General features: G+C 41.1%; 57 protein-coding genes and 2 tRNA genes. 34 read left to right on the forward strand and 25 right to left on the reverse strand.

The annotated features are described in order from the left end of the window. Positions 1–221 precede the first annotated feature (221 nt). The 3 genes from PHC76_RS12025 to PHC76_RS12035 are packed head-to-tail and all read left to right on the forward strand — an operon-like array spanning position 222 to position 5,247. The gene (locus PHC76_RS12025; protein WP_299974336.1) at positions 222–1,457 is read left to right on the forward strand and encodes a TolC family protein; all 1,236 of its coding nucleotides are present in this window, start codon (positions 222–224) and stop codon (positions 1,455–1,457) included. Next, positions 1,454–2,191 carry an efflux RND transporter periplasmic adaptor subunit gene (locus PHC76_RS12030; protein WP_299974333.1) on the forward strand — a complete coding sequence of 246 codons (738 nt, stop codon included), beginning with the start codon at positions 1,454–1,456 and terminating at the stop codon, positions 2,189–2,191. Before PHC76_RS12025 ends, PHC76_RS12030 begins: the two co-directional genes overlap by 4 nt. A gap of 8 nt (positions 2,192–2,199) precedes the next feature. Continuing rightward, positions 2,200–5,247: an efflux RND transporter permease subunit gene (locus tag PHC76_RS12035; protein ID WP_299974330.1), complete on the forward strand. Its 3,048-nt coding sequence runs from the start codon at positions 2,200–2,202 to the stop codon at positions 5,245–5,247. Here the strand turns inward: PHC76_RS12035 and PHC76_RS12040 are convergent. The 3 genes from PHC76_RS12040 to PHC76_RS12050 are packed head-to-tail and all read right to left on the reverse strand — an operon-like array spanning position 5,231 to position 9,068. Next, positions 5,231–6,493 (reverse strand): coproporphyrinogen III oxidase family protein, encoded by a 1,263-nt coding sequence (locus tag PHC76_RS12040; RefSeq protein ID WP_299974327.1) that lies wholly within the window; start codon positions 6,491–6,493, stop codon positions 5,231–5,233. The two genes, PHC76_RS12035 and PHC76_RS12040, sit on opposite strands and share 17 nt — an antisense overlap. A 56-nt stretch (positions 6,494–6,549) precedes the next feature. Beyond that, entirely contained in the window at positions 6,550–7,650 is a 1,101-nt protein-coding gene (locus PHC76_RS12045; RefSeq protein WP_299974324.1) for a hypothetical protein, read from the reverse strand. Further along, entirely contained in the window at positions 7,647–9,068 is a 1,422-nt protein-coding gene (locus PHC76_RS12050) for an adenylate/guanylate cyclase domain-containing protein (RefSeq protein ID WP_299974321.1), read from the reverse strand. Before PHC76_RS12050 ends, PHC76_RS12045 begins: the two co-directional genes overlap by 4 nt. Before the next feature lie 116 nt (positions 9,069–9,184). On the opposite strand from PHC76_RS12050, the gene PHC76_RS12055 reads away from it, so the two are divergent. Then, a complete protein-coding gene (locus tag PHC76_RS12055) occupies positions 9,185–10,105 on the forward strand; it encodes a class I SAM-dependent methyltransferase (RefSeq protein ID WP_299974316.1) in 921 nt (306 codons plus the stop codon). Here PHC76_RS12055 and PHC76_RS12060 read toward each other — a convergent pair. Beyond that, positions 10,102–11,109 carry a helix-turn-helix domain-containing protein gene (locus PHC76_RS12060; protein ID WP_299974313.1) on the reverse strand — a complete coding sequence of 336 codons (1,008 nt, stop codon included), beginning with the start codon at positions 11,107–11,109 and terminating at the stop codon, positions 10,102–10,104. The genes PHC76_RS12055 and PHC76_RS12060 overlap by 4 nt on opposite strands. A 182-nt stretch (positions 11,110–11,291) precedes the next feature. Here PHC76_RS12060 and PHC76_RS12065 point away from each other — a divergent pair, with 182 nt between their 5' ends. Genes PHC76_RS12065 through PHC76_RS12085 form a run of 5 tightly spaced genes read left to right on the forward strand, consistent with a single transcriptional unit; the run spans position 11,292 to position 16,921 of the window. Beyond that, a complete protein-coding gene (locus tag PHC76_RS12065) occupies positions 11,292–13,661 on the forward strand; it encodes a hypothetical protein (RefSeq protein ID WP_300210243.1) in 2,370 nt (789 codons plus the stop codon). A 12-nt stretch (positions 13,662–13,673) separates the two neighbouring features. Further along, positions 13,674–14,237: a hypothetical protein gene (locus PHC76_RS12070; protein ID WP_299975255.1), complete on the forward strand. Its 564-nt coding sequence runs from the start codon at positions 13,674–13,676 to the stop codon at positions 14,235–14,237. A 19-nt stretch (positions 14,238–14,256) separates the two neighbouring features. Then, positions 14,257–15,120 (forward strand): SDR family oxidoreductase, encoded by an 864-nt coding sequence (locus tag PHC76_RS12075; protein ID WP_299975252.1) that lies wholly within the window; start codon positions 14,257–14,259, stop codon positions 15,118–15,120. Next, positions 15,121–16,248: a methyl-accepting chemotaxis protein gene (locus PHC76_RS12080; protein WP_299975249.1), complete on the forward strand. Its 1,128-nt coding sequence runs from the start codon at positions 15,121–15,123 to the stop codon at positions 16,246–16,248. Positions 16,249–16,288: 40 nt separating this feature from the next. Next, positions 16,289–16,921 carry an NAD(P)-dependent oxidoreductase gene (locus tag PHC76_RS12085; RefSeq protein WP_299975246.1) on the forward strand — a complete coding sequence of 211 codons (633 nt, stop codon included), beginning with the start codon at positions 16,289–16,291 and terminating at the stop codon, positions 16,919–16,921. 100 nt (positions 16,922–17,021) lie between these two features. Here PHC76_RS12085 and PHC76_RS12090 read toward each other — a convergent pair whose 3' ends face one another. After that, complete coding sequence (locus tag PHC76_RS12090) at positions 17,022–17,249, reverse strand: DUF2798 domain-containing protein (RefSeq protein ID WP_299975243.1); 228 nt, start codon at positions 17,247–17,249, stop codon at positions 17,022–17,024. A 12-nt stretch (positions 17,250–17,261) separates the two neighbouring features. Then, positions 17,262–17,612, reverse strand: coding sequence for a helix-turn-helix domain-containing protein (locus PHC76_RS12095; protein WP_299975240.1), 351 nt, complete (start codon positions 17,610–17,612; stop codon positions 17,262–17,264). Between the two features lie 104 nt (positions 17,613–17,716). Between PHC76_RS12095 and PHC76_RS12100 the strand changes: the two genes are divergently transcribed. Next, complete coding sequence (locus PHC76_RS12100; RefSeq protein ID WP_300210246.1) at positions 17,717–18,322, forward strand: NAD(P)H-dependent oxidoreductase; 606 nt, start codon at positions 17,717–17,719, stop codon at positions 18,320–18,322. Here PHC76_RS12100 and PHC76_RS12105 read toward each other — a convergent pair. After that, complete coding sequence (locus PHC76_RS12105) at positions 18,319–18,711, reverse strand: DUF779 domain-containing protein (protein ID WP_299972821.1); 393 nt, start codon at positions 18,709–18,711, stop codon at positions 18,319–18,321. The two genes, PHC76_RS12100 and PHC76_RS12105, sit on opposite strands and share 4 nt — an antisense overlap. Positions 18,712–18,781: 70 nt before the next feature. Further along, positions 18,782–20,278: an aldehyde dehydrogenase family protein gene (locus PHC76_RS12110; protein ID WP_299972819.1), complete on the reverse strand. Its 1,497-nt coding sequence runs from the start codon at positions 20,276–20,278 to the stop codon at positions 18,782–18,784. 164 nt (positions 20,279–20,442) lie between these two features. On the opposite strand from PHC76_RS12110, the gene PHC76_RS12115 reads away from it, so the two are divergent. Next, positions 20,443–22,332, forward strand: coding sequence for an FIST N-terminal domain-containing protein (locus PHC76_RS12115; protein ID WP_299972817.1), 1,890 nt, complete (start codon positions 20,443–20,445; stop codon positions 22,330–22,332). After that, on the forward strand, positions 22,329–22,988 hold the full coding sequence (locus tag PHC76_RS12120) for a response regulator transcription factor (RefSeq protein WP_299972815.1): 660 nt from the start codon (positions 22,329–22,331) through the stop codon (positions 22,986–22,988). The genes PHC76_RS12115 and PHC76_RS12120 overlap by 4 nt, the downstream gene beginning before the upstream one ends. 6 nt (positions 22,989–22,994) lie before the next feature. Here the strand turns inward: PHC76_RS12120 and PHC76_RS12125 are convergent, their stop codons facing one another. Continuing rightward, the gene (locus PHC76_RS12125; protein ID WP_299972813.1) at positions 22,995–23,792 is read right to left on the reverse strand and encodes an ATP-binding cassette domain-containing protein; all 798 of its coding nucleotides are present in this window, start codon (positions 23,790–23,792) and stop codon (positions 22,995–22,997) included. 48 nt (positions 23,793–23,840) lie between these two features. Here PHC76_RS12125 and PHC76_RS12130 point away from each other — a divergent pair, with 48 nt between their 5' ends. Further along, positions 23,841–24,311 carry a methylated-DNA--[protein]-cysteine S-methyltransferase gene (locus PHC76_RS12130; RefSeq protein ID WP_299972812.1) on the forward strand — a complete coding sequence of 157 codons (471 nt, stop codon included), beginning with the start codon at positions 23,841–23,843 and terminating at the stop codon, positions 24,309–24,311. Here PHC76_RS12130 and PHC76_RS12135 read toward each other — a convergent pair. From PHC76_RS12135 to PHC76_RS12150, 4 genes are all read right to left on the reverse strand, one after another. Continuing rightward, positions 24,308–24,715 carry a hypothetical protein gene (locus PHC76_RS12135; RefSeq protein ID WP_299972810.1) on the reverse strand — a complete coding sequence of 136 codons (408 nt, stop codon included), beginning with the start codon at positions 24,713–24,715 and terminating at the stop codon, positions 24,308–24,310. The two genes, PHC76_RS12130 and PHC76_RS12135, sit on opposite strands and share 4 nt — an antisense overlap. A 43-nt stretch (positions 24,716–24,758) precedes the next feature. Next, entirely contained in the window at positions 24,759–25,322 is a 564-nt protein-coding gene (locus tag PHC76_RS12140; protein ID WP_299972808.1) for a DNA-3-methyladenine glycosylase I, read from the reverse strand. Positions 25,323–25,364: 42 nt separating this feature from the next. Then, positions 25,365–26,495, reverse strand: coding sequence for a serine hydrolase (locus PHC76_RS12145; RefSeq protein ID WP_299972806.1), 1,131 nt, complete (start codon positions 26,493–26,495; stop codon positions 25,365–25,367). Positions 26,496–26,660: 165 nt separating this feature from the next. Then, positions 26,661–27,191 (reverse strand): carboxymuconolactone decarboxylase family protein, encoded by a 531-nt coding sequence (locus tag PHC76_RS12150; RefSeq protein ID WP_299972804.1) that lies wholly within the window; start codon positions 27,189–27,191, stop codon positions 26,661–26,663. A 129-nt stretch (positions 27,192–27,320) separates the two neighbouring features. On the opposite strand from PHC76_RS12150, the gene PHC76_RS12155 reads away from it, so the two are divergent. Then, the gene (locus PHC76_RS12155; RefSeq protein WP_299972803.1) at positions 27,321–28,127 is read left to right on the forward strand and encodes an ATP-binding protein; all 807 of its coding nucleotides are present in this window, start codon (positions 27,321–27,323) and stop codon (positions 28,125–28,127) included. 11 nt (positions 28,128–28,138) lie between these two features. On the opposite strand, the gene PHC76_RS12160 is transcribed toward PHC76_RS12155, so the two are convergent. Further along, a complete protein-coding gene (locus PHC76_RS12160; protein WP_299972801.1) occupies positions 28,139–30,094 on the reverse strand; it encodes a diguanylate cyclase in 1,956 nt (651 codons plus the stop codon). Positions 30,095–30,293: 199 nt separating this feature from the next. Here PHC76_RS12160 and PHC76_RS12165 point away from each other — a divergent pair, with 199 nt between their 5' ends. The 4 genes from PHC76_RS12165 (at position 30,294) to PHC76_RS12180 (ending at position 32,679) form a co-directional block, all read left to right on the forward strand. After that, positions 30,294–30,575: a DUF1294 domain-containing protein gene (locus tag PHC76_RS12165; protein WP_299972799.1), complete on the forward strand. Its 282-nt coding sequence runs from the start codon at positions 30,294–30,296 to the stop codon at positions 30,573–30,575. A 75-nt stretch (positions 30,576–30,650) separates the two neighbouring features. After that, a complete protein-coding gene (locus tag PHC76_RS12170; RefSeq protein WP_299972797.1) occupies positions 30,651–31,115 on the forward strand; it encodes a MarR family transcriptional regulator in 465 nt (154 codons plus the stop codon). Further along, positions 31,108–31,818 (forward strand): pirin family protein, encoded by a 711-nt coding sequence (locus tag PHC76_RS12175; protein WP_299972795.1) that lies wholly within the window; start codon positions 31,108–31,110, stop codon positions 31,816–31,818. Before PHC76_RS12170 ends, PHC76_RS12175 begins: the two co-directional genes overlap by 8 nt. Before the next feature lie 60 nt (positions 31,819–31,878). Continuing rightward, positions 31,879–32,679: a class III extradiol ring-cleavage dioxygenase gene (locus tag PHC76_RS12180; protein ID WP_299972793.1), complete on the forward strand. Its 801-nt coding sequence runs from the start codon at positions 31,879–31,881 to the stop codon at positions 32,677–32,679. 3 nt (positions 32,680–32,682) lie between these two features. Here the strand turns inward: PHC76_RS12180 and PHC76_RS12185 are convergent, their stop codons facing one another. Continuing rightward, a complete protein-coding gene (locus PHC76_RS12185; RefSeq protein ID WP_299972791.1) occupies positions 32,683–33,936 on the reverse strand; it encodes an arsenic transporter in 1,254 nt (417 codons plus the stop codon). Positions 33,937–34,110: 174 nt separating this feature from the next. Between PHC76_RS12185 and PHC76_RS12190 the strand changes: the two genes are divergently transcribed. From PHC76_RS12190 to PHC76_RS12210, 5 genes are read left to right on the forward strand one after another with little or no spacing between them, the layout of a single operon-like run. After that, positions 34,111–34,434: a metalloregulator ArsR/SmtB family transcription factor gene (locus PHC76_RS12190; RefSeq protein ID WP_299972789.1), complete on the forward strand. Its 324-nt coding sequence runs from the start codon at positions 34,111–34,113 to the stop codon at positions 34,432–34,434. Continuing rightward, positions 34,431–34,835 (forward strand): arsenate reductase ArsC, encoded by a 405-nt coding sequence (locus PHC76_RS12195; RefSeq protein ID WP_299972787.1) that lies wholly within the window; start codon positions 34,431–34,433, stop codon positions 34,833–34,835. Before PHC76_RS12190 ends, PHC76_RS12195 begins: the two co-directional genes overlap by 4 nt. Before the next feature lie 2 nt (positions 34,836–34,837). After that, a complete protein-coding gene (locus PHC76_RS12200) occupies positions 34,838–35,788 on the forward strand; it encodes a permease (RefSeq protein ID WP_299972823.1) in 951 nt (316 codons plus the stop codon). A gap of 8 nt (positions 35,789–35,796) precedes the next feature. Then, positions 35,797–36,057, forward strand: coding sequence for a hypothetical protein (locus tag PHC76_RS12205; RefSeq protein WP_299972785.1), 261 nt, complete (start codon positions 35,797–35,799; stop codon positions 36,055–36,057). After that, positions 36,054–36,290 carry a thioredoxin family protein gene (locus tag PHC76_RS12210; protein ID WP_299972783.1) on the forward strand — a complete coding sequence of 79 codons (237 nt, stop codon included), beginning with the start codon at positions 36,054–36,056 and terminating at the stop codon, positions 36,288–36,290. The genes PHC76_RS12205 and PHC76_RS12210 overlap by 4 nt, the downstream gene beginning before the upstream one ends. A 41-nt stretch (positions 36,291–36,331) precedes the next feature. Here the strand turns inward: PHC76_RS12210 and PHC76_RS12215 are convergent, their stop codons facing one another. Then, entirely contained in the window at positions 36,332–38,698 is a 2,367-nt protein-coding gene (locus PHC76_RS12215) for an EAL domain-containing protein (protein ID WP_299972782.1), read from the reverse strand. A gap of 107 nt (positions 38,699–38,805) precedes the next feature. Here PHC76_RS12215 and flgA point away from each other — a divergent pair, with 107 nt between their 5' ends. From flgA to lpoB, 9 genes are read left to right on the forward strand one after another with little or no spacing between them, the layout of a single operon-like run. Beyond that, a complete protein-coding gene (flgA, locus tag PHC76_RS12220) occupies positions 38,806–39,645 on the forward strand; it encodes a flagellar basal body P-ring formation chaperone FlgA (RefSeq protein WP_299972780.1) in 840 nt (279 codons plus the stop codon). Beyond that, positions 39,642–40,166, forward strand: coding sequence for a UbiX family flavin prenyltransferase (locus PHC76_RS12225; protein ID WP_299972778.1), 525 nt, complete (start codon positions 39,642–39,644; stop codon positions 40,164–40,166). The genes flgA and PHC76_RS12225 overlap by 4 nt, the downstream gene beginning before the upstream one ends. Then, entirely contained in the window at positions 40,163–40,654 is a 492-nt protein-coding gene (coaD, locus tag PHC76_RS12230) for a pantetheine-phosphate adenylyltransferase (RefSeq protein WP_299972776.1), read from the forward strand. The genes PHC76_RS12225 and coaD overlap by 4 nt, the downstream gene beginning before the upstream one ends. Next, complete coding sequence (gene tmk / locus PHC76_RS12235) at positions 40,639–41,220, forward strand: dTMP kinase (RefSeq protein ID WP_299972774.1); 582 nt, start codon at positions 40,639–40,641, stop codon at positions 41,218–41,220. Before coaD ends, tmk begins: the two co-directional genes overlap by 16 nt. Continuing rightward, positions 41,217–42,437 (forward strand): histidine--tRNA ligase, encoded by a 1,221-nt coding sequence (gene hisS, locus PHC76_RS12240; protein WP_299972772.1) that lies wholly within the window; start codon positions 41,217–41,219, stop codon positions 42,435–42,437. The genes tmk and hisS overlap by 4 nt, the downstream gene beginning before the upstream one ends. A 3-nt stretch (positions 42,438–42,440) precedes the next feature. Further along, positions 42,441–44,270, forward strand: coding sequence for a biosynthetic arginine decarboxylase (gene speA, locus PHC76_RS12245; protein WP_299972770.1), 1,830 nt, complete (start codon positions 42,441–42,443; stop codon positions 44,268–44,270). A 9-nt stretch (positions 44,271–44,279) separates the two neighbouring features. Then, positions 44,280–44,981: a serine O-acetyltransferase gene (gene cysE / locus PHC76_RS12250; RefSeq protein ID WP_299972768.1), complete on the forward strand. Its 702-nt coding sequence runs from the start codon at positions 44,280–44,282 to the stop codon at positions 44,979–44,981. Between the two features lie 48 nt (positions 44,982–45,029). Then, positions 45,030–46,397, forward strand: a complete 1,368-nt coding sequence (locus PHC76_RS12255; RefSeq protein WP_299972766.1) for a hypothetical protein — start codon at positions 45,030–45,032, stop codon at positions 46,395–46,397. Further along, positions 46,384–46,977: a penicillin-binding protein activator LpoB gene (gene lpoB / locus PHC76_RS12260; RefSeq protein ID WP_299972764.1), complete on the forward strand. Its 594-nt coding sequence runs from the start codon at positions 46,384–46,386 to the stop codon at positions 46,975–46,977. The genes PHC76_RS12255 and lpoB overlap by 14 nt, the downstream gene beginning before the upstream one ends. Before the next feature lie 6 nt (positions 46,978–46,983). Here lpoB and PHC76_RS12265 read toward each other — a convergent pair whose 3' ends face one another. Further along, the gene (locus tag PHC76_RS12265) at positions 46,984–48,021 is read right to left on the reverse strand and encodes a bifunctional 3,4-dihydroxy-2-butanone 4-phosphate synthase/GTP cyclohydrolase II (protein WP_299972762.1); all 1,038 of its coding nucleotides are present in this window, start codon (positions 48,019–48,021) and stop codon (positions 46,984–46,986) included. 162 nt (positions 48,022–48,183) lie between these two features. On the opposite strand from PHC76_RS12265, the gene PHC76_RS12270 reads away from it, so the two are divergent. Next, positions 48,184–48,258 (forward strand) — tRNA-Gln (locus tag PHC76_RS12270). 187 nt (positions 48,259–48,445) lie between these two features. Beyond that, positions 48,446–48,522, forward strand: a tRNA-Met gene (locus PHC76_RS12275). Positions 48,523–48,640: 118 nt separating this feature from the next. Here PHC76_RS12275 and PHC76_RS12280 read toward each other — a convergent pair. The 8 genes from PHC76_RS12280 to PHC76_RS12315 form a co-directional block, all read right to left on the reverse strand. Then, positions 48,641–49,105 (reverse strand): hypothetical protein, encoded by a 465-nt coding sequence (locus tag PHC76_RS12280; RefSeq protein WP_299972760.1) that lies wholly within the window; start codon positions 49,103–49,105, stop codon positions 48,641–48,643. Beyond that, entirely contained in the window at positions 49,105–52,164 is a 3,060-nt protein-coding gene (locus PHC76_RS12285) for an efflux RND transporter permease subunit (protein ID WP_299972759.1), read from the reverse strand. Before PHC76_RS12285 ends, PHC76_RS12280 begins: the two co-directional genes overlap by 1 nt. After that, positions 52,161–53,276, reverse strand: coding sequence for an efflux RND transporter periplasmic adaptor subunit (locus tag PHC76_RS12290; RefSeq protein WP_299972757.1), 1,116 nt, complete (start codon positions 53,274–53,276; stop codon positions 52,161–52,163). Before PHC76_RS12290 ends, PHC76_RS12285 begins: the two co-directional genes overlap by 4 nt. Further along, a complete protein-coding gene (locus PHC76_RS12295) occupies positions 53,273–54,715 on the reverse strand; it encodes an efflux transporter outer membrane subunit (RefSeq protein ID WP_299972756.1) in 1,443 nt (480 codons plus the stop codon). The genes PHC76_RS12290 and PHC76_RS12295 overlap by 4 nt, the downstream gene beginning before the upstream one ends. A gap of 51 nt (positions 54,716–54,766) precedes the next feature. Continuing rightward, positions 54,767–55,354 carry a Crp/Fnr family transcriptional regulator gene (locus tag PHC76_RS12300; RefSeq protein ID WP_299972755.1) on the reverse strand — a complete coding sequence of 196 codons (588 nt, stop codon included), beginning with the start codon at positions 55,352–55,354 and terminating at the stop codon, positions 54,767–54,769. 85 nt (positions 55,355–55,439) lie between these two features. Then, entirely contained in the window at positions 55,440–55,676 is a 237-nt protein-coding gene (locus PHC76_RS12305; RefSeq protein WP_299972753.1) for a 4-oxalocrotonate tautomerase family protein, read from the reverse strand. Between the two features lie 3 nt (positions 55,677–55,679). Further along, positions 55,680–56,297 (reverse strand): hypothetical protein, encoded by a 618-nt coding sequence (locus PHC76_RS12310; protein WP_299972751.1) that lies wholly within the window; start codon positions 56,295–56,297, stop codon positions 55,680–55,682. Between the two features lie 12 nt (positions 56,298–56,309). Beyond that, positions 56,310–56,699, reverse strand: a complete 390-nt coding sequence (locus PHC76_RS12315) for a VOC family protein (protein ID WP_299972749.1) — start codon at positions 56,697–56,699, stop codon at positions 56,310–56,312. Positions 56,700–57,044: the final 345 nt, after the last annotated feature.

Below are 57,044 nucleotides of genomic sequence, written 5' to 3' on the forward strand. Positions count from 1 at the left end.
GAATCAATCCCCTCTTTATCAATCATTTCTGTAGCGGTCTGCAACAGCTCTTCTTTAAGATTACCGTGATGATAGGGGGATATTTTTTTTACGGGCTCATTATTCATGGTAGTATTGTAACATGCTATTTATAAAATTGAACTCTAAATGTTGACATTGTTTACATTTAATGTTAACATTGTCAACATAAAACATCGACTGACTAGAAAAAGGAAATCATCATGAGGAATACGGCTCTATTGCTCCTCACCGCCCAAACACTAATGTGTGCAGATTTGGCAACTTTGTTACCGAGTGCTAAAACCAATTTGCGTGTGGAGTCTACACGTTTGGAGATTCAAAAGTCTCAGTTGTTACTTGATGAAGCTAGGACTGCCTATTTCCCCACCGTCACGGCAACAGCCCTCTATAAGAAAAAAGATAAAACACCCGCCTTTGAACCCAATCAAATCCAAGGTGCTGAATTAGGGGCACAAATCACCGTTTTTGATGGATTTCGACGTGAAGCCCTTCTCGATGCTCTCCATTCTTCAATGGCATCGGCAACCCATTCTTTGGCACAAGAAGAGCAAAATGTCCTCATGGAGACCATCGCGGCGTATTACGATTATCTGGATACCCAAGATCGACTGAGTGTTATTAAAGAGAAAAAAAATGAGATTCTCTCCGAAGTACAACGGTATGAGATTTTGGTAAAAAACGACCTTGCTACCACCGATATCCTCAAATCGCTGATTGCATCGAAACTCGAAACCGAGTATGATGAACAAAATCTCAAAATGTTACTCGAAAAACATCGAAAACACCTCGAACTTCTCAGCGCAACGTCTATCCATGAGCCAATCGTCTACCATGAACTTTCTCTCCCTTCATTGACGAAAGTAGAGCGTCATGATATACAAAGCGAACAAGCCAAAATCGATATTTTACGTAATACCGAAGATCGTTATACCTATCTCCCCTCGCTCACCCTCGAAGCAAAACACAAATATCTTGAGTATAGCGGCTACGATACGATGGGGGGAACCAATCTTCAACCCCTCAACCAAAACGAGATAACTGCCTCCCTTTCTATGACACTGTTTGACATGGGACGTATTTCAAAAGAGCGTGAACAAGCACGTATCGATACCCTAAAAGCACAAAAATTTCTCGATTACAAAACACAAAGCCTGAACAATGATGCCGAAATAGCGCTCATGTCGATTCAAACGTCTCAGCGTGCTTATGAAGCGGCAAAAGCGGAAGAGGAAGCACGGAGCGAAGTATTTGGTTATATCAAAAAACGTTTTGAATCGGGGCTAGTGAATACCACTACCTATCTGAGTGAACTGACCAATCTTACTCAATCACGTACAAAAGTTAAAAATGCTCTCAACACGCTCCAAGTGGCAAAAGCAAACGCTGCATATACCCATGGAATCGATTTAATGACACTATTAGAGGAGAAAAAATGAAAAAAATAGCCCTACTCTCAACCCTTTGCACCCTATCGTTATGGGCTGATGTCTATGCCACGTTTGAAACACAAGCATACCGTGAAGCCTCACTGGGGATGAATGCCTCAGGTATTGTCAAAACACTCAATGCACGTGAAGGTGATCGTGTCAAAAAAGGTTCACTACTCCTTTCATTGGAGAGTTCCGAAGAGGAAATTTCACTTAAAATGGCAAAAGCTGATCTCGAATCACTCGAAAAAGAGTGTACATTTTTGAGCGACCAATACGCCCGTTATGAAAAAAGTGCACAGGTTTTCGATAAAAATACCCTCCAAAAACTTAAAAGCGAACTCGACGCCAAACTCTCTCAACGTGAACGTGCCCGCCTTGCCACAGCGTTTCAGACCCAAAAACTCTCTAAAATGTCCCTTTATGCCCCTTTTGCAGGGAGTATTGCTCAAAAAAACATTGAAGTAGGTGATTTTGTGACAACGATGGGAGGAGCACCGCTCTTTAAACTGATCAGCGACCAAAGCCGTCTACTCATCCGTTACGACTCCAAATATTCCCAAAATGTTAAACGGGGAGATAAATTTTGTCTCAGCATTGATGGTCAATCAACCGGAAAATGTGCCGTAATTACCAAAATTTACCCCACCGTCGATAGCAAAACACGTCAAATGACCGCTGAAGCTGACGGTTTTGGTCTCCGTCCCGGCACGTTCGGTGATGGCACGATTATGGCTAAATAGGAGTTATTATGCACAAAATAGCCATTACTCGCCCTATCACGACCATAATGTTCGCCCTTGCTCTGATTTTTTTCGGGCTGGTTGAACGCGCCGGTATGCCATCGGCTCTCTATCCCAATGTTGATTTTCCTATCGTCATTGTCACAACCCTCTACAAAGGCTCTAATGCTGATATTGTCGAGAGTAAAGTAACGGATAAAATAGAAGAGGCACTCAGTGGTATTTCGGGACTCGAAACCCTCAGTTCAGACAGTTCCAAAGGGTACAGTGTTGTTGTTGCCCAGTTCAAACTCTCCAAAGACCTCGATGAAGCGGTCAATGATGTACGGGATAAAGTCTCCAGTATTCAGCTCCCTAACGAAGTGGATAAACCGATTGTAGACAAACACTCTGCCGATGCCGCTCCCGTTATGACCCTCTTTTTATCAGGGAGCGATACAATTGCGCTGATGAAACATGCCGATGAAGTGTTAAAATCACGTCTGCAACGTATCGAGGGGGTAGGAGGGGTAACTATCGCCGGATTGCGTAAAAAACAGATACTTATTACACCCGATCCTGCACTTCTCTCCAAATACAATCTTACCCTCAACGAATTCATCGGTCTCATTCGCGCACAAAATATTCGGATGGATGGAGGACGTACCCTCTCAGCAACACATGAGTATCAACTTCTCATTGATAACGATGCAAAAACACCGCAAGCCCTCGCCAATTTACAGCTCAAAGAGGGGCTAAGTGTCGGTGATATCGCCAAAGTAGAAGTCTCTTTAGCCGAAGAGAAAAGCTACGCCGCGCTGGATGGCAAATCGGGTGTCCTCTTAATGGTTAAAAAAATGACAGGTGCCAACGAGATTTCCATTGCCGATGCGATACGCTCTGAACTTCCTGCATTGCAAGCATTAGAACCCTCTATGACCCTCACCCCGCTTCAAGATGCGACGGGATACATACGAGATACACTGAAAGGGGTGCAGTTTGACCTCCTTTTGGGCTCGTTTCTCGCTTCTTTGATTATTTTTCTCTTTTTACGTAATCTCACCCTCACCCTCATCGCCGCCGTTTCGTTACCGGTATCGATTTTAGGTGTTTTGGCGATTATGGGATGGACAGGTCAGACGTTCAACCTACTCACCCTCACTGCACTCACTCTCGCTATCGGTATCATCATCGATGATGCTATCGTCGTTATCGAAAATATTTTTAAACGGCTCGAAGCGGGACGTGATCGACAAAACGCTGCGATAGAGGGGGTAGGAGAGATCCTGTTTTCCATCGTTGCCATCTCTGCTATGCTCCTCGCCGTTTTCGTCCCCGTCGCTAAGATGAGCGGAATTGTCGGACGATTTTTTACCAGTTTTGGGGTAACCATTATCGCGGCTATCGGGGTCTCTTTTGTCATCGCCATAACCTTGATTCCTATGATTGCATCTCAGATTGCCAAAGGTGAGCACAGCCGTTTTTATCATAGAACAGAGCATTTTTTCGTTGCGTTAGAAGAGCTTTATCGCCACGTCATCACAATCGCCATCCGATACAAAAAAACAACGCTCTTGAGCGCATTGGGAATCTTTATAGTCTCTATCATCCTCTCGGGGACACTGGGGATGGTTTTTATGCCCAAAGAAGATAAGAGCCAATTTAACGTCACTCTAAAGACGGCGGCAGGGACAAGTATTCATGCAATGAAATCACTATCACTGGATGCTCAAAAACAGATAAAAGCATTGAGTGAAGTGGAATATTGTACCCTCTACGTCGGGCGTGGAACCGATCAAAAAGCAAACGAATCCTCCCTCTACGTCCATCTCAAACCGATTCATAAACGCACACGAAGTCAAAAAGAGGTGATGGATAATATCCGCGATATATTAGGTAAAATGAAAGTGTTTACGATGAGTAGTGTGACCGAAGTAGACGACCTCGGCGGCTATGAGATTAATACACCGTTTCAAATCATTCTCAAAGCTCAAAATGCCGAAGATGCCGAAGCCTCTGCACAAAAGCTTATGAGTCTTTTGCATACCCTAAAAGGGACAACCGACGTTCAAAGTAATATTCAACCCAAAGCACCTCAATTGACGATTACCGTCCTTAGCGAAAATGCACGCCGATTAGGGGTTAATATCGATGATATTTCCCGCGTTATCGCCAGTTCCTATTCAGGTGAAAACACCATTACATTTATGCGCGAACGGGGCAAAGAGTACGATGTCATGATGCGATTAGATGAAAACCGTCGTATCGATACCCACTCTCTTGACACCCTTAGCGTCCGTGCCAATAACGGTAGCATGGTACGTCTATCATCCGTTATTCAGATTACCAATTCTCTCGCACCAACAACTATTAAACGGTTTGACCGTCTCAAAAAAGTGATTGTAGGAGCCGATTTGACCCGTGAGTTGCCACTCGACAAACTGGTTACAATTGTCCAAGAGCGTCAAAATGAATGGCTTACCAAAGGGGTCTCTTTTGAACTCGACGGCGATGCAAAATACATGAAACAAAGTAACGATGCCTTCGGTGTTGCCATCGGTGCCGCTATCGTGATGATTTATCTCATCCTCGCTGCACTGTACGAATCACCGCTACAACCGATTATCATTATGAGTGCATTGCCACTGAGTTTTACGGGGGCATTTATCGGTCTGTGGGCGGCAGGGATGAATATGTCGCTCTTTAGTATGATGGGATTGATGCTTTTGATGGGACTAGTGGGTAAAAACTCTACCCTCGTCGTCGATGCCGCCAACCGCCTTTTAGAATCTGGCAAACCGGTCGATGAAGCGATTATCGAAGCTGGAATATCACGCTTACGCCCGATTTTGATGACAACAACAGCGATGACATTCGGAATGCTCCCACTCGCCCTCTCAATAGGAGAAGGCTCAGGAGTCAAAGGACCAATGGGGGTTGCCGTCATCTGCGGACTGATTCTCTCCACAATCACCAGTTTGATTGTCGTTCCTGCACTCTACAAAGCCCTCGCACCGCTGGATGCTAAAATTCGTAAACTTTATACGATTAAAAAAGAGCCTATCGAGGTCGGATAATTCCGTCCTCATTTTTTAAATCCCGTCGCATCGTCTCTCGAACATAATCCATACCGTTATAAAACTCCCGCATCATCACCGAAAACAGATACGTTCCTCGTGTACTCACTTTACCATCATGAACTCTTCCAAAAAGTTTCAAAAAAAGATTTTCTATCCACAAATGCTCACGATCAGCAGAACGTCCAAACAGCTCCACCATCATCCGATATTGACGTATTGCATGTGAAGGAAACGTGAGAGAATGGGTGATAGGGAGCTGTTTATGGATTAACGCTTCCGCGTACTCTTGGAGTGAAAAGGTGTTGGCATAGAGGGTATCGCCGATAAAACTAAACGCACCGCTTCCAATCCCGACGTATTCACTCCGCTCAATCACATACTCATCGATAATCCCCTCACCCTCCAGCGACCATGCCCAAGATGAACGCTCTGTGTAAACGGCACTCATCCGCTCCAAAATGATGCGGTAGAGTTTTGCCTCTTGCGTATCGCTGAGAGAGCCCCACCGTTTGCTCAAAGACTCCCGAATCCCCGGTGCGTACATCAACGGATAAAAGGTTACTTGAGGGGGACGAAGGGTGAGGATCGTATCGATCTCACGATGCAGTGCCTCTTCGCTCTGATGCGGATAGTTGTATATTATATCGATGTTGACAATCGGAAAAAGGGGGATTGCTTTTTTGACCTTGGCGTACTGCTCATCCGCAGAGCCAAACTTTTTGTACCGCCCAATCTGTTTGAGAGTGTCATTATCAAAGCTCTGAATCCCGATGGAGAGACGGTCGATTTTTCCCCGCAAACACGCGTCCTCCAAATCACCTATATGCTGAGGATCGCTCTCGCATGAGACTTCACGAATTTCAAACAACGATTTTGCCAAATCGATCGTCTTAGCGAGTTCACGGGGCAGTATCGTTGTCGTACCCCCTCCAAAATAGATCGAATCAAACCGATACCCCAGCGCGTGAACCATCCGCATCTCCTGATGAAGCAGTTCAAAATAGCGCAATGCACTCGGCTCATCAAATCGGAACTTATGAAAAGAGCAATATGGACACAGCGTCAGACAAAAAGGGATATGGATGTACAAAAGACGTGGTGTTTGATCGGATGAAGGGGGTAACGAATTTTGGGTAGGTTGGAGGTGAAGATACTTTTTCACTGCCCATTGCATCGTCACTGACGCGATTTTTTCAATAAAACCAAACTCGATTTTAGAGTGGTCACTGTAATAAAATATCATTTTATCCCCATCTTTAGAGGTATTATAGCATGATGAACTGCTGTCTTTAAAGAATTTTATTTAAGACTTTTTATCGTTTTGAGTTGTTGTTTAATTTTCTTAATATAGGCTATAGACGTAGTATTATTGGCATCAACTTCAAGTACTGATTGAAATACGACAAGAGCATTTTCCATATCTTGTTTTTTATAATATTTGAGACCTTGTGAAATCAACTCAGGAATATTTTGTTCACATTGCTTTTTTGAGGTTTCTAGTATATATTGTCCCTCTTTATTATTTGGTTCTGCTTCTAAAACTTTAGACGCATATTTCATTGCCATACGATAATCTTTTTGTTCAAAAGCAGTTCGAGCTAGTTTTACTTTTTTTTGCCCCTCCTGTGCAGAAGCAAGATGATCAAGCTTTATCCTTTTCTGCTCTTCTTGCTTAGAAGCAAACTGATCAAGATATTTTTGCGCTGTTGGTTCTTTCGGATAGATTTGTAATATATGTTCAAACTTATTCAAAGCTTCATCATACTTTTGATCTTCATAAAGCTCTGTTGCCTTCTCAAGATTTGTCTTGCGATAACCCTCTAATATCTCTCGTGCCTTTAGAACTAAAAAATTTGAATCATCATATTGGGCAAGCTCTTCAAGTGATTGATTCAGAGATTTGAGTGCAGGAGTAGATTGATTATTTTTTTGAAGTTTTGTATTGAGATCATCTTCACGTGCAGAGAGTAAATTCACTATATCCTTATCATTTTTTAGCTTCTCATATTGATCTTTTCCATCTTTATATTTTGGATTACAACGCAGCATACGGTTAAACTCGATAAGGGCTTGCTTTTTGTCACTCTCCCGCATTTTTATTCCGCGTTCATAATAATAGGCGCTTCTCTCTTCAGCTTTCTCCGCGATCCTCTTAATACGGTTAAGAGGGATAACCGCACGTCCCTCATAAAAATTCACCGCCTCGAAATCGTCAACCGCCGCTGCATAATATCCTTGAGCATAATGTGCTTCACCTTGTGCACTTCGATGAGCTATATCCTCTTGAACACTACTGTAGAGTATCCGTTTTTGTTCAGGGGTAAAGATAGGGATCATTAGTGAGCTGCACCCACTCAAAATGAAAGCAACCAAGAGAAATGTCAGTTGAAAAAATTTCATACACATAACCCTTCCATAGTGATAGCCACAACTGAAACAGGTCTTTTGAGGCCTTTAACATTAATCTCATAAGCAGGTTTAAAAACGCATGGGAGAGTAGCTAAAATACACGTTTGTACTTCAATCAATATTTGTCCAGCCTCTGCAAGAGAACAAAGTCGGGCGGCAAGATTAACTTCGGAACCAATCGATGTAAAATCCATACGGTCATGTGAACCGATATTACCGACAATCACCTCACCATAATTTATCCCAATACCAACATTACAAATGGTATGATTTTCTGCTTTACGTAGCTCATTTGCATCAGCAATGGCTGTTTGAATAGCGATAGCGCACTCTATGGCATGGTCAACACCATCGTCACCGCTAAAAGATGCCATAATTTCATCTCCTACAAACTTGTCAATATCGCCACCAAATCTCTTGATAATTTGTGACTGTAAGTCAAGATAATAATTGACGATTGTAACAACTTCATCCGGTTTTTTATCAATACTCATAGCGGTAAAACCTCGAATATCTGAAAAGAAAAAGGTCATATTTCTGTATTCACCACCTAAAATACTATGCTTATCAGAATCTTCTTGAATCATACACATTGTAGAATCAGAAACAAATTTTTCCATTTTATCACGCTCTCGCAACCCTCTCACCATACGATTAAATCGTGTAGCAAGCTCTTCGATTTCATCATTTGTTTTGATTGAGAGTTTAACATTCAGATTACCATTCATAACATCGGTTGCAGCATCTGCAATACGCAAAATAGGCCTTGTAAAATGCATCCCGGCAAAATAGATTAGTAACACTGTAAAAACAATGATGATAATGGCAATATAGACCGATAAATGTATCACTTCTCGTAATACTTTATTGATCGTTTCCTTATCGTATTTTAAAACAGCTAAACCAAGTACAATCGGTTTCCCTTGAAAATTATAAATGACTGGATGAATAAAACGGTAGAACTCAGATGTCTCATCAATAAAGATTTTATCGTTACTGTATTCTGAAAAATTTTGTATTAAATTTAGTTCAGTGAAATCTTTTTGCGGAATTTTTGAAAATCCCGCAAAATATTGATATATCGATCCATTAGCAGTTTTTTTACGAACATAAATCGATACGTCCATTAATCCTTCAATATGAGAATTTTGAACATCTTTAACCATTTCTGCAAGATTAATCTCATTTTCTTTACTTCGTTCCAAAAGGGCATGAGTAGAGAAGTCGGCAATTTGTTTAAGAGATGTTGTGGCAACTTCGAAGGCTTTTTTTTCAATGGAGGATTGTGTGATTTGGATTATAAATGTACTTAAAATAGTAATTGTAAAAATGATTAGAAGTGATGTAAAACCGATAAGTTTGAGTTTTAATCCACCCTTTTTAATTACGTATCGTATACGTCTGTTCATAAATGCACCTCGAATATCTATGAAATTGTACCTTTTATTGCATTTGAGTCTACTAAATTTTATTTAATAATTTTCAAAATGGCTATACTTTCACTACTTATACAAAAGATGCAACCATGACCTTAGACGATTTACACCGCCATCTTAAAAACGCTTCTGTATCGCTTACCCACGAATATACTCGTCTTTTTCACGGACGGGGTAATACCTATGGTAACTACCGGTTTCTCACCGTAGACAGTGTCGATAAAGTCCTTTTTGCAGTCTTATTTGAGATGGACGATGAAGAAGAAAAAATTATCACTATGTTGCGTGAATTTTACATGAATGACGACAAATGGGAAGCTTTGGTAATTCAGCACCGCTATCTTCCCTCAGCACCATCAACGGTGATTATGGGAGAGTTACCTAGCCAAACCTTTGCTATTGAAAACAATCTCAAATACCGTATAAACTTTCTAAATGCCCAAAACATCGGATTTTTTCCCGATATGAAGCTCGGACGCTCATTTGTTCGTGAGCATGCAAAGGGTAAAAACGTCCTAAATCTTTTCTCGTACACCTGCTCATTCTCCGTTGTCGCGATGGATGCAGGAGCTTATAGTGTTGTCAATGTCGATATGAACAAAAACGTCCTCACGATAGGGAGAGAAAATCACCGTCTCAACGCCATTGAGACCAAAAACGTGGAGTTCATGCCCTACAACATCCTCAAGTCATGGAGCCGTATCCGCAAAAGCGGCCCCTATGATCTCATCATCATCGATCCCCCCAGCTTTCAAAAAGGCTCATTTGCCGCAACGTCTGATTATGAGAAGATTATAAAGCGGCTCCATGAGTTTGCGGCGCAGGAGTGTATCGTCCTCTCAGCGCTCAATGCCCCCGAACTAGAGTGCGAATTTATCAAAACCCTATTTCGTGAAAATGCACCTGAATTTGAGTATGTCGAGAGATTGGAGAATTTGGAGAGCTTCCCCGAAATAGAGGAAGAGCGAAGTTTGAAAAATTTGATTTTTAAACGAGTAGTGGATGGTTAATTACGCCGAATATTTTTCAATGTTTGAGAGGGGAGTTCATCAAAAAGTTCTTTATAATATTTTGCAAAAAGTGAAAAATTCGTATATCCACACTCAATAGCTACTTGAGTAACTGACACACCCTGCCCTGTCTCAAACATCCTTTTGGCATTTAAAAAATTTTGTTTTCTCAACCATTGCGTTGGAGTTATACCTAGTTGTTTTTGAAAAGCAATTTGTAGTGATCGGGTAGATAACCCTGTAAAACGTTCTAAATCCCCAATAGTTCTGAATTGGTAATCTGTTTCATGAACATAATCCATTAACGTTTGTACAATAGAGCGTCCATCATAATGGGTAATTGTTTGAGGTGTGAGATTAGTAAAAAACTTATGCGGGATTAACATCATGACGATTAATCGATAAAACTGTTCGTCAATCCTAAGATTTTCAAGCATATCGGGAGTTGTTCTGACAAAATCAATATAATGACATAATTTACGAACCATTAAATCAAATGAAATATCTCCGTAAGTGAGTGGTATTAATCGTGGTTCATATAACCGTAAATCGTTCATAGTAACATTTTGAAAACCTAACATCGACACGGCAGTTTGAAAAATTATTTGTGGATTGAGATCGACAGTCAATAAAGAACGGGTTGACGATGTACCGGAACGAGCGATATTCGGCATCAAAATCGCGTACCCGTTTTGTTGCCAGTGATATACTTTAGCATCTAACAATGTATCATTGTCACCCACAAAAGGTATCATTAAATTAATCTCTTTAAAATCAGTTGTATCAACAAATACGGGAGTTGCCACACTAGCAATCAACCGAAGCTGATTAAGTTTTAAAAAGAATGTTTTGCTCTCAAAATTTTTAGGATTTCCAAGAGCACTAAACTGTTGTAAAGATGGGACAACTTTGGCAATTTGATGAGAATAAATTTTTGAATCACTATGATAAACCGCTTCATTATTCCCAAAAATAAGCGATGGGAGTGTACTTTTTAACCCCATATTTCTCACTTTAATTTTTATAATTGTTTTATTATATAGTATTTTTCTATAAATAATTACCTATTTCTCACTCCCTAACTAAAGAATAAATACGTTTTTTTTGCATTGCTATTTCGTATTGATGGTAGCGAAAACTTTAGAATATTGGGATAATTATAGAGTTAATTAAAGGCAATATATAGATGATTAATTCAAATGAAATAGATGTATTACGACGTGAATTATGTAAATTAAGTGTTATCGGAGTCGGTATGTTAGTGACCGGTTGCGGTGGCAGCGGTGATAGCGGAAATGCAGGTAGTGGCAGTAGCGCATCGACGGCACTGACCAACGACCAAATACGGGACAAAGCACTCGATATTATGCGTCAAACCGATCTCAGTCCCATGCTTTATGAATCAGGCAACTGGTCTAACGGTGCATACAACGACTGGGTATTCTATCTGACGAAACAAATAACGGAAACACAATACGTCACAGCTCGTTCTACCTCGCCGTATGCGAGCTATTATCCTACGCTTGAGAGCTATAAATTTAATCAATTGCCAGAAATTCCAGTTGATTATACCTTGGTATATACATCAGGTGCCAGGGGATATATGGATAATCGCAGTGATTATAATGTTCTAAGCCATCGGTATTATTACAATAATAGTAATCCGCTTTATTTAACGACTTGGATAAACATCATGCATGACATGATAATGCGTGAGCGAAGTGTCATCGGGCAACACTATCTCGACATCAGTACAGGCAATGGCGGAAACTTATTAAATATGAGTTTTTTTCTCGCTACGTTAATTTATACTTTGGCTCTCTTTGCAAAATCAACTGGACGTCCTACAACAGGAACTGGAAGCGGATGGGGAACGAACGATATAGCCGCAAAATCCCAGACAACTACACTCTCTGATACGCAAAAAGCACTTTTTCCTACTGATAAAATTCTTGATATCATAAAAGCTTTGGTTACAAACTATTCTGCTCCATTTATTACCTATGGTGTACAAAACAGACCTCCGAACCAAAAGTTGACTTATATCGCATGGATGGCGATGCTTACACACTTTTTTCCGGATGTGACAGAGGTCAAAAACTTCTCAGGAGAAGTCGATTCCCTTATGCATGCATTTTTAGCACAAGACACGTATCGTGATGGAGGTGTCATCGAACAATCCTTTAATTACTCGGACGATGTGATCAATTGGCTAACTCGATTACAACGATTAACAAGTCGCTCCTGGTCTTCAACGACTTCATCAGCCATACAAGATTATTGGCGACAAGCCGCAGCTATCCTTAACCCGTTTGGCAGTCGCCCAACAATGGATATTACCAGCTGGAGCACTACCGCATCGACCAATATACCTGCCACGACCTTTGGCCAAACATCGATTGCATTTCCATATAGCGGTTTTTACGTCCAACGCTCCGATTGGAGTAGTAATGGCGCGTATATGTTTCTCTTCTCCCGCAGAGCCGCAGCGGGACACTATATGCCGGCATCGAACTCTATTCAAGTAGCCGCGTATGGACGGACACTCTTAAATGTTGCAGCATATCACTCTTACACTGGCTACACTAATTCAAATGCTTATTTGGCAGAGTCCTCTACATGGAAATCAACCACGATCATTGTCGATGGACATTCTCAATCAAGAGGCGGTTCAACAGCTGGAATACAATCTGACTCTAATGGAAATTTTCAAACGGTTAATCCTGTACCGTCCCGTTGGGGAACATCGGATGTGTTTGATTTTATGGAGAGTACCCATGATGCTGATTACACGTATGACCCTTATACTAGCACCACAAATACTTCGACGGGTGTTGTTCATAAACGTATGATTGTCTTTATCCGTGAACTTAAAGCATGGGTGATTGCCGACTATCTCATTCCTACAGCTGGAGGAACCCATAACTACACACAAATTTGGCGCTATCCTTCTCCCACTAATGGAGGATTTAACCTTTCACAGGTCGTCTTACCAACTACAGACGCTGTGAAACGACTTTACACAAACGATACGACTAGCGGAGCCGTGAATCTCTCAATCTATCAAAGTGCTCCTCAGACTCTCAACCACACCAGCTATTTTGGTTCTACCGATCCAAACACTCGCTATGGATTTGACAACACCCCTAACCCCTCTATTTCGGGAGCACCTAGTTTTTCGTGTGATGTTCATACGACTTGGACTGGTAATAGTACCCAAGCAATACTCAGCGTCCTTATTCCATTCCAAGGTTCAGACGGTGTTACGGCAAGTTCAAATACCTCTGCAGGTTTAAACGCAGGATTGACTTTAGTTATTAATGGAAAAACAGTCGATGTAAGTGCCATTCCCGCAACAACAGCTGCTCAATGTGCCCTTAATCTTACTTATACGAACTCTGGCGGTACACAAAACGTCGTTATCGGTGATTTAGCCATAACCTCTGCAAGCTATATTCAATTCAATAACGGTTCAAAACAACCACTAGTTGTTCCTTCCGGATTTTCATGGAGTACCGATTCATCGGGTACTTTAACAGCAAATTACACAGCATAGGAGAAAACAATCATGAATCCATTCATAAAAATAGTTTCAGGGGGAATTTTACTCTCCCTTTTGGTATCTACATCACAACTTTCAGCGAACGAGTTACCCAACCTAGATGGTATATGGAGCAGTGAAGGGATCGAAAATTACGGTACAGTTTATGCGACACGAACCTTTGTATTTAAAGATAAATCATGGAGTGTTGCATTTGATGCATATGCTGATTCACAAAAAAAGCTTCCTTTATTCTCTCTTGATGTAGGTGGCTTTTATGTTGTCGGGAATCCTTCTTCGATTGTAAATGGTGCGAGTGAGGGAATTTTTCCGGCAAACCATCGCAACGTCATCGCTCAAAGTAATGCTGGTGTACAAATGTTCGCCTCCATGGGATGCAATTTAGAAATAGGTAAATCAACCCCCTTGGTAAATCAAGGATGCGGTTTTATTCCCGGATTGATGCAGTCTATGGGTGAATATGATCTTTTATCCTACAAAAATGGGAAGCTCTATTTTGGAGATCGCTCAGGTGATCTGACCAAATCACGACCAAATACACTAACGACATACCCTGTCGTTAAAAAATAAATCAAAAAAAGAGGTTTACATGTCGAAAATTGTTCTTATTACTGGTACAAGTTCAGGTTTTGGAAGCTATGCCGCTCCACTATTGGCATCCCATGGGTATAAAGTATATGCAACTATGCGTGATATTAGTGGACGAAATAGAGAGCATTGCCTCGCCATGGAAGCTCAGCATCCCAATATTAAAGTTCTGGAACTCGAATTAACCGACAGTGCTAGTATTGAAAATTCTGTCAAATATATAATGACTACTGAAGGACGAATTGATGTATTGATAAACAATGCTGGACGTTTTTATATGGGCATCGGAGAAAGTTTTACAGAAGAAGATTTACTTCACATTTATAATGTAGATGTCTTAGGACCATGGCGTCTTATCCGTGCGGTTCTTCCATACATGCGAAATCAAAATAGCGGTTATATTATCACTGTAACAAGTAGCCTTGCACGTTTTTCTTGCCCATTTATGACCTGCTATGCATCTGCCAAACATGCACTTGAGGGGTTGTTGCAAGGGATGAAGTACGAATTAAAATCCTCTAATATCGATTTTACGTTTATCGAACCGGGAATCTATCCGACTAATGTGTTCAATAATTTCGGCAGAGGTTCGGATACATCACGCAACGCGGCATACGGTCCGATGGCACATATCGCCGACGGTATCAAAGCCCAATTGGACGATCTTTTTGCAAGCCCTCACGCAAACGATCCGATGCTGGTTGCACGGGCAATGCTCAAGCTGATCGAATCCGACTCTGTGAACCGCCCTATTCGATTGCCGGTAGACCCAAATGCGTCTGAATTTACCAATCGTCTTAATGAAGCTCATGATGAAGAATACCTTAAATTTTTAACAGCCTCAGGAATGGGGGAATTGCTATAAATGTTTTTTGGAAATAAGCACGAGATTGAAGATGCGGTTAAACCTCTCCATTCAAAAATAGCAGAGTTAGAACAAGAAATAAGCAATCTTAAGGGAGAGAATACTCAACTCCAAAAAGAAAACAGTCAATATAAAAATGATGCGGTTATGTTCGATCTGATACATCAGTTAACAGAGAATTTAACGAGTGCTTGCCAAACAGACTTGTCACTTTTACAAAAAGATCTTGCAGATAATGTTGGTAATTTAGAAGAGATTGAAATTTTAAATAAAACCAACCGTACAAATGCGATTGAAATCAATGAAGAGATTAGTGAAATCCTCGCAATACAGCAACAATTAGTGAACAACATCACAGACAATTACGGCTCAGTCGGTCAATTGAATGATGGAGTAGGATCAATCGGACAAGTCATTGATTTGATTAAAGATATTTCCGATCAAACAAACCTATTAGCACTTAATGCCGCTATCGAAGCAGCCCGTGCTGGTGAACATGGTCGTGGATTCGCTGTTGTTGCCGATGAAGTACGAAAACTGGCTGAACGTACTCAAAAAGCTACTCAAGAGGTAGCAATGAGCGTTCAAAGCCTCAAGCAAAATGCTATGGAAATACATGAACGTTCAAGCACAATGGAATCTATCTCATCAACCTCCAGTAATAAATTAGAAGAGTTCCGAACAACACTTTTAAATCTAGGAAATCGAACGCAAGAGATTGAAAATGATTCAACTAACGTACTTTATTCTGTTTTTATGGTTTTAGTAAAACTCGATCACTTGCTTTTCAAATCCAAAGGATATAAAACAGTTTTGAGTTCGAAAATTGAAGATGAATTTGCTGATCATCACCATTGTCGTTTAGGTAGATGGGCAGACGGCGGTAAAGGTGCAGAAATTTTTGGAAATACACCAAGCTTTAGACAACTCGAAACTCCTCATAAAGAAGTACATGACAATATATTATTAGCTGTTAAATGTGTAAGTGAAGGTAAGTGTGCTCAAGAATCAAAAAATGTGATAACTTACTTTAGAAATGCAGAAAATGCAAGTCGTAAAGTTATTGAAACATTAAATGCAATGTTAACTGAAGAACGTCAAAAAAGAGCAGTTAAAAAGAATACCTGATAATATTATTGCAGTAGTTAAACATAAATAGGAGTCTGATATGAATATTACCATTATAGGTGCTTCCGCTGGAGTAGGATTGTGTTGTGTAAAAAGAGCACTAGAGAGAGGTCATAAGATATCTACACTGTCTCGCTCAGACATTCCATTACCATCTAACTCTAATCTGACGATGATAAAAGGTAGTGCACTCAATAAAGATGACCTTACACACGTTATCAAAGATGCAGATGCCGTCATTGTAGCTCTTGGAACAGGTAAAAGTATGAAAGCAACAACCATGTACAGCGATTTCGCCCATTTGCTTGTAGAGATTCAAAATGAAATAAATACTAAAATACCGTTTATTGTCTTAACAGGGTTTGGTGCAGGAGATAGCTGGAACTATAATAGCTTTTTTATGAAACTATTTTTCAATCTTTTCCTCAAGGATATTTATAATGATAAAACGATCATGGAAAAAATCATCTCAACATCATCACTCCAATGGGAATGTATCCGTCCCGGATTATTGCTCGATAGACCATTAAGCGAAAATTACAGAATAGAGAGCGAATTATACAAAAAGATGGATATAGGGGGAATTTCTCGTAATGATGTTGCAGATTTTATGATCAAACAAGTAGAAAATCCTACCTATCTTTTTCAGTATCCCGCATTGTCGAATCGATAATATCGTACACAATTCTATACTACAAATTGGAAAATTTGGAGAGCTTCCCCGAAATCGAGGAAGAGCGAAGTTTGAAAAATTTGGTTTTTAGACGAGGTTCTTAAGGTCTCGCCGCAATCTTCATCGCCAATTTTCTGGCAAACGGAAATACGAGCAAAATCGTAGGAAAGGCGATAGCATACGCCACAAACCACGCATGTAGCCATATCCCGACAAATCCCTTGACTAACCCTAGATTAATAAGGGTAATCGCCCCCGACATAATAAAGCTCATAAAACCCGAAAGCAAAGCCGCTTGCACCTGATGTAAGTATTTAACTGAAACCATATTTTTCCTTTTCTAATGACTGCTGCACGCAATCGTAATATTGTTATCCCGTGCATACTCTGCACCCCAATCTATCATCTGATTGAGGATAGGTCGCAAAGCTTCACCATGCGAGGTAAGACTGTACTCTACTTTCGGCGGTACTTGCTCATAGATAACACGACTTACAAGTCCGTTTTCTTCCATCTCCCGTAGCTGTTGCGTCAGCATTTTTTGAGTGATACGGGGCATAAGACGGAGCATTTCACCGTTACGGAGCACTTTTTTATCGAGTAGATGCCATAGTATCAACCCTTTCCACTTCCCGCCGATAACCTCCATAGTGAGTTCAAACGGGCAATTAAATCGTGATTCTTCAATCATTTATAGTTACCTTTTAGTATGTATAGTACTTTTTAGTACGTTCTTGACAGTAAATACTGTATACTATAAAATCTCACCTGATAAAACCCTAAAGGAGCCTTTAAATGCGTAACGATTTTGAAAAAGCGATGCATTTCCGTCATGCGTGCAAACTGTTCGATAATACTAAAACAATGAGTAATGAAGATTTGAGCTTTATCCTCGAAGCGGGACGTCTCAGCCCAAGTTCGTTCGGAATGGAGCAATGGCAATTTTTTGTGATTCGCGACAGTGCAATGCGCGAAGCAATCCAAGCGGAAGCCTGGAATCAGCCACAAATCACCACCTCATCGGAACTGATCGCGATTGCCTATAAAAAGAATGTCCGCAGCAGTGATGCTTATATCCAAAACGAATTTGAAAAATTCCATTATCCTGATGGATTGCTGGGAATGTACGCAGGGTTTGTCGATCCTCGCAGTGATGAAGTACTAGAGTGTTGGTCATCTCGTCAAGTCTATATCGCAGCGGCCAATATGATGAGTGCCGCCGCTTCTATCGGGATTGATTCGTGTCCGATGGAGGGATTTGATCGGGATGCAGTGGAAAAAATCATGGGGATTGATACGGATACGTATGGAATAGTTCTCCTTGTCCCATTCGGATACCGCGTCAATGAGCAACCACCACTTCACCGCTCAGAGCTTTCTGAACTCGTTACTTATCTCTAAACAGCAACGCAGCGCGCTTCGCGCTCGTTTATATACGCATACTCTTCATCGCTAAAAATTCTTGACCTCGTGATAAACTGAAAGCCAAGATCAATCTCTAACGAAAATGAGTTTCCAAACGCACCCTTTTCCTCTCTGACATCGATAATAATCTGAGAATGTCTAAAATATTCAAATTGCTCTTTATCGATAAAAAACTCGCATCCGCATATCTCGCCCAGTTTTACATTTCTACTGGGGACATAAAAATCACTTTTTTCATAACACATCGGAGCGGTTCCATCACAACACCCGCCGCTTTGGTTAAAGACTAGCTCACCGTTTAGTTTTTTTAATTTTTCGATGACTTCTGCGGCTTGCTGGGTGAGGGATAATCGTTCTATATTCATACTACATTCCTAAAATAGACTATATGCGGGATCAAAATAGTTTTGACCCACCCGAATTCTCAACTAACGATTAAAAAAAGCCCATAGCACTTTTGTCGAAAGAAGTTAAAATATTTTTTGTGTGACGGTAAGAGTTCAACATCATCATGTGCGTCTCTCTACCGAGACCTGATTTTTTGTATCCGCCAAACGATGCATGTGATGGATACATATGGTAGCAGTTCACCCACACACGACCGGCTTCAATCCCACGACTGATTTTATGGATTTGATGGGCATCACGTGACCATACTCCTGAACCCAATCCATAGATGGTATCGTTGGCGATTGCCAAGGCTTCGTCTTCATCTTTGAAAGTGGTAACGGCAAGAACCGGCCCAAAAATCTCTTCTTGGAAGATTCTCATTTTATTGTGACCTTTAAATACGGTCGGTTTGATATAAAACCCGTTCGGATAGATTTCAGATTCATAAACATCTCCACCGATGAGACACTCAGCACCCTCTTCTTGACCAATTTTGATGTATTCGAGAATTTTCTCTTTTTGGTTGAGTGAACATTGAGCACCCATCATGTTGGCTTCATCCAACGGATTTCCTAATTTGATTGCATCCATTCGCTCTAAAACACGTTTCATAAACGGCTCATAAATCGATTCTTGGATTAATGCGCGTGATGGGCACGTACATACTTCACCGGAATTAAATGCAAACAAAATCAACCCCTCAATCGCTTTGTCAAAAAACTCATCATCGGCATCCATAATCGATTCAAAGAAAATATTTGGAGATTTTCCACCCAATTCCAACGTCGTCGGGATGATATTCTCTGTCGCATATTGCATGATTAACTGACCCGTTGTCGTCTCACCGGTAAAGCCGACTTTTTTAACATCTGGATGCGTTGAAAGGTATTTACCGATTTTTCCACCCGCACCGTTGATGATATTAACGACCCCTTTTGGAAGAACATCTTGGATGGTCTCCATCAACAGAAGAATAGACATAGGGGTTGCGGATGCCGGTTTCATGACGATACAGTTACCTGCCGCCAACGCCGGTGCCAATTTCCATGCCGCCATCAATAACGGAAAATTCCAAGGGATAATTTGAGCAACAACACCGTAGGGCTCATTAATCTCTTGTGAGATGGTATTTTCATCGATATCCGCAACCGTTCCTGCTTCAGCTCTGATAACGGAAGCAAAGTATCGAAAGTGATCCACAACTAAAGGAATATCCGCATTCAATGTTTCTCGGATTGTTTTACCATTGTCTAGTGTCTCTGCAATAGCAATAGCTTCCAAATTGGCTTCAATCGCATCGGCTACTTTATTGAGCATAATACTTCGCTCAACAACAGACGTATGTTTAAAAGATTGGAATGCTTTGTTTGCAGCTTGGATTGCCAGTTCAACATCGGCTTCATTTGATCTTGGAATTCTTGTTAAAACTTCACCATCTACAGGAGAGATATTCTCAAAATACTCACCACTATTGGGAGCTACCCACTCTCCACCAATAAAATTCTCGTATTGAGCTTTGTAAGTCGGTTTTGCGTATGCCATTTTTTTTCCTTTGATTCAAGTATGTGAAGAAAGTTGACGGGATCGTTACCCGCCAATTTTTTTCTCTGGCAACACTCTATAATAGGTTTATAGCTTGAATATAGCAAAAGTATTTCTAGTAGCTATAAAATAATATTTTGAATTTATCATGTTAGAATGACACCATGAAAACGTATAACTTTGTTTACCAGAATAATCACTTTCACGATAGCATTGACTATTCGCTGTTTGAGGATAAAGAGAATATCCTCATTCAAGTGTTTTGCGGTCAAAATGAGAGTGCATTAGAATATATTACAACGACGTTGCTTGAAAACATCCCTCAGGCTATCTGTATCGGAACCACAACGGATGGAGAGATAAAAGATAAAAAGGTCTCTACCTTGAAAACCGTCATCTCCATCTCAGTTTTTGACAAAACGTTTATCAAATCATCGATTAAAACGGGGGCGGACTCTTTCAAAAATGGATACGACATTGCCCAAGAAATCGTTACCGACACGACGAAGCTTATCATCACGTTTACCGATGCCACAACAACCAACGGCGAAGAGTATCTAAACGGAATATCCTCGTATAACAACGAAATCATGGTGTGCGGCGGGATGGCGGGAGATAACGGGGTCTTTAAACAAACCTCCATATCCTGCGGGAAAGAGGTTGTTTCACACGGTGCGGTAGCGGTATCGCTGAACTCTGAGAGTTTACAGGTCACAAATGATTATAAATACGATTGGTCTCCCATAGGGATAGAGCATACGATTGATAAAATCGAGGGGAACCGAATCTATGAAATCTCAGGGATGAGAGCTATCGATTTTTATGAAAAATATTTAGGAGACAGCGATTCTCACACCGAGTTTCCCCTTATCGTTGAGCGAAACGGTATCTCGGTGGCACGGGCTGTTTTAACTCGTTATCCCGACGGTTCATTAGGGTGTGGCGGAAATTTATATACAGGTGATAAGGTAAGACTTGGATTTGCAAATGCTGAAATGATTATGAAAAAACCGTTTGAATATTTGAAAAACATCAACAATTACCCTGCTGAAACATTTTTTATCTATTCGTGTATGGCACGGCGACGATATATGCAAAATCTCATCAAAGTCGAGATAGAACCATTTGCGAATATCGCCCCAACATGCGGATTTTTTACCTACGCGGAATTTTTTCACACTAACAAAAGCAATCAGCTGATGAATCAGACAATTACACTAGTCGGTTTGAGCGAAAACCCTGATACCAAAAAAGAGTTACCGCGCGTGCATTCCCATCTTGTCAACCACAATGACACCTCCTATGCCAAGACGATTCAAGCACTGACAAACCTCATTCAACAAAGTGCCCATGACCAAAATGAGCAATCAAAAGCACTGGAAGAGCAGATAGCGTATTCAGAAAATCTTCTCAAAAATCAAAAACTTTTTCTGCGCCACGCTGTTCATGAGACCAATACCCCCCTCTGCGTTATCATGAGCAACATCGATTTGCATGAAATGGAGCATGAAAAAAGCATTTACATCGAAAATATCGAAGTAGCAATAAAAAACATCTTCTCCATTTATGACGATTTAAGTTATTTGGTCAAAAAAGATCAAGTGGAATACAAAGTTTATGCCATCGATTTAATCGATTTTGTGAGAAATAGAATCTATTTTTTCAAAAATGTCGCCAACCAAATGGAATCCAAATTTCTATTTGACACCAACACTCAAGAGATGTTTATCCACTTCAGTGAAACGAAACTTCAGCGAATCATCGATAATACCCTAACCAATGCGATTAAATACACCTTTGAGGGGGAACCGATAATAGTGAGACTGAAAAAAACAGCCAAAGGGATAGCGTTCTCAGTATCAAGCCACTCCAAAAGAATCCAATATCCCGAAAAGATATTTGAAGAGTACTACCGAGAAGAAAAATCCAAAGACGGTTTTGGTCTGGGATTAAATCTAGTCAAGCGTATTTGTGAGGAAGAAGGGGTGGAGATAAAGCTTAAATCCGATTCCGACACAACCTGTTTCTCCTATTTATTTAAAGGATGCCCATGAAAATATTACTTCTCGAAGATGATATTATGCTCAATCGAGCGATCAAACACTATTTAGAATCAACAGGGCATATAGTGGTCTCTACGATAGATGGAAACGGCTGTTTAGAGACCTTGTCGAAAGAGCAATTCGATCTCCTTGTTTTTGATATCAACGTACCTGATATTGACGGACTGAGTATTTTAGAAAAACTGCATGAGCAAAAAAAGATGGTGCCGACTATCTTCATATCGGCACTGATCGACATCGAAGATATTACACGAGCCTTTGATATAGGGTGCCACGATTACTTGAAAAAACCGTTTCATCTAAAAGAGCTGACTCTTCGAATCAATAAAATCCTAAAAACCAGACTCGTGCCTCAAGTGCATAAAAGATTATCCGCCTCCTATAGCTATGACTCTGAAAATATGGTTTTGTATTTTGATAACGAACCCCAAATTTTACCAAAGAAGCATATTCAGATTATCGATTTACTCTCCGCCAATAGAAGTCTGGTATGCCATTATGATATGTTTCGAGACTATGTTTGGAATGATGATGAGATTGATAATGCGACGATCCGAGCAGAAGTGAATCGCGTGAAAAAAGCTCTAAAAGAGGACTTTATAATCAACATTCGAGGGATCGGATACATGGTCAAAAGACCAAACTAATATATTTTACATCTTGGAATGTATCGAATAACGTCCGTATCTCATCTCTATTTCGAGCGGTGTGTTAAAAGTATAGGATAGGTTGTCACTATTTAGCACCTCTTCTTTCTTTCCTTCAACAACAATCATCCCTTCTTTGATGAGTACCGCTTTTTGTATCTCTTCAAAAACCTCTTCAATATGATGAGTTACTAAAATAACCGTTGTACCGCTACGTGCAAGGGAACGCATCATCTCTATAAAATCGAGTTGTGCTTTAATATCTAGCCCTACTGTCGGTTCATCAAGCAATATCGCTCTAATAGGGTGAACCAAAGCCCGTGCTACAATACATTTACGTAACTCACCTGTAGACATTTGATCCACACGCTTATCACGTAGATGTACAATACCCAACCGCTCCATAGCACTCTCAGCCGCACTCATCTGATCTTTTGAATTCTGTAAATGATCAAACAGCCCTATCGTTCCGTAAAATCCACTCAGCACCGTTTCAAAACCACTAAGATATCCACAATCAAATGCGAAACGGGTATGCAGATCGTTTGTCACAACCCCCAAATGTTTACGCAGTTCGGTGACCACCCATCGCTCATGACCCAATATCTCATGTCTACATTCTCCCCCTATAATCGATGGGTATAGCTCACAATTAATCAGCTTGATTAAACTCGATTTACCTGAACCATTTGCCCCAAGTATGACACAGTGTTCCCCTTGCTCAATCGACAAAGTGATATTTTTTAAAACGGGGGTAACATCGTATCGAAGTTCGATATTTTCAAAAAAAACTACTTGATTCATTCGGATTCACTTTTATAGTTATAAGAAAATAGTGTATCATAACTACCTATGAAATACTGTACTCACATTATCAATACACCGATCGGCACCATTATGGCTGAATGTGATGGTGAAGCGATCACCAAACTCGACTTTACCGATGAACCCAACCAAATAAGTACATCTGTTCATCCTCTATTACTCCAACTCGAAAATGAGCTATTGGAATATTTTGATAGCAAAAGAACAGTATTCACCCTTCCCCTGAATCCAGAGGGGACACCGTTTCAAAAAGAGGTTTGGAAAATACTTCAAAAAATCCCGTATGGAACCACTATCTCCTATGCCCAAGAATCCAAATGGTTTGGAAATCCGAAAGCTACCCGTGCTGTTGCAAACGCGAATGGTAAAAATCCTATTGCAATCCTCATCCCTTGCCACCGTGTTATCGCTAGCGGTGGTGGACTCGGTGGATACAGTGGAGGGATAGATAAAAAAGAGTTTTTATTAAAATTAGAAAATATCTATCCTAAATCTTAATAGTCATTTCCATCTTTGATCGTAAAATTTGCAAATGCACCTTCGACACTCATCGTATTTTTATATTTTGTCGCCGTTAGTCTAACCGCTTTTGACTCCAAATTACAAATTGCAATACGGAAATTGGATCCCATAAATGGTTCTACAATACAGATAATATTCCCTTCTACTTCACGAGTAGCGTGTATTATCCCTTGTAAATTGCGAAAAAAATACTTAGGATAGCTTAGCGGAGTTATTTCGACAACATCAGCATATCTTTTCTTATCCAGCGTACTAGCAATGGTCATAGCATCATCAAAATTATCAAATTGTATACACCAATCATCAAATATTTTATTAAAATTGTTTAAATCTTCATCCAAAAAACCCCCTGCCGGAGATTGTAAAGCATAGATACTCACGACACACACCTTAAAAAGAAAAAATAGTAAAAACAAAAGTTTATCATTTCATTTTACTTTGACATCCATTTTCATGATCCTCCACCATCCCACACGCCTGCATAAAAGCGTAGATCGTCGTGCTTCCGATAAATTTAAAACCCCGTTTTTTGAGCTCTTTGGTCATGGTATCAGAAATATCTGACGTACATGCTGCACTACGATAATCACTGACATTATTGATAATCGGTTTGCCACTCACTTTTCCCCAAAAATATGCATCCAATGAACCGTACTCTTTTTTGATTTCTACAAAACCACGTGCATTAGAGATAATCGCCTCAATCTTCGGACGGCTTTTTACAACCAGTCCACTCTCTAAAATCCGCACAATGTCATCTTCACTATACAATGCAACACGTTCGAGATTAAACTCTTCGAATACTTCACGATACCCCTCACGCTTTTTGAGGATCGTTAGCCAACTCAATCCTGCCGATTGTGTCTCCAGTGAAAAGAGTTCAAACAAAGCACGGTCATCATGCAAAGCCTTCCCCCACTCTTCATCATGATAGGCGACATAAATCGGATCGTTAAGTTTAACCCATCCACAACGTGACACTGACATATCGTTCTCCCCATTTAAATTACAAATATCATCCACACCCTCTTAGTTAATAAGTGCGTTTATTTTATCCCATAATGCAGTATCAAAACCCGATAAAGCAAAACTTGGATTAGCAGGGTCAGACGCATCACCCATTCTTATTATGACCATCTTTTTACTCGGAATAACATAAATTCTCTGATCTTCCGCACCCATCGCTGAATACATATCCGAAGGGGCATTGGGAACGAGTGGACCTTGAAAAACGGTTTGACCGCCAGGAACCATATAGCTTGTTTTTCCATTCAACCACCATAAATATCCGTAAGAGGGGTTGATACTTTGTGATGTAGTTATGCTTTCATTAAAATAGTTTTCATTGATAATTTGTTCATTACCCCATTTACCTTTATTAAGAGCCAATAATCCAAATCGTGCCATACTGCGAGTGTTACTATGGTATATTGTGAAAATAGCACCATAATTCCAAAAACCCTCCATCCCAATTTTATTTTTCAATTTAGCATCAAAATAAGTTTCAAAACCTTGATTGGTTGAAGCGGCAACCACATCCATCAATATTTGAAATACATTACTGTATGACCATCTTGTTCCGGCATCCGCAAGATAGGTCAAATTACGTTTGACTACCAAATCATTTTCGTCATTTATACCCGATGTCATCGTTAACAAATGCCTTAATGTAATCAAATTTTCTTTTTCAAGAGGTTCGCTAGTCCAACCGGTTCCCAGATAATCAGAAGCTTTATTGTTAATATTTAACAAGCCCTCTTGTTGAGCAATTCCACTCATCGATGATACGAGAGTTTTCCCCGCACTGTTCCATTGCCATGTATCAGAGTTTGTATGTCCGTTCATATACTCTTCCATCACAATTCGCCCATTAACAAGTATCATAAACGATTTAGTATGCTTCTCCGCCAAATAATCCTTTAGAGGTTGTACCGCACTAGCATTCCAATCCAAATTGGATATTGTTCTTGTTTCCCATACAGAACCATCAATCGGCGGAAAATACATACTTTCAGAATAGGGATCGGTAATATTTGCATCAGGGGGAGTCGTAACTGTATTGTCACCATTATTACAACCCGATATGATAGTCATCATTAATACCAAGAACAATGACTTAACTAAAAATGAAAACAACGGCTTTACACTACAGTTACCCATCTCTTTTTGTCCTTAATTTTTTTTAATTAACTAAAAATATTATTTTTTAACTTATATGTAGTTTAAAATCTGACGAATGGGAATAACTACATCTCCCATTCTGGTTTAGCTATCTCAACTAACATTGTTTGTAAGAATGCTTAATAAAAAACTATTGATTTTACTCTATTGTCCCAAAGCAAATACATTGGAAAGGGTATTAATATAGTTAAAATATCCCGTAATAGCAACGGCTTCAACGATTTGGACATCGGTGTATCCTAACGCTTTTAAAGCATCGATCTCTTCTTTGAGTATTTTATAGTTATCTTTTTTCGATGCTTTTATACAAAAGTTGAGGAGAGCTTTTTCTGCATCACTCGTTGTGATAGCATCAACACCCTCTAATACCTCTGTAATTCGCTGTTCAGAGAGGCCCAACATTTTTGCAATCCCTTTATGGACATCGACACACATTTTGCATCCATTCTCTTTTGAGATTAAAAGGGCAATCGATTCTTTAATTTCATACGATAAATGGGTTTGATTTAACAAATATCCCCGAACCATCCCATCGGTTGCAAAATAGATATTTTCATCCAATGCCAAAAGTTTGAAAATTTCACCAAGTTGACCTGTTTTTTCTAAAATTGGGCGGGCTTTCTCTTGAATTGCTGAACTCATCTCTTCAAATTCGGGTAATGCTATATGTGCCATTATTTTCCTTTTTCTTATACATTATAGTGTGCAATTATAAACTGTATACCTTAGTCGTTCTTTCAAATTAACTCCATATCCAATAAAATAGTTGTACAATTATGCATAAAATATAACATTGGAAATTTTATGAGAAAAATTCTTTTGAGCATCGCATTAGTGACAACAGCATTTGCTACACAAATCGAAGTAGATGTAACCGGACACCCAGAAAGCGTTTTAGTCAATGGCAAAATTGCCTATGTTAGCAATGTAGGTAATGAGTTAAAACCTACAGAGAAAGACGGTGATGGCTATATTTCACTGATTAATCAAAAAGGGGAAGTTGTCGATAAAAACTTCCTCACAGGTCTCAATGCACCAAAAGGGATGGCACTAATAGGTGGGACTCTTTATGTAGCGGATGTGGACACTGTACGAGGATATAATCTTAAAACTAAGAAAGAAATTTTTTCACTTGTCTTTGAGGGGGTCAACTTCCTCAATGACATAACGGTTCAAAATGAAAATACACTTCTCATCAGTTCAACAGACAAAGGTAAAATTTTTGAAATCAATGTAAAAAATAAATCGTACAAAGCATTCAGAGCGCTTCCTGATGCGAATGGACTACTGTATAGCAATGGGATAATCTACGGTGTGGGGCATAAACTTGTCACAATAAATCTCAAAAACCATAAAACGACAGAACTCTCTAAAAAAGAGGGGATATTTGACGGTATCCAGAAATCAGGTGATACACTCTATTTTTCCGATTGGGTACGAATGGAAAAAGCCGGAGTAATACATACCTATAATCTCAAAACAAAAAAAGAACACGATCTTCCGCTAGAGACTATCGCAGGTCCGGCTGATTTTTGGATCGATTCAAAAACAAATACGATTTGGATTCCAAAAATGATGGAAGGAAAACTCCTTATTTCGTCATTGAAATAATTATTTTTTGATTACATACTCTGTTTTTTTGCTATACACACTCGATTGCGCCCGCTCTCTTTTGCTTTATACAGCGCTTTGTCAGCCTCATTCAACAATTCATCAATCTTAGTAGCACCATTACCTGCTGCTACGACACCAAACGATGCGGTAAACGTTGACTGCAATCCATTAACTATAACTTCAGCTTGGGAAATCACAACACGTAAGCGTTCAGCAACATGATGTGCTTCCTCAGCATCGGTCTGCGGAAGCAATATAGCAAATTCTTCACCGCCAATACGCCCGATAATGTCGATTTCACGCAAAATAGTACGACAAACCTCAGCTATTTTTTGGAGTACCAAATCACCGATACTGTGTCCATAGGTATCGTTGATTTTTTTGAAGTAATCAATGTCAAACATGATGAGAGAAATCTCTCCACCGTAACGATGACGACGAGAGAGTTCTTCCTCCGCTTGTTCGATGAAATAACGCCGATTGCCCAATCCCGTCAAATAATCTGAGTAGGCTCGATGTTCTAATTCGCTGCGCGCATTTCTATTATCTATCGCTATCGCCGCTAAATTCGCCGCAAATTTAATCCGTTCAATGTCGCTCTCTTCAGGCTTAGTCGGCTTTCTATGATAAATGGCAAACGTCCCTAATACCTTCCCCTCAGACGAGATGATCGGTTCCGACCAACATGATCCTAAGTCGGCTTGCGCAGCTAAAGATGCATACGGCTTCCAGTATTCATGACTCATGATGTCCTCGACAATAACACGCTTTCCGGTATAAGCTGCCGTCCCGCAAGACCCCACACCCATTCCGATCTCAACTCCGTTAATTGCTTCGTTGTAAAATTCAGGAAGACTCAGCGCTGCTCCGCTGTGTAAATGTTTTCCGTCCTCATCCAACAACAAAATACTGCACAGAGCATCGGTATCTTCAGATTCAATAGTATGGACTATCGTATGGAGTATTTCAGACAACGGTGAACCTTTTGCCACCATTTCGAGCATCTCATCATGGGCACGGTTTCGCCGTTCACTTTGCCAGTGTGCGGTCATATCACTAAAACTTACCAGCCGTTTATCCCCAACCCACGAAACACGAACAACGATATGACGCTCGCTACCATCCTTGCAAGTAATATTTCCTTCCAGTTCAGGAGGAGTCGTACCGTTCTCATACGCCACTATGACCGACTTATACCACGGGATAAGAAGACTCTCTCTATAGTTTGCATCAGGATACGCTTTGTGATACCATGTATCGATATTAGGTATATCTTCCAATACATAACCGAACAATTTTGTAAATTGATGGTTAATGTACTCAATCTTTCCATCAAGAGTTGACCAACCGATCCCGATAGGAGAAGAGTCCAAAAGATCTTCCAGTTGCACCCGTTTCTTGGTACTCTTCTTCAGGTTATGTTCCATGATACTCTCACGCAACCGCGCCAGACCGCTTGCGGCCAGCATCTCTGCCATTCCTACCATACAATCCATCAGAGCTTCCATCTGCTCTTTTGCGACGATGGGAACGGCACGGATCGCGTCTATGTACTCAGCTTCATCATAGCCGACCTCTGCGGCCCGTTGGCGAAAAAAGTCCATATCAGGCGCTTCACTCAACACCTGCCCTAAAAACAGCGTTGCCAAGCGGCGACCTTCAATGACCACAGGCGTCGCATAGTCGATCAGACCATTTTTACACTTGGCACAGGCGACTTCACCCTCATGTAAAGTCTGCATAAGCTCGATATTGCTCTCTTGACACTGTTGATTGGTTTGCACATTTACGCGATGAAACAGTGCACAAGCGTTTGTCCACCCTACTTGGGATAGAAGCTCACCGTCTTCGGCAACAAGCCCGTTTGGGATTCCCGTAGCCTTGTACAAACTCTCCATCAATCGTTCAAATGCAACAATATCAACAAGATCACTGAATTTGTGGTTGTGCCCAATCTCCGTCACATTCCCTCCTAATATATCAGTTTTATTATATTATATATTATTGATATCATCAAAACAATCTAATCTTTTTGTGCCCAAAGCATTAACTAACAAATATTGTACCAAACAAAATTGATAAAGTATATTTTTTTTATAGCATTTGGTTATGTTATACTTTTAGTATGAACTATACTTTAGCGCCAAAATCTTTGAATCACAAATGAAAAGTTTACTTTTTCTTCTTATCATTTTTAATCTTATAACATTTGCTATTTTTGGCTTTGATAAATTTCTCGCACGTACCAATCGGCAACGTATTAGTGAGAAGACATTCCTCATGTTAGCTATCATAGGTGGAAGTGTCGGTGCTGTATTTGCTCAAAAAATATTTCGTCATAAAACACGTAAATTTAAGTATCTTTTTTGGGTTATTTTATCTATCCAATTTATATCATTTGAATTATTATGGGCCTTCTCATCGGGTTATAAAGGGATCTTTTAAAATATTTTTCCGTTAGTGTCAATATATCTTTGAAACCTACTTGACATTATTACTAATTAGTAATATATTGTCATTATGAAGAAATTACCTGATTATGAACATACCATTACCACTGCCCTCTCAACATGGGTTGAGATGATGAAAGCATTTAATCGTATACGTTCTCTCGAACTGACCCTTATCGAAGAAAATGGGCTCACTATAGGACAATTTTCCTTATTGGAACTCCTCTATCATCGAGGTGAACAAAGTATCGGAGCGGCAACGGTACTCGCTATGAGTACTCCTGGGAACATGACTGTCGTGGTCAAAAATCTTTCCAAACGTGGGCTAATAATGTCTCATAAAAATCCAAATGACAAACGGAGTTCAATCCTTAAAATAACCGATGAGGGTAAACGCATTATGGAATCGCTTTTTCCGGAGCATTCCCGACGAATTCAAACCTTTATGTCGGGGCTTAGTACTGATGAGCAAAATGAGACACAAAAACTTTTGCGTAAACTCAACAAATCACTACGAGGAGTTCACCATGTCTAAACTAATCCATCTATCCAATGAACGGGGAGTTTCTGAACTAGGCTGGCTACATAGCCGCTTTAGTTTTTCATTTGCCGAATATCATAACCATGATCGAATGGGCTTTGGTGCGCTACGTGTCATCAATGATGATATTATCAAAGCCGGCACTGGTTTTGGGATGCATCCCCATCGTGATATGGAGATTATAACAATCGTCACCAAAGGCGCTCTCGAACATAAAGACTCAGAAGGAAACCATGGTATCATCCACGCAGGAGAGATACAATATATGTCGGCAGGTACGGGTGTATACCATTCGGAGCATGCAACCCAAGAGAGTGATACCGAGTTGTTTCAGATATGGATTTATCCCAATCGCTTCGGCTATAAACCCTGCTATGAACAGCGTGATTTTCGTTTTTTAGTTGATAAAAAGGGGTGGCATACACTGGTATCGGGTGATGGGATTGATCACTCTATCCGCATACGTCAAGATGCTACTATACGGATTGCTCGATTACGTGAAGGAGAGGCACTTACCCTTCCCTCTCTGTGCCCAGGTTGCGGATTTTTACTTCTCGTCATGAGTGGAAAATTGAGTCTCAACGAAATCATTCTAAATCTTCGTGATGAGATACAGATAACCGATAATAGTGAAGATGTCGTGAATGCTATAGAAGATTCTGAGATACTTTTATTTGAAGTACCAAAATACCAATAAGCACCAATGACTCGGCAACACTTTATAAAATTAGTAGCATTAGCCCTAGGAGGTCTCCTCATGCCACTTGACGCAACAATGTATCGACGTCGTGCACCCGCTTTTTTCGTCGGGCACGGTAGCCCGATGATCGGTATTGAAGAGAATGATTTAACCCGTTCATTAAAAGTTCTTGGTAAAAATATCGATGAGCCAAAAGCGATTCTCGTTATTTCTGCCCACTGGATGCCCCCATTTTTCGGTGCTTCAGTCCACCATAGCCCTGCACTTTTGTACGATTTTTTTGGATTCCCAGAGCCTCTCTATCACGTCCAATACCCTGCCCCTAACGCTGAATTTCTCACTCCACAGATGAAAGAAATTTTTCCTAATCTTGTTATTAAAGAGCGCGGTTTAGATCACGGTTCATGGACGATACTCAAGCACCTCTATCCTTATGCCAATATCCCTGTAATGCAGTTAGGTATCCACCGTGATTTGAGTTTACGGGAACATTTTGAAATCGGAAAACGGATTCGTGAACTGCGAGAACATGGCGTTATGATTATCGGAAGCGGAAATATCACTCATAACCTCTCACGTGTTGACTCAAATCCCGACGCTCCACCACACGAATGGGCAATTGCATTCGATACTTTTATCAAAGAATCTATCGAAAAAATGGATATCGACTCACTCATAGGATTTCGCGACATAGCTCCATACGCTGAAATCGCTCACCCTACGTTGGAACATTATATTCCATTACTCTATATCGCCGGTACCATGTACGATGACGATGATAAAAGCAGTTTTCCTTATGAAGGATTTTCACACGGCTCACTCAGCATGAGAAATTGGCTATTAAATAATGCTTTCTAACAATTAAATCAGTCCGACCAACGCTACAAACAGCACCGGTGGCGTAATCACCAACCCTACTTTCATATATTCACCCCATCCGATATTAACCCCTTTTTGCGCCAAAACGTGAAGCCATAGCAGTGTTGCGAGTGAACCGATCGGGGTCATCTTAGGTCCAAGGTTACATCCGATGATGTTGGCATACGCCAATGCGCTGTTCCCCGCTTCACCAATCGCAATGTCCATAATCATAACGGTCGGCATGTTGTTCATCACCGAGCTAAGGATGGCGGAGAGGAAACCCGTTCCGATCACGGCATAGACATTTCCCATCCCTTGCAACAGCACTATAACGTGTGCAAGATAGGTGGTAAGGCCGCCATTTTTCAGCCCGTAAACAACAACATAAAGACCGATACTAAACCACACCACCTGCCACGGTGCCGCTTTGATCGTCATAATCGGTTTTGTCGCTTTAAAGTAGGTTGCGATGGCTAAAAATACGAGCGCACCGCCGAGGGCGAAGACCGAGATAGGGAGATGATACGCATCGCCGATAAAATACCCAACCATGAGCAATCCCAAGAACCACCAGCTGAGGTGGAACATCGTCATGTTTTTGATGGCACTCTCAGGAGTGGCGAGGTTCTCGACATCGATACGCTCCGGGATGTCTTTGCGGAAAAAGAGCCATAATACAACGATCGAGGCGATGATACTCAGGAGATTCGGGAGGAACATCGTCCGTGCGTATTCCCAAAAACCGATTTGAAAATATCCCGCCGTCACGATATTTGTGAGATTCGAGATCACGAGCGGATTAGAAGCACTGTCGCCGATAAATCCCCCCGCCATCAAAAATGCGAACATCGCAATAGGGTTTAGTTTGAGGTACTTCATCTTTGCCAAAATGATCGGAGTGAGGATCAATGCCGCGCCGTCGTTGGCGAAAAAAGCCGAGACAAGCGCACCGAGAATCATCAAATAAACAAACATCAGATTCCCGTTTCCGCCTGATAATCGCGCCATCTTTAGTGCTGCCCACTCGAAAAATCCGATCTCATCGAGTACCATCGAGAGAAGTATGATTCCGATAAAAGCGAGTGTCGCATCCCATACGATAGTAGTCACCATCCACACATCATCCAAGCTCACTACACCGAGTAACACCGCCAGTGCGGCACCGACGACCGCCGTGGTACCTATCTGCAATCCTCGCGGCTGCCAGATAATAAATAGTAAGGTCACTAAAAAGAGCGAAACGGCTAAAATCATACTTTTTCCTTTTTTTGTCATCCTCGGGCTTGACCCGGGGATCCATCCCCATCTTAGAAAAACTGGATTCCCGATCAAGTCGGGAATGACGTAATATAAAATTGTATCACAATATCAATATATCTTGATATATTATTTTTATTTTGTTACACTGTCACAAATCGGAGGTACTTTATGGACGTTTTTTTGGAAACCGTTTCGGCATTGAATGATGAAACCCGTATCAAACTCCTCTCCTTTTTGGATACACACGGCGCTCTGTGCGTTTGTGATCTCCAAGAGAGCTTTGGGATGATCCAATCACGACTTTCGCGCCATTTGAAAATCCTCAAAGACGGTGGATTTTTGCGGGTTGATCGGTGCGGTACGTGGGCATATTACTCTATCCGTAGCCCTCTGGATCGTTTCCGTAGTGAAGCGTTGTCAGAAATCCGCTGTCTAAGTCTTGATTTACCTCCTCTTAAAAAATTATCCCAAAACGAAGGTTGTACCCTATGAAAAATGTCCTTATTCTCTGCACAGGAAACAGCTGCCGATCCATCATGGGTGAAGCCCTAATCAATGCGAAAATGGGAGATTGTGTATTTGCACAAAGCTCAGGGGTGAAAGCCAGCGGAAAAGTAAACCCACATGCGCAAGCCCTTCTCGAAGAGAAAGGATACTGGAAAGATGTGTATCACTCCAAAGTGATCGATACCGTTATCGATACTCCGTTCGATCTTGTCGTAACTGTCTGCGATCATGCTCACGAGACCTGCCCGATGTTTCCAAAAGCGGTCAAAACGATCCATGTGGCATTTGAAGACCCAAGCGGTAAAGAAGTGGAAGAGTACGCTAAAACACTTGCTCTGATAGAAGCAACACTTTTGCCGATCGTCCAATCCGAGTTGTGTGACTGATGATGTGGCAAGAGAGCGTCAACGTCCTCGTATATGAATGGCTTCAACTGCCTCATGGAGAGAAACTCTCCGATGCTCTCAATTTTTTCATCTACGATACGGTTAAAATCCTTTTTCTCCTCACTGTAATCATTTTTGCGGTGACACTTCTGCGCTCATACTTCTCTACCGAAAAAGTACGGAAATATCTGAGTCGTAGACATGAATACACGGGAAATGTCCTCGCCGCGCTGTTCGGGATTATCACTCCGTTTTGCTCGTGTTCCGCGATTCCCCTCTTTTTGGGCTTTTTGCAAGCACGGATACCGCTGGGGGTGACGTTTAGCTATCTGATCTCCGCACCGCTCAACAACGAAATCGCCATTGCGATGCTTCTGTCGATGTTCGGATGGAAAGTGGCGGCATTGTATATCGGATTCGGTCTTCTCGTCGCTATTATCGGCGGAATCATCATCGGACGACTCGGACTGGAGAGCGAGATCCTCATTGAAGTCAAACCGATTGAGGGGGAGATTCGCGCCGAAAATCAGGTGATAGCGTTTAAAACACGTCTCAATGACGCGTGGAATTACACCCTCGATATTCTCCGTAAAATATGGCTCTATGTTTTGATCGGTGTCGGTGCAGGTGCCTTTATCCACGACTATGTCCCGACCGAGTTAATCACCTCTATCGCGGGTGGAGACAATCTATTCGCAGTTCCTCTCGCGACACTGTTAGGAGTTCCGATGTACTCCAATGCCGCAGGGGTAATGCCGCTCATCGAAGTACTCACGTCAAAAGGGATGCTAATGGGGACGGCATTGTCGTTTATGATGGCAATCACCGCCCTCTCCCTCCCTGAAGCGATGATCCTCAAGCGGGTGATGAGTCTCAAGCTCATCGCCATCTTTTTCGGTACCGTGACGCTGGGGATTATGGGCGTCGGGTACTTATTTAATGCAATTTTATAGGAGTTAATATGAAAATCGAAATAACCAATCAAACTAATGGAATCAAGGCATTTCTCGGCGGTTTTAGTACCGAAGAGTTAAGTGCTAAAATAGAGGCGTGTAAAACTGGAGAATGTTCATGTAACTGTGATCCTGCTATGATGCAAAAAATCGAATCAATTGATCTAGAAAGTGTCGATGGTGGGTCAACAATCACTATTACCGGAGACGTGGATGCACAAACCCTCGCGCCGATGATGCAAGAATGCTTATTAGGAGATAAACTATGAAAATCGAAATTTTGGGTACGGGTTGTGCCAAATGCAAAGCCCTCGAAGAGGCGACGAAACAAGCGGTCGCAAAAAGTGGCAAGTTTGCTCAAATCGAAAAAGTCGAAGATATTATGAAAATCATGGAATACAATGTCATGAGCACCCCCGGACTCGTGATTGATGGTAAGGTTGTCAGTACCGGAAAAGTTTTAAGTGTGGATGAGATCGTCAATTTGATCCATCAAAAATAAAAGAGGTGTTAACTAAATCAAAAGTACTTAACTGATTTAGCTCACACATGGCATTGTTGAATATCGCGGTCAAGTAATACCTCAAACGCATCTGCATTCATTGGTTTTGAACACAAAAAACCTTGGAAATATTGACATTGATGCCGTTGTAAAAACTCAAACTGCTCAATCGTCTCAACCCCCTCGGCAATAACGTCAAAATTAAAAATAGAGGCCATAGAGAGGATAGTTTCAACCAATGCCGCATCATCTTTATCGGACATAATATCCCGTACAAAACTGCGATCAATTTTAAGTGTTGTAAACGGAAGTCTCTTTAGATAAGTAAGCGATGAATAACCCGTACCGAAGTCATCCATGGAAAGGCTAATACCCGCTCGGCGCAAACGGTTCATTTTTTCTATAACAGTATCTATATTATCGATTACCATTGATTCGGTAAGCTCTAGTTCAAGCATCGAAGGGACAATCCCCGTTTCAGCGACAATGTGTATTACTCTATCAATGAAATCACTTTGACGAAACTGCATTGCACTTACATTGACTGCAATCCGCTCTATATATGACTTAGTGACATGACTCGTTCTCCATTGGACGAACTGTGTACACGCTTCACGTAATACCCATTCACCTATCCCTACTATTTGCCCGCTTTCTTCAGCAATAGAGATAATCTCATCCGGCATAATCATACCCATTTGCGGATGATTCCATCGTAACAATGCTTCTGCACCGATAATTTTTTTAGTTCCTATCTCAATAACAGGCTGGTAATAAAGTTCTAATTCATTATTTTTAAGAGCACTTCGAAGTGCATTCTCTAAAGAGAGCCGTTTTTTAATCCATTGATCCATCTGCTCTTGATAAAATCGAGTTGTATTACGCCCCTCTTTCTTGGCTTGATACATTGCGGTATCGGCAAATTTTAACAAATCATCGGCACTTTGATCGCCACTGCTAACCAATGTGATACCTATACTTGAGGTAGTAACAATCGGTTCATTCAAACCGATATCAAACGGCATACTTAAAACATCATGTATTTTTTCAGCCACACTCTCTGCATTATTGGCAGCAATATGAGCTTCCATGCCAAGATCACTTAATAAAATAACAAATTCATCACCGCCTAAGCGGGCAACCGTATCCCCCTCACGACAAACTCTACTTAAGCGCAAGGCAGTTTCAATCAATAATGCATCACCGACATGGTGTCCCATCGAGTCATTAATACTTTTAAAATGGTCTAAATCTAAAAATAAAATACCCAATATATTACCATTTCGACGGTAATGGGCTAAAGCTTGCTTGATACGATCTTTTAACAATATTCGATTCGGAATATCGGTTAATGCATCGAAATAAGCTTGATGTTTCATCTGCTCTTCAGCTCGAATCCTCTCACTGATATCAGCAACAATAGCTATACCACCGGTGAGAGCACCATATGTATCATACATGGGTGATGTTTTAAGGGTTATCCATAAATCGAGTTTATTGTACATCGTTTTATAGGGACCCTCGTAATATCCTTTTTCTCCTATTGTAGGCGCTAATAATGCTTCATTAAGTGAGGTATCGGGAAGTTTTGTAAGATCCAATCCAATCATTCGCTCCGAATCAATACGGAGAATATTCATCATTTCGCTGTTAGAATCTACAATGATTAAATTAGTATTATAATAAAAGATACCTGCCGGAGCCTCTTTAAAAATTGTCTCAAAATATTGATCGGTTAAAACTAATGCATTGGTTGTATTTTCATGCAAGATTTTTGTTTTTAATACCTGAACCATATTTTGGTGAAAACGGTGTGCAGTTACAATAAGAATAACCCAAAAAATAATGGTTATGAGGAGCATTGCTTGATAAATTGGATTATCTTGAAGCGAGAGGACGAAAAGCAATGGAATTAAAATTAATAATAAATAAGAATGAAATGCTTCTAATACATACGATAAACTAACAATAGAACCAGCACTCATCCCTGCTAATACAAAAATTAAAAATATTTGATATCCAATATCATCTGTAAGAATAAGTATCGCGGCAGCACTTCCCCACACAATAGCAGAGATTCCGGCACCAATCACAAACCATTTTTTACATTGAGGTGTGGTACGAGTGGTTGTGTTAGAGAATATTCGATACGTTGAATATCGACCTAAAACAACCAATATTTGAAGAGTAATCCATCCTATAATAATCTGATGGATAATCACATTCCATTCTACAATGGCTAAAATAACTGTATTGACAATAACTGCCAACAAAGCTATGGGTGTTTGACGATACGCTGCTATCAGCAATTCATCTTGGATTTTTAATTCGATTATCTCTTGTTCATCACGCTCTAAGTGAGTAATATCAAAATTATCACGAAAAAATCTTTTATTTTTAAATTTCATAAATTATTCCAAAATGTTTTCAAGCTCGTAAATGGTACAATATTTTACACAATTTCTTAGCATTAATGGCGGTTTTACATTTGGTTAAATACATTTTCTTTTTATTAATGAATATAAATGTCATAAATGCCGCTCTGTTGCAATCCAATTATTTTTTTGATTCCCCTACAATCATGTCGCATGCACTCGATCCAAAATGTCCAAAAAACTTTGAACTTTTACGTATTCCTGAGGGAGAGAGTGTTTTTCGTGTTAACGCACAAGTTATTTTAAAAAGTTTTGAGTTGGAGGGATGTGAAATCGAAAATAACACTATTCATACTGTCACCTTTACAAAACAGAGTTCCACCGACTTAAAAGAATTGGAAAAACAGGTAGAGAGATTTTTTAAAGCACAATATCCTACTATTCAAATTGAATCAATCCATATTTTTCCACATGGTTATATCGATTCTTTAAACAAAACGGCAAAAGCAATCTTTGAACCCAATGCGTCTATGAAAAGCAAAGGGGTCTTTTATGTTCAAGATAGTCATGGACTTCGACGCTATTTTGATTTTTCGATTGAAGCGACACTTTCAATACTTCATACAAGTAAAAAAGTCTCCCGTAAAGAGATACTCTCTCTGAATAACGTATTGATAAAAACAATCCCCTTCAAATCCTTTCAAGGAAAACCGATAATTTCTTTGAATAACGAATCTCAGCGATTCCGTGCATCCCTTAAAGAAAATACACCTATCCTTGATCGTAATATCGAACCCCTTCCCCTAGTATTTAAAGATTCAAAAGTCAGTGTTGTAGTCAGAAATGAGACCGTCGAAGTAGAGTTTATCGCCACTGCAACACAAGAGGGGGCTCTGTATGATATTATTACGATTGAAAAAAGCGACGGTAAACGTGGACGTGCAAAAATAATCGGGGAAAATCAGGTGGAATTGCAATGAAAATCATAGTGGGAATCAGCGGTGCGAGCGGTGCGGCACTTGGAATCAAATTTTTACACGCCCTCCCCTCTGAGCATAAAAAGCACCTTATTATTTCCGAACATGCCCAAATCGTTTTGGAAAAAGAAGAAAATACTGTTTTGCATCAAAATAACGAAATTTGGGCATCCGTGGCATCTGGTTCATACGGTGCCGATGCAATGATTATCACCCCATGCAGTATGAATACCCTCGCTAAAATTGCGTGTGGAATCGCTGATAACCTCATCACACGTGCTGCTAGTGTTATGATAAAAGAGCAGCGTAAACTTATCCTTATACCGCGTGAAATCCCATTTTCACCTATTGCGCTAGAGAATATGCTCAAACTCTCACGTCTAGGGGTTATTATCGCTCCTCCCGCATTGGCGTATTATGGTGAGCAAACAACACTTGAAGAGATGGAAAACTTTATGATGGGAAAATGGATGGATTTAATGGGGATCGAAAACACTCTCTATAAACGTTGGGATGATAAATGAAAAAAATAGCCCTTTATCCGGGAACCTTTGATCCAATTACAAACGGACACTTTGATATTATCGAACGAGGAGTTAAGCTTTTCGATGAAGTAATCATTGCTGTTGCTGATTCACGCGAAAAAAAACCGATGTTTTCACTAGAAGAGCGTATAGAGATGACTAAACTTGCTGTCCAAGATTTGGAACGGGTTCGGGTCGTCGGCTTTGATAATTTGACCGTTGAATTAGCGAACTCTTTAGGAGCTACCGTTCTTATACGTGGGCTTCGAGCAGTAAGCGATTTTGAGTTTGAGCTTCAGTTAGGTTACCTTAATCACTCACTCGATCCCGAGATCGAAACGGTCTATCTTATGCCACGTCTTAAGCATGCTTTTATCAGCTCCTCTATCGTCCGTAATCTTCTAAAATTCAACGGTAAAACAGTCCATTTGCTTCCACCGTCAGTTCAAAGCGTTATAGGGGGGATGAACTCATGTACGTTGCAATAGAGGGGATCGATACTGCCGGAAAAAGTACCCAAATAGAAGCTCTTAAATCCCTGTTTCCTGATGCACTTATCACCAAAGAACCGGGGGGAACAGCTACGGGTGTAGAAATCCGAAACATGGTTTTATTTGGAAATCTCAAAAGCAAAATGGCTGAGATTTTGCTCTTTTTAGCTGACCGTGCCGAGCATACCGAATCAGTTATCGTCCCTAATCTGAATAAACTCATTATCAGTGACCGCTCTGCCGTATCGGGTATGGCGTATGCGAGTGTCCAAAACCTCTGCGATGAGTCTACCCTCGTGATGCTTAACCGCCTCGCTACCAACGGAACTTTACCCGATACAGTATTTATTTTAAAACTTACCTCCGAAGAACTAACCTATCGTTTGAGTCAAAAAGAGCACGATGTGATCGAATCACGAGGAGTCGATTATCTCCTCTCTATCCAAGAAGCCCTTATCGCATCTGCCTATGCACTTGGAATTACAACCCATGTAATCGATGCGACACAATCTATTGATACAATTACACATGAAATTACCACCCTTATCAAAGGAGCCTTATGATCCAATCTTTGCGCGGAATGAACGACATCTTATCCGATAATTATGAACGTTTTGAATACTTTATCAACACTGCTACGACTATCACTAAACGGTACGGTTTTCACTACATCGAAACCCCCCTTCTCGAAGAGACAGCACTTTTTAAACGCTCTGTCGGGGAGTCCAGCGATATCGTCGGTAAAGAGATGTACCAGTTCACCGACAAAGGGGGAAATGACGTTTGTTTACGCCCCGAGGGTACAGCAGGGGTTGTACGGGCATTTGTCCAAAACAAACTCGATAAAAAAGGGGGAATCCACCGCTTTTTTTACCACGGCTCGATGTTCCGCTATGAACGCCCCCAAAAAGGTCGGTTACGCCAATTTCACCAGTTTGGTGTAGAGAGTTTCGGGGTTGCCTCGGTCTATGAAGATGCATTGATGATCATGATGGTTTCCGATATTCTCAAAGCACTGGGGATTGGATACCGCCTCAAACTCAATTCCCTCGGAGATCAACACTGTATGCCCGCCTACCGTGAAAAACTCGTCCGTTTTATCGAAAGTTGCGGTGATGCTATTTGCGGTGATTGCGAACGTCGTAAACTCACCAACCCTATCCGAGTACTTGATTGTAAAAACGAAGCGTGTCAAAGCCTCTATGCCAACGCCCCAAAACTGATTGATAACCTCTGTGGTGAATGTGAAAGCGATTTCAATACTTTAAAAACGATCTTAGATCAGCACGCCATCAGCTACGAAGTGGATACCCATTTGGTTCGGGGATTGGATTACTATTCCAAAACCGCTTTTGAGTTTGTCAGCGATAACATCGGCTCTCAAAGTGCCATAGCAGGAGGGGGACGCTATGATCGACTCATCGAATTTTTGGATGGAAAACCAACCCCTGCGGTAGGATTTGCGCTGGGAATCGAGCGGTTAATGGAGCTTATCGTGATACCTGAACCTATCCGTGAGGGGTATTATTTGGGGGCTATGGAAGAGGAATCGTTACCGATGGTTCTCAAAGCAGCCGAAGTCTTGCGTAAACGTGATAAAGCAGTGGTTGAATATAAACCTCGAAAGCTTCAAGATCACCTCAAAGGTGCGGATAAAATCAATGCTCGTTATTGTGTCGTGGTGGGTGAAAATGAACGTCTTAACAATACACTTTGGGTGAAAGATTTGGATGAAAAAACCGAATCACTGATTCCATTTGATGATTTTTACAAAGGATAAAGTATGCAAAATTATGGAATCGATATCTGGGGTGAAAACAATTTTATGATTGATCAGGGGATGGTCAAAGTGAACTATAAAAGCTCCCCTTCTCTCATCGAAATTACCCAAAAAATCCGTAAAACCAACCTTCGCGGTCCATTGATTTTGCGTTTCCCCCATCTCATCGGCAAACAAATCGATCTGCTCTATTCGAACTTTCAACGGGCAATTTTTGAAAACGACTACACCGGAAAATTTCGCGCCGTATTCCCACTAAAAGTAAACCAATTCCCCGAAGCAGTCGATGCCATCGTCGAACACGGTGAAAAATACGGTTATGGTTTGGAAGCGGGTTCAAAAGCCGAACTCGCTTTAGCAATGGCAAAAACCCCCATCGGCTCACCCATCACCGTCAACGGCTTTAAAGACGAAGAGATGGTCACATTGGGCTTTATGGCAGCACAAATGGGGCATGACATCACCATCACCATCGAAGGTATCGGTGAGCTAGAGTGGATTATCGACGTTGCCCAACAATGTAACCTCAAAGTCCCCAACATCGGTATCCGTGTCCGCCTCCAATCTGAAGGAAGTGGTATTTGGGCAAAAAGTAGCGGGTTAAGTGCCAAATTCGGTCTCACCTCCACCGAACTTATCGAAGCGATTATCATGCTCCAAGAGAACAATATGGTGGAATATTTTACAATGATTCATTTCCACGTCGGAAGCCAAATGCAAGATATCTCGACCCTTAAACGGGTATTGCGTGAATCGGGAAATATCTATGCCGAACTCAAAAAAATGGGGGCAACCAACCTCGGTGCTATTAACATCGGTGGAGGTTTAGCGGTTGAATACTCTCAACACACCTCGAATCGTCTACGAAACTATACCTTAGAAGAGTTCTCCAACAGTGTCGTCTTTTTGCTTCGTGAAATTATGAACGCCAAAGGGGTCGATCATCCCGATATTTACACCGAATCGGGTCGTTTTATCGTTGCAGCACACTCGGTTCTAATCACTCCGGTATTAGAGCTATTCTCTCACGATTATCAAGAAAAATCACTCAAACTCAAAGAGAGCAATCCTCCCCTTATCGAAGAGTTACGTGAGCTCAATAGCCTCCTATCCCCTCGAACCTGTATTGAGTACATGCACGATGCGCTCGATCACATGGAATCACTCTTAACTCTCTTTAATCTCGGTCATATCGATTTACAAGACCGCTCAAACGCAGAGATTTTGGTGCATCAAATCATCAAAAAATCACTCTACCTCTCCCAAGACAACCTTGTTCCTGAGATAGAGCGATTGCAAGTCAAACTCCAAGAGCGTTATCTTATTAACAGCTCTATTTTCCAAAGTATCCCCGATTATTGGGGGCTACAACAACAATTCCCTATCATGCCGCTGGATCGTTTAAATATCCCCGCTATTCGCGCCGCTTCGCTATGGGATATCACCTGTGATAGTGACGGAGAGATACGATTCAAACCTGAAACACCGTTGTATCTGCACGATATCGATTTGGATGAAGAGGAATATTTTCTTGCTTTCTTCAATGTCGGAGCCTACCAAGAAACCTTGGGGATGAACCATAATCTCTTTACTCACCCCAACGAATGTACCATTATCATCCATGATAACGGTTATGAGATTGAAAACTTCACCGAATCAGATAATGTGTTAAATATTTTAGAAGATATCGGTTACGATAGCTCTAAACTTCTTACTAACCTTAAAAATAAACTGGCACTGAGTGATTTTATGACAGAAGAAGAAAAAACAGATACACTTCAAAAACTCGAAATGTATCTGTATCAAAACGGATATCTACGAACAACACGATAAGGATTTTTTTTGGGACTTTTATCTGAAATCGCTGAAGATTTTTCCAACGTTTATAAAAATGACCCCGCGATCAGCTCGCGTTTAGAGCTCCTTTTCAACTATCCGGGAGTTTGGGCAATTTTTTGGTACCGTATCGCTCACAGGCTTTATATCAACAACTTTAGAACCCTCGCCCGTTTTATCATGGGTATGAGCCAAATATTTACCCATATCGATATCCATCCGGGTGCCACCATAGGTAGACGCGTCTTTATCGATCATGGAACCGGTGTGGTAATCGGTCAAACGGCCGTTATCGAAGATGACGTTCTTATTTATCAAGGTGTTACACTCGGTGGAGTGAGCTTAAGTGCCGGCAAACGGCATCCTACAATCAAGCGCGGCGTCGTTATCGGTGCAGGGGCAAAAATTCTTGGAAATATCACTATCGGAGAGAACTCAAAAGTTGGGGCAAATTCGGTAGTTGTCCGAAATGTTCCTGAAAACTCTACCGCCATCGGTATCCCCGCCCACGTTATCCAAAAAGGGCGTGATAAAGATCCTCTCGGTCACAACAAATTACCCGATATTAACAAAGAGATGTTTGAATATCTCCTCAAACGGGTCGCTATTTTGGAACATATTATGGTTCAAGACAATACGGATATCTTAGAGCAAGATTTACAACTGGAAAATATCTACGAATCGTTTATTAAAGCTATGAAAAATTAATCATTTTTTTGTTATCATTTATTTATATAATAACAGCCGTAGTGAGATATGAACCACTTTCTTTTTAAAACACTTCTTTCATTTGCCTTACTTCACCCTTTTATGGTTGAAGCGACCTCATTAAAACCAGCTGAACTCCGTTTAGGTCTTACTAATGAAGCCTTTAACTCTACCCTCTCAGCTCTTTCGTCGGACACATCAGATACTACTCAATTATGGTATTGGCTTGATTTAGCACGCTTACAACAAGCAAACGGAGATTATAAAGGATCAATCAAATCTTTTGAAAATGGATTTGCAATTTTAGATGAATATGAGAATCGCGCTAAAGCCAGCATACGCAATATAGGCTCTTTTTTAGGATCCACTTTATTTTCAAAAGGGGCTGAAAGCTATTATGGCAAAGGATACGAGCGGACCCTTATGCATACCATAAATGCCTTAAACTATACGATGCTAGGAGATTTTGAAGGTGCTGCAGTAGAAATGCGTCGAATGGATCAGCGACAAGAGTTTTGGCTACAAGAGAATTCAGAACGATTAAAAGAAGCAACTAAAGATATCCAAAAAGCTCAACAACAAGGGAATAATACGACCGCCATACCCAATGGATATTCGATGGGGACATTACTCGAAAATCCAGAAGTTCGTTCACTAGCCAACAGCTACCAAGACCCATTCTCTTACACTTTGAGCAAAATTATTTTTGATCTATCCAGTCAAAGCGAAACGGGAGAGATCAGTCTCAAACGGGCACTTGCACTCAATCCGGACGTTGCAAAAGTTTTTGTTACCCCTACAATTTCTCATAATAATAAAAATCTAAAAAAAGAACCTCTCTCTTCTAAAAAAATAGAGGTAACACTGATCGTGTTATCCGGTCTCGCCCCCTCATTAACACTCGAAAAAATCCATTTTCCCCTTTTCAACGGAGCCAATTATTCAAGCATTGATCTCTCTTCGTACACACCTCCGCTGAATGATATCTCTTTCTTAACTATCTCCACACCAACACTTCGTATTCAGCCACCTAGACTGCTCAAAGCAGACATAATGGCATACAAAACCCTCAAAGATGAATTACCGGGTGAACTTTCAAAAGCGGTTGTCCGAGCAACATCAAAAGCTATAGCAGCTCAACAAGCTTCTAATCAGTTTGGTCCTTTAGGAGGATTTGTTGCATCTTTAGCCATGGATATCGGTTCTTCTGTCTCAGATACAAAATTTAGAAACTGGAATACCCTTCCAAACTCAGGATATCTATCAAAATTCACTGCAAACAGCGAAGATATTATCAACATTACACTAAACCAGGCTCAAGAGTCTTTAATGCTTCCATCAGATAAAATTGGTATCATCATATTAGTTTCCTATCTAGCACCAAATAATATAAGGATTTCACATGTTGACTACTAAAGAGCTTATTATAACGTTAAGCGCTAGCACACTACTACTGGGTATATTGAGCGGCTGTTCCACTAATAATGTCAAATACGGTGATGCTAAAGCTGTAGAAACTGTTACCGCTGACTTTGGCTCCACCGATTTACAAACAACTGCTGAATCACTAACCCAATCGTTGTTAGAATCTCGTTATATCACCAAAGGACAAAATCAACCAAAAGTTCGATTGCGTACGGTTAATAATCTCACCTACGAGCATATTGATACCAAAGCAATCACTGATAAAATACGTATTAAGCTTCTAAAATCAGGACAAGTACGCTTCTTAGCAGATAAGTCAAATCTTGGTGACGTTAAAGATGAACGTGATTTTACTGAAGCCGCTACAGCAAATAGAGTAAATCAACCTATGGAAGATGCTGAGTATATTATCACGGGAAATGTTCGCTCTATCAAAAAAGCAAATGATGATATTAAAGACGTTTACTACAATGTGTCTATGGAGCTTGTAAACCCTCAAAACGGGGAAATTTTATGGGCAGATGAAAAAGAGATACGCAAAGTAACATCAAAACCATCCTTAGGATGGTAATGATACTCAATTCCCCTCGCTGGGATTTATCACCTCAATAACATCCAAACCGAATCCACTTAATCCAGAAAATTCTGCATTTTTAGAATCCGCCAATAATCGCATATGACGAACACCTAATGTCTTTAAGATTTGTGCACCGATTCCGTACTCTTTCATATTACCTTGTTGGTGATGAGGCTTGTCGATAAAGAGCAATACACCGCTGTTATGCTTGAGATAATCGATAGAATCGATCAATTGAGTATATTTGCTTTGATTAATTAAAAGTTCACAATCAGAGATTACATTATGTACTCGAACATTGGCAGTCTCACCTGCTTTATAAAAGACGATAGCGGTATGTTTATCGCCTTGATGATCTTCAAAACAATATTTTTTGACATTGACACCAAAAAATTCAATTTCATCTTCGGACACTGCTTTGACTAAAATCTCATTAGCAAGACGATATTCAACAATATCTGAAATATAAACGGTTTTGAGGTTATGCATTTGACCGAAAATATCCAAATCATCACGACGAGCCATCGTCCCGTCTTCTTTCATGATTTCACAAATAACCGCAGATTCTGCTAAACCTGAGAGACGACACAAATCGACAGATCCTTCCGTATGACCGATACGAACCAACGTCCCACCCTCTTTTGCTATAAGAGGAAAAATATGTCCAGGCATAACCAGTTCACTTGAATGACTTACAGGGTTAGCCAAAATCTTAATCGTCATATCTCGCTCTGCTGTTGAGATACCTGTTGTAGCTTCTGTAGCATCTACAGAGACCGTAAATGCCGTCTCATGCATCGATGAGTTTGTTTTGACCATTGGTTCGAGATTTAAACGTTTCGCAATGCTAGGGTTGATTGCTACACATATAAGCCCTTTTGCATGAGTAGCCATAAAATTTACATGATCGGGAGTCGAAAAAACTGATGCATAAACAAGGTCACCCTCATTCTCACGATCCTCATCATCGACCATAATAACCATACGCCCTTTTCTAAACTCTTCGATAGCTTCTTTAACACGTTCTATTGCTGACATATTGATCTCTTTATTCTTTATTAAAATATTAGTATGAATTATAATCAAAAAGGGCTAAAAATCTATCATTTTATTTTGCAATCTGATTTGAATATTTTTTTAAAAAATGTCTTGACAAAGAATAAAAAAATGTCTATAATTTCGGCCTCACAACGTAAATGTTGGGGTATAGGCAAATGGTATGCCAACAGTTTTTGGTACTGTAGATTGAAGGTTCGAGTCCTTCTACCCCATCCACTCTTTTAATCCATTTATACCATCCATCAAAAATATCATAAAATCACAATTACGTTTAGTTTCTAAACACTCTTATGGTCAACTTTAACAATTGATGATTAATATACTTGACATTACTTAAATTTTTGACTATAATTGCGCTCTACAAACGATCTAGTGTTTGTTTCTTATTGTTGCACTTCTTTACCGCGGAATAGAGCAGTCCGGTAGCTCGTCGGGCTCATAACCCGAAGGTCGTAGGTTCAAATCCTGCTTCCGCAACCAATCTAAAAATCCCTAAACAAAATCATAACAAATTATCACTCCCATTCAAATAGTAAGTGTAACACACAGTTATTTCGTAATTGTATCCGCCCTTTTGGTCTATCAAGTTTATTATGTGTTAAATACGAAAATAGGGACGGCTCACCATCGATGAAAATTCCCATGGTATGGCTACGATGATAAGAATAAATGCTATCGTATACCAAATAGCAATAGTTCGAAATTTTAATCTATCTATCTTTTGACGTTTTGCAATCATAGAGCCAAGAGTGATAACAAAAATAGCCAATAGCATGGTGACACTGTGTTCAAGTCCGAAGAAACGAATCTCACGGATATGTACAGTTTCACTAAAATGACTCAAAAAATATGAGATTATCGGGCTAATACCATATAGGAGAAGCCCAAATAGAAGCTGGATATGGGCAATCGTCGCAACACTGTGTCGTAGAGAATTATCAAAATTTGTAAAAGATTTCTCTCTAAACCATCCTGTATATGCACGATAAAGTGAATAGAGTAAACTCACTACAACAATCCAACGAAGCCATGAGTGTACTAATAAAATGATTGTATAGCTCATTACTCTGATGACACCTTTCGTATTTTAAACCACGCCGCATATAACGCCGGAACAAATACCAACGTCAAAGCGGTAGCAACGATAAGCCCCCCCATGATCGCAATCGCCATCGGTCCCCAAAATACACTACTCGTTAATGGAATCATAGCCAAAATTGCGGCGCCGGCAGTGAGTACCACAGGACGTGCACGACGTACAGTGGCTTCGATAATCGCATTCCATGCATCTACTCCTTGTTCAATATCCTGCTCGATTTGATCAACCAAAATCAGTGAGTTGCGCATAATCATCCCCCCTAATGCGATAACACCGAGCAATGCTACAAATCCAAACGGGGCATTAAAGATAAGCAGTGCCGGAACAACACCGATAAGTCCCAATGGAGCGGTCATAAATACCATGAACATCAGAGAAAATCGTTGTAACTGCACCATCAATATCAACAGCATTACGGCAAACATAGCCGGAAAAACAGCAAAAAGTGCAATATTCGATTTATCACTCTCCTCTATCGCCCCTCCTGCTTCGATGCGATAACCGGTGGGAAGATTATCGATAATCGGTTGCAACGATGGCATTATTTTGGTGGTGGCGTACGGTCCTTGTATCCCCTCTGCCAAATCACTGCGAACGCTAAGCGTCATATCCCGATCTCGTCTCCATAATACCGGCTCCTCAAATGTAGGTTCAATCTTCGCCACGTGTGAGAGTGGGATTATAGCTCCCGTGTGTGAGAAGAGCTGAATATCTCCGAGCCGTTCAAGCGATAAACGCTCATCAGAAGTAGCACGTACCACCACATCGACAAGTTCTTCGTTGCGCCGAATCTGCGTTATTGCCACCCCGTTTGATGCGGTTTGAACAATATTTTGAATATCCACCGTACTTAAACCCAATAAACGTGCTTTGTCTTGGTCAACATGGACTCTAAACGACCTTACCTGCTCATTCCAATCGAGCTGAGTATCTCGAACCAACGGGCTTTTACGGACAACATCTCTCACTTGATAGGCGATTTGACGTACAGTTTCTTTATCCGCTCCCATGATTCTAAACTGCACCGGAAACCCTACGGGAGGACCGAACTCCAGCCTCAGAACACGTGCTCTGCAATCGGGAAACGCTTTGTTTGTATCAAACAGCTCCATTAGACGGCTACGAACGCGCTCTCGTGCTTCGAGTGTGGGGGTTGTGAGTACGAACTGCGCATACGATGGACTGGGAAGTTCAGGAGAAATCGATAGGTAAAATCGAGGAGTCCCCTCCCCCGTATACGCGGTAAAGCCATCAATATCACGGTCGGATTTGAGAATCTGTTCCAGTCTTTTTACCTGCTGTTGTGTCGATTCAAAAGAGGCTCCTTCGTGCAATCTCAACTCTATCAACAACTCTGTGCGTGACGCTGTTGGGAAAAACTGCTGTTGTACCAATAACATACCCGCACCTGAGAGTACAAAAAGAGCCAATGTCGCACCCAAAACCCTCCAACGTCGCACGACGCTCCATTCGATAATACGACGCAATCTCGTATAGATAGGACGATGGTAAAGATCATGAGGGTGTGACGAGGTTTCGTAGGAGGGTAACAGTTTCGTCCCCAAATAAGGGGTAAAAATCACCGCAACAAACCATGAAGCGATCAATGCCGTACCAACCACCCAAAAGATACCGCCAGCATATTCACCCGAAATAGATTGTGCAAAACCAACCGGCATAAAACCCGCCACCGTTACCAATGTCCCTGTTAGCATAGGAAACGCCGTAGATTTATAAGCAAATGTAGCGGCACTTAAGCGATCCCACCCCTCTTCGAGTTTGACTACCATCATCTCAACGGCGATAATCGCATCATCAACTAACAGTCCCAACGCGATGATGAGTGCTCCCAACGATATTCGATCCAAACTCCATCCCAAAATATACATCACGGTAGCGACTATCCCCAATACCAACGGTACCGAAACGGCAACGACGATTCCACTCCGCCAACCCAAAAAGAGAAACGACACCGCCAATACGATGACCAATGCCTCCAAAAATGAGCGTTCAAACTCCCACACCGATTCCTCTACGATTTTCGGCTGATCGGAGTATTTCTCGATGCGTATCCCCAGAGGCAATTGTTTTTGGATATGCTTCATCCGCTCATCGAGTGCACTACCCAACTCTAAAATATTACCGTTGTGTTTCATCGTCACACCGATGGCTAAGACCGCCTCTGCGTTGTGACGGATAGTAAAGTGTTGCGGATCTTCATATCCTGTGCGTATCGTAGCGATATCAGATAGTTTCAACACTCTCCCGCCAACCTCGATACGGACATTTCCAACATCATTTGCATTATGGAGTTCACCATCCACACGAACGTATACACGGTCATTAGGAGTCTCGATAGCACCGGAGGGAATCACCATATTTTGACGTGCCAATGCCTCGAAGATAACATTAGGGGAAATACCCAGTGCGCCAAGGCGACGTGTCGAAACTTCGACATAGACACGTTCGCTTTGTTTACCGAGGATATTGACTTTATTGACCCCTTTTACACTTTGTAATTGACGTTTTATCATCTCCGCCGTATCATGACGCTCTGCCGTCGTCAACTCTGGGGCGCTAAGGGCATATAATACGCTGTAAACATCGGTGAATTCGTCGTTATACAACGGTCCTTGCACTCCGCTTGGCAACTCGTGACGTATATCGGAAATCTTTTTTCGCGCCTGATACCACGATTCATCCAAATCTTTTTTACTGGTGCCACCCTTCATCCATAAAGTAATGGCACCATATCCCTGACGCGAAAAAGAGCGAACATTATCGATATGTTCGAGTTCCTGCATCTTGCGCTCAATACGGTTGATTACTTGATCTTGAACCTCTTGGGCAGTTGCACCGGGCCACATCACGACCATCGTCATTGCAGGTACGTTGAAATTCGGGTCTTCCGAACGTCCGAGTTTGGTAAACGACACGACACCGACGATTAGTACGCTAATGATTAAGAAAAGCACCAACTGAGTATGCGTTACCGCCCATTTGGAGAGGTTGAAATTTTTCACACTCGACCCCTCTTCTCATCCATAGTCTCAACACTACGCTCAATCGGAGTGACGTTCATCGACCCATCTATCTTTTGCGCCCCGACCGTCACGATACGCATCTTTTCAGATAATCCGCTCACCCGAACCGTCGTTGCTCCATAGCTTAGAATCGTGACTTTTACAAACTCCACCCCTTTTCCATTGGGTTTGACCACCCATACCCCCGCTTCACCTGCTGTTTTAACGATGGCACTCAGTGGCAAAGTGATTCCCGCTTCGCTAGGGCGTGATAGTCGCAGTTGCAATGTTGAGCCCAGAGGAAATCGGCTCAATCCCTCTTGCTGTGCTACATAACGTGCACGATAAGTACGACTTGGCAATACGGCTATCGGTGAGAGTTCACGCAAACGAAGCGGCACCGAGTTTTTCTTCTCATCCCACGGTTGAGCCTCGGCTTTAAACTCAGGGACATGCGTCATAATCTCTTCGGGTAAATCCACCACCACTTCACGTTCACCCTCTTTGGCTATGGATAGGAGGGGTTGTCCTTCTGCTACTACTTGTCCGATTTCCATAGTGATAGCTGTAATAACGCCATCATACGGTGCCCTAAGAATCGTATAGCTGTCCTTATTTTTTGCCAGTTCCAACGCGCTTCGTGCTTGCTCCATACCCGCTGTTGCAGCATCGGCACGGCTCTTTTGACGCTCATAATCTGCTAGACCCATCGAACCATCCGTAGAGAGACGTTGAAATCTTTGTGCGTCCGATAGGGATTGTTTGGCATTCACACTCGCCGATTTAAACTGCTCCTCGGCGGCACTGAGGGCTAATTGATAATCACCGTTATCCAGCATTGCCAAAGGCTGACCTTTTGTGACGCAATCTCCGACATTGACAAGACGTTTGAGAATTTTTCCCCCTGCACGAAAAGCTATATCGGTTTCGACCCGCGCACGAATCGACCCACTCAGCCATCTCTCTTCCACCCCTTCGCTCTTGGCGATTGTCGTCACATAGACCGCTGTAGAATCAGGAGTTTTCACTGTTTCATCCTTGCATCCTGTTATCAGTATCACAGAGACTAAGAGGACGATAGGCTGTAAATATTTTTTTAGTGATGAGTTCATGGCTGTACCTTTGGTTGTTCTTTTGATGAGAGCTGAGATGCATTCCATCCACCGCCCAATGCTTTATAGAGCTGCACATCGGCTAAAAGACGTTGCGTCTCATGCTCTGTTACCTCTATGGCACTAAGTGAGACCAAACGCTCAACATCGAGGAGGGAGAGTTTATCGATTTGACCTTCGCGGTATAACGATTGTATATGTCGAAGTGATTGTTGATGATTTGAAGCGACCGCTCTAAGCAATGCACCCCGCTTCATCTCGTTTGAGCGTAGACTTAGCGTATCTTCCACCTCTTTCACCGCGACAAAAACAGACTTTTGCCAAGAGAGTAACGCTTCGTGTTCACGCGCACTTTGGACATCAATGCTTGCTTGAATCCGTCCCGCGTTAAAAATCGGCATAGCAAACGCCATGGCAACATTCGAAAACGCCACCGTTGCCAAATCTATTCCGTTAATTCGAAAATCCTCAAACCCGAACAGTGCATTCACAAAGAGCTTCGGCCACGTTTGAGATTCCGCCTCTTTGGAACGCAATGACTCTGCACGATACTGTGCTTCCGCCGCCATCAAATCAGGACGACGACGAAGCAAATCGATAGGTTGAGCTGTACCGATACTCGGAGATTTGGACCAAACATATTCAGGATTATCATCTACCACTGAAGCAGAGGGGTTTGCACCTAGTAAAAGGGAAATATGGGTTTGCGATACGTCAACCAACGTTTGCAATGACGGTATCTGTCCATCCAATGCATTGGCTTGCGCTTCAGCCATATTGAGGTCATATCGGCTCGATTGCCCCTCCTTGAGGCGTCGAGAAATCAGATTAACGTATTCATGTCGCGTTTGCGCCAACTCTTTGAGAATAGCCAGACGTTGTTGTGCACCACGCAAGATAAAGTACTGACGTGCTATTTCACTCGCAATGAGTAGCCGTACCCCCTCTGCACCAACTTCTGCCCTGATAGCATCCGATTGTGCGGCATTAACACTAGCACGCACCCCTCCGCTTATATCTAGCTCCCACGCCAAACCAATACCCGCACTATACGCTCTCACATCCGGCATCCCCTGCTTATACGGTGAGGGGAGTCCGCTATGGGTTGTTGAAGCCGATGTTTGTAAATCTACTGTCGGCAAAAGACGCGAGGCATGTGTATCCGCTCCTGCACGTGCAGCCTTTATACGGCTCATTGCAATCCCTACATCATGGTTGGAGATGAGAGCTTTTTCGATGAGAGTGCTCAATATAGGATCGTTAAACTTCCCCCACCACTCTCTATCCTCTGTGAGAGAACTATCGGCATGGTGAAAAGTTGCTGAGAGGTTGGAATCGAGTTTAGGAGGAGAAGCTTCAGGCGTCGCGCACCCAGATAGTAAAAGTATCGAAGCGATAGAGAGCCAAAACGTGTGATGCCGTAAAAATATTTTTTGCATAAAATTCCCCTAACAAACATGGGGAAATTCTACTCTCACCTTAGAGGATTGTCATTCGCATTTGTTCATCTTTTTCAACCGACTCAGATGTTGCGGTGTGATTCCCAAATACGAAGCGATATGATATTGCGGTACTTTATCGAGCAGATACGGGGTTGTTTCTAAAAACTGCGCAAATCGTGATTCTGCATTCATCACTAACTGAGAGAAAAACTTTTGATGCACCAACGAATACGCCAAATCACTCGATCGTCTCATAAACTCCGACCATTTGAGATGATGAGTACATAAATAATCTTTCTCCTCTTTTTTCATGATATGAAAGGAACAATCGGTGATGGCTTCAAAATGAAGCTTTGAGGGGGTTTGACATAAATAGCTATCATAATCGAACACAACCAGATTGGTCAAATGGGAATTTTCATCGTTAAAATAGATATACCATGTCGTATCTTTCCCCTTTTCATCGATGTAATACCCCCGCGCAATACCCGATTCTAGAAAATAGATACTGTCGTGAATATGCTCTGCGTGGTGAATGGTCTCCCCTTTTTGAAAATGCTTTTGACGAAACATTTGCGTAAGCGATTGCAGTTCATCACCATCTAATACGATATTTTTGTTTAAAAATTCCAGCAATTTGCTCACTATTTATCTCTCTTATTTCAGATTATACATGACGCTATTCTACTGTTTTATCCTCAACACACGATTCGTCATCTCACTAGTTCTTTGCTCTATATTCATCGGTGAGGATTCCCCCAAATCCCCAGTTTTCTAACTCGATTTCTTCTATGACAATATGTGTATGTTCAGGCTTCTTGCCCAGTACTCGTACAAGAGTATCAGTAATTTCCGCAACTATCTGAGCCTTTTGCTCTCTCGTTGTTCCATCTTTAGTTATTTTTACATTCACAAACGGCATAAACTTTCCTTGAAGAAAATATGTACTATTGTACAAAAATTATTTCATCGCCATCATCAAAAAACCGGTAAATCCTGCATTATCTGCACCGATTAGTGGAGAAACCTGCGATTTCATCTCTTTTAATATCTGTGTATAACGCGCATAAAATTCATAGGTCGGTTTGGGTTTATATTCCAAACCGCTTATCTCGAAGAACTTGATAATATCTTTGGTGGTGGTCGGTTTGATAAAAAACTCCTTATCCCGTGCGTAATAATAGGGGATGAGCGTCACGATAGACCATTTCGCGAGTTTATAGATACTGAGAATATCGACGAGGATTCTAAACCCTTTCTCATGATCGGCGTGCAGAAGTTCATACAATCCGATGGCAAACATATCTTGCTGTTCCATACTCATCGCTTTTAACATATCACGGACTTTTGGTTTTTCAAAAAGCGAGATAAGAGAGGATTTGGAGACGATTTTGGCAAAGCTCTCACCTATCTCTTCGGTACGTGAAAATTTCTCAGGTGCAAACATCTCCTGTACACTTTCACTTATTTTTGCCGTATTGTGACGTTTAATGATGGGTAGCAGTGCTTCATCCTCGAACCCTTTGGGGTAAAAGGTGAGAAAACTTGCCTCGGCTTCTTTGAGCTTTTGCAGATTCATCGCTAATCCTTTTTAACACGCCATCTTATATTGGATCATCGATATCACCGCCCCTTGCGGATCTTGGATGATAGCAAAATCACCGACTTTCGGTATCGGTGTTATCTCAACGATAACGTTCGCCCCAAGCTCTTTAGCCTTCTCTAACGTGGCTTTAATGTCTGTAACGGTTATGTAATTACCCCAATGCGGCGGTATTTTTTCATCATCACAATGTTTTATATCCATGATACCTGCTATCTCTTGATTATTCAATGATACCACTTGATAGTCAAAATCGACATTGTCAGCTCTTTTAAACTCCCAACCGAAAACCTCACCGTAAAACTTTTTCGCCCCTTCGATATCGCCCGTTAAAAGCTCAAACCAACTAAATGCACCGTGCGTTGTAAATGGATTCATGTTATATTCCTTGTATTATATGTCGTATTATTTTACTCAAAAAAGTGCAATATATATCACTACACTCTCGTCTTATATTCTACCGTTTTATCCTCAACATATACCCTCCATGCTTTTCCCCTCGTTCCCAATGTCCTCATTGGGAATGCAGACTAACATAATCCACTCCCAAATTATTTTAAGAAAAACGGTGTAAAATGTTTAAAAATATGTTGATATGTAAAATTTTCTTGGATGTTTCTAATTTCAGAATATTTTAAATGTCCGATTATCTAGTGAATTTTTGGGAAAATAGTATATTTTGGGTATGAATAAATAGTTAGCCCCAAAGTGGGTTCGTGTTTT

The sequence above is a fragment of the Sulfuricurvum sp. genome, from assembly GCF_028710345.1.
In the GTDB taxonomy this organism is placed as follows: domain Bacteria; phylum Campylobacterota; class Campylobacteria; order Campylobacterales; family Sulfurimonadaceae; genus Sulfuricurvum.

What these genes read in the sequence shown, in the direction of transcription:
- PHC76_RS12025 (WP_299974336.1), top strand. Translation starts at nt 222, where the DNA reads ATGAGGAATACGGCTCTATTGCTCCTCACCGCCCAAACACTAATGTGT.
- PHC76_RS12030 (WP_299974333.1), top strand. Translation starts at nt 1,454, where the DNA reads ATGAAAAAAATAGCCCTACTCTCAACCCTTTGCACCCTATCGTTATGG.
- PHC76_RS12035 (WP_299974330.1), top strand. Translation starts at nt 2,200, where the DNA reads ATGCACAAAATAGCCATTACTCGCCCTATCACGACCATAATGTTCGCC.
- PHC76_RS12040 (WP_299974327.1), bottom strand. Translation starts at nt 6,493, where the DNA reads ATGATATTTTATTACAGTGACCACTCTAAAATCGAGTTTGGTTTTATT.
- PHC76_RS12045 (WP_299974324.1), bottom strand. Translation starts at nt 7,650, where the DNA reads ATGAAATTTTTTCAACTGACATTTCTCTTGGTTGCTTTCATTTTGAGT.
- PHC76_RS12050 (WP_299974321.1), bottom strand. Translation starts at nt 9,068, where the DNA reads ATGAACAGACGTATACGATACGTAATTAAAAAGGGTGGATTAAAACTC.
- PHC76_RS12055 (WP_299974316.1), top strand. Translation starts at nt 9,185, where the DNA reads ATGACCTTAGACGATTTACACCGCCATCTTAAAAACGCTTCTGTATCG.
- PHC76_RS12060 (WP_299974313.1), bottom strand. Translation starts at nt 11,109, where the DNA reads ATGGGGTTAAAAAGTACACTCCCATCGCTTATTTTTGGGAATAATGAA.
- PHC76_RS12065 (WP_300210243.1), top strand. Translation starts at nt 11,292, where the DNA reads ATGATTAATTCAAATGAAATAGATGTATTACGACGTGAATTATGTAAA.
- PHC76_RS12070 (WP_299975255.1), top strand. Translation starts at nt 13,674, where the DNA reads ATGAATCCATTCATAAAAATAGTTTCAGGGGGAATTTTACTCTCCCTT.
- PHC76_RS12075 (WP_299975252.1), top strand. Translation starts at nt 14,257, where the DNA reads ATGTCGAAAATTGTTCTTATTACTGGTACAAGTTCAGGTTTTGGAAGC.
- PHC76_RS12080 (WP_299975249.1), top strand. Translation starts at nt 15,121, where the DNA reads ATGTTTTTTGGAAATAAGCACGAGATTGAAGATGCGGTTAAACCTCTC.
- PHC76_RS12085 (WP_299975246.1), top strand. Translation starts at nt 16,289, where the DNA reads ATGAATATTACCATTATAGGTGCTTCCGCTGGAGTAGGATTGTGTTGT.
- PHC76_RS12090 (WP_299975243.1), bottom strand. Translation starts at nt 17,249, where the DNA reads ATGGTTTCAGTTAAATACTTACATCAGGTGCAAGCGGCTTTGCTTTCG.
- PHC76_RS12095 (WP_299975240.1), bottom strand. Translation starts at nt 17,612, where the DNA reads ATGATTGAAGAATCACGATTTAATTGCCCGTTTGAACTCACTATGGAG.
- PHC76_RS12100 (WP_300210246.1), top strand. Translation starts at nt 17,717, where the DNA reads ATGCGTAACGATTTTGAAAAAGCGATGCATTTCCGTCATGCGTGCAAA.
- PHC76_RS12105 (WP_299972821.1), bottom strand. Translation starts at nt 18,711, where the DNA reads ATGAATATAGAACGATTATCCCTCACCCAGCAAGCCGCAGAAGTCATC.
- PHC76_RS12110 (WP_299972819.1), bottom strand. Translation starts at nt 20,278, where the DNA reads ATGGCATACGCAAAACCGACTTACAAAGCTCAATACGAGAATTTTATT.
- PHC76_RS12115 (WP_299972817.1), top strand. Translation starts at nt 20,443, where the DNA reads ATGAAAACGTATAACTTTGTTTACCAGAATAATCACTTTCACGATAGC.
- PHC76_RS12120 (WP_299972815.1), top strand. Translation starts at nt 22,329, where the DNA reads ATGAAAATATTACTTCTCGAAGATGATATTATGCTCAATCGAGCGATC.
- PHC76_RS12125 (WP_299972813.1), bottom strand. Translation starts at nt 23,792, where the DNA reads ATGAATCAAGTAGTTTTTTTTGAAAATATCGAACTTCGATACGATGTT.
- PHC76_RS12130 (WP_299972812.1), top strand. Translation starts at nt 23,841, where the DNA reads ATGAAATACTGTACTCACATTATCAATACACCGATCGGCACCATTATG.
- PHC76_RS12140 (WP_299972808.1), bottom strand. Translation starts at nt 25,322, where the DNA reads ATGTCAGTGTCACGTTGTGGATGGGTTAAACTTAACGATCCGATTTAT.
- PHC76_RS12145 (WP_299972806.1), bottom strand. Translation starts at nt 26,495, where the DNA reads ATGGGTAACTGTAGTGTAAAGCCGTTGTTTTCATTTTTAGTTAAGTCA.
- PHC76_RS12150 (WP_299972804.1), bottom strand. Translation starts at nt 27,191, where the DNA reads ATGGCACATATAGCATTACCCGAATTTGAAGAGATGAGTTCAGCAATT.
- PHC76_RS12155 (WP_299972803.1), top strand. Translation starts at nt 27,321, where the DNA reads ATGAGAAAAATTCTTTTGAGCATCGCATTAGTGACAACAGCATTTGCT.
- PHC76_RS12165 (WP_299972799.1), top strand. Translation starts at nt 30,294, where the DNA reads ATGAAAAGTTTACTTTTTCTTCTTATCATTTTTAATCTTATAACATTT.
- PHC76_RS12170 (WP_299972797.1), top strand. Translation starts at nt 30,651, where the DNA reads ATGAAGAAATTACCTGATTATGAACATACCATTACCACTGCCCTCTCA.
- PHC76_RS12175 (WP_299972795.1), top strand. Translation starts at nt 31,108, where the DNA reads ATGTCTAAACTAATCCATCTATCCAATGAACGGGGAGTTTCTGAACTA.
- PHC76_RS12180 (WP_299972793.1), top strand. Translation starts at nt 31,879, where the DNA reads ATGCCACTTGACGCAACAATGTATCGACGTCGTGCACCCGCTTTTTTC.
- PHC76_RS12185 (WP_299972791.1), bottom strand. Translation starts at nt 33,936, where the DNA reads ATGATTTTAGCCGTTTCGCTCTTTTTAGTGACCTTACTATTTATTATC.
- PHC76_RS12190 (WP_299972789.1), top strand. Translation starts at nt 34,111, where the DNA reads ATGGACGTTTTTTTGGAAACCGTTTCGGCATTGAATGATGAAACCCGT.
- PHC76_RS12195 (WP_299972787.1), top strand. Translation starts at nt 34,431, where the DNA reads ATGAAAAATGTCCTTATTCTCTGCACAGGAAACAGCTGCCGATCCATC.
- PHC76_RS12200 (WP_299972823.1), top strand. Translation starts at nt 34,838, where the DNA reads ATGTGGCAAGAGAGCGTCAACGTCCTCGTATATGAATGGCTTCAACTG.
- PHC76_RS12205 (WP_299972785.1), top strand. Translation starts at nt 35,797, where the DNA reads ATGAAAATCGAAATAACCAATCAAACTAATGGAATCAAGGCATTTCTC.
- PHC76_RS12210 (WP_299972783.1), top strand. Translation starts at nt 36,054, where the DNA reads ATGAAAATCGAAATTTTGGGTACGGGTTGTGCCAAATGCAAAGCCCTC.
- PHC76_RS12215 (WP_299972782.1), bottom strand. Translation starts at nt 38,698, where the DNA reads ATGAAATTTAAAAATAAAAGATTTTTTCGTGATAATTTTGATATTACT.
- flgA (WP_299972780.1), top strand. Translation starts at nt 38,806, where the DNA reads ATGAATATAAATGTCATAAATGCCGCTCTGTTGCAATCCAATTATTTT.
- PHC76_RS12225 (WP_299972778.1), top strand. Translation starts at nt 39,642, where the DNA reads ATGAAAATCATAGTGGGAATCAGCGGTGCGAGCGGTGCGGCACTTGGA.
- coaD (WP_299972776.1), top strand. Translation starts at nt 40,163, where the DNA reads ATGAAAAAAATAGCCCTTTATCCGGGAACCTTTGATCCAATTACAAAC.
- tmk (WP_299972774.1), top strand. Translation starts at nt 40,639, where the DNA reads ATGTACGTTGCAATAGAGGGGATCGATACTGCCGGAAAAAGTACCCAA.
- hisS (WP_299972772.1), top strand. Translation starts at nt 41,217, where the DNA reads ATGATCCAATCTTTGCGCGGAATGAACGACATCTTATCCGATAATTAT.
- speA (WP_299972770.1), top strand. Translation starts at nt 42,441, where the DNA reads ATGCAAAATTATGGAATCGATATCTGGGGTGAAAACAATTTTATGATT.
- PHC76_RS12255 (WP_299972766.1), top strand. Translation starts at nt 45,030, where the DNA reads ATGAACCACTTTCTTTTTAAAACACTTCTTTCATTTGCCTTACTTCAC.
- lpoB (WP_299972764.1), top strand. Translation starts at nt 46,384, where the DNA reads ATGTTGACTACTAAAGAGCTTATTATAACGTTAAGCGCTAGCACACTA.
- PHC76_RS12265 (WP_299972762.1), bottom strand. Translation starts at nt 48,021, where the DNA reads ATGTCAGCAATAGAACGTGTTAAAGAAGCTATCGAAGAGTTTAGAAAA.
- PHC76_RS12280 (WP_299972760.1), bottom strand. Translation starts at nt 49,105, where the DNA reads ATGAGCTATACAATCATTTTATTAGTACACTCATGGCTTCGTTGGATT.
- PHC76_RS12290 (WP_299972757.1), bottom strand. Translation starts at nt 53,276, where the DNA reads ATGAACTCATCACTAAAAAAATATTTACAGCCTATCGTCCTCTTAGTC.
- PHC76_RS12295 (WP_299972756.1), bottom strand. Translation starts at nt 54,715, where the DNA reads ATGCAAAAAATATTTTTACGGCATCACACGTTTTGGCTCTCTATCGCT.
- PHC76_RS12310 (WP_299972751.1), bottom strand. Translation starts at nt 56,297, where the DNA reads ATGAATCTGCAAAAGCTCAAAGAAGCCGAGGCAAGTTTTCTCACCTTT.
- PHC76_RS12315 (WP_299972749.1), bottom strand. Translation starts at nt 56,699, where the DNA reads ATGAATCCATTTACAACGCACGGTGCATTTAGTTGGTTTGAGCTTTTA.